51 protein-coding genes, 1 tRNA gene and 6 pseudogenes (1 of these 58 only partly in view) are annotated in these 56,175 nt (G+C 65.0%); 42 read left to right on the top strand and 16 right to left on the bottom strand.

Features of this window, described 5'->3' with window-relative positions; translation table 11 throughout:
- The 13 genes and pseudogenes from ABIS05_RS22520 to ABIS05_RS22460 all read left to right on the top strand — a co-directional run.
- Positions 1–1,264 carry the end of a copper-translocating P-type ATPase gene (locus ABIS05_RS22520; protein WP_348012991.1) on the top strand. It extends 1,310 nt beyond the left edge of the window, so only the last 1,264 of its 2,574 coding nucleotides appear in the window; its start codon lies beyond the left edge, outside the window; its stop codon occupies positions 1,262–1,264.
- 34 nt (positions 1,265–1,298) lie between these two features.
- A complete protein-coding gene (locus ABIS05_RS22515) occupies positions 1,299–1,682 on the top strand; it encodes a hypothetical protein (RefSeq protein WP_348012990.1) in 384 nt (127 codons plus the stop codon).
- Between the two features lie 349 nt (positions 1,683–2,031).
- Positions 2,032–2,484: a hypothetical protein gene (locus ABIS05_RS22510; RefSeq protein ID WP_348012989.1), complete on the top strand. Its 453-nt coding sequence runs from the start codon at positions 2,032–2,034 to the stop codon at positions 2,482–2,484.
- A gap of 190 nt (positions 2,485–2,674) precedes the next feature.
- Positions 2,675–2,971, top strand: a complete 297-nt coding sequence (locus ABIS05_RS22505; RefSeq protein WP_348012988.1) for a DUF2933 domain-containing protein — start codon at positions 2,675–2,677, stop codon at positions 2,969–2,971.
- A complete protein-coding gene (locus ABIS05_RS22500; RefSeq protein ID WP_348012987.1) occupies positions 2,968–3,621 on the top strand; it encodes an isoprenylcysteine carboxylmethyltransferase family protein in 654 nt (217 codons plus the stop codon). The genes ABIS05_RS22505 and ABIS05_RS22500 overlap by 4 nt, the downstream gene beginning before the upstream one ends.
- Positions 3,622–3,717: 96 nt before the next feature.
- Positions 3,718–3,978 carry a hypothetical protein gene (locus ABIS05_RS22495; RefSeq protein ID WP_348012986.1) on the top strand — a complete coding sequence of 87 codons (261 nt, stop codon included), beginning with the start codon at positions 3,718–3,720 and terminating at the stop codon, positions 3,976–3,978.
- Positions 3,978–4,676: a DUF6629 family protein gene (locus ABIS05_RS22490; protein ID WP_348012985.1), complete on the top strand. Its 699-nt coding sequence runs from the start codon at positions 3,978–3,980 to the stop codon at positions 4,674–4,676. Before ABIS05_RS22495 ends, ABIS05_RS22490 begins: the two co-directional genes overlap by 1 nt.
- Positions 4,673–5,317 (top strand): LemA family protein, encoded by a 645-nt coding sequence (locus ABIS05_RS22485; protein ID WP_348012984.1) that lies wholly within the window; start codon positions 4,673–4,675, stop codon positions 5,315–5,317. The genes ABIS05_RS22490 and ABIS05_RS22485 overlap by 4 nt, the downstream gene beginning before the upstream one ends.
- Before the next feature lie 11 nt (positions 5,318–5,328).
- Positions 5,329–6,177 (top strand): YgcG family protein, encoded by an 849-nt coding sequence (locus ABIS05_RS22480; RefSeq protein ID WP_348013013.1) that lies wholly within the window; start codon positions 5,329–5,331, stop codon positions 6,175–6,177.
- Between the two features lie 2 nt (positions 6,178–6,179).
- On the top strand, positions 6,180–6,674 hold the full coding sequence (locus tag ABIS05_RS22475) for a TPM domain-containing protein (protein ID WP_348012983.1): 495 nt from the start codon (positions 6,180–6,182) through the stop codon (positions 6,672–6,674).
- Positions 6,671–7,165 (top strand): hypothetical protein, encoded by a 495-nt coding sequence (locus ABIS05_RS22470; RefSeq protein ID WP_348012982.1) that lies wholly within the window; start codon positions 6,671–6,673, stop codon positions 7,163–7,165. Before ABIS05_RS22475 ends, ABIS05_RS22470 begins: the two co-directional genes overlap by 4 nt.
- A gap of 193 nt (positions 7,166–7,358) precedes the next feature.
- On the top strand, positions 7,359–8,078 hold the full coding sequence (locus ABIS05_RS22465; RefSeq protein ID WP_348012981.1) for a Crp/Fnr family transcriptional regulator: 720 nt from the start codon (positions 7,359–7,361) through the stop codon (positions 8,076–8,078).
- A gap of 121 nt (positions 8,079–8,199) precedes the next feature.
- Positions 8,200–8,402 (top strand): annotated as a pseudogene (locus tag ABIS05_RS22460) (IS21 family transposase); the annotation flags it as partial.
- A gap of 16 nt (positions 8,403–8,418) precedes the next feature.
- Here the strand turns inward: ABIS05_RS22460 and ABIS05_RS22455 are convergent.
- Positions 8,419–8,848: pseudogene (locus ABIS05_RS22455) on the bottom strand (transposase); the annotation flags it as partial.
- A 5-nt stretch (positions 8,849–8,853) separates the two neighbouring features.
- Between ABIS05_RS22455 and ABIS05_RS22450 the strand changes: the two are divergent.
- The gene (locus ABIS05_RS22450; RefSeq protein ID WP_348063336.1) at positions 8,854–9,228 is read left to right on the top strand and encodes a hypothetical protein; all 375 of its coding nucleotides are present in this window, start codon (positions 8,854–8,856) and stop codon (positions 9,226–9,228) included.
- Between the two features lie 118 nt (positions 9,229–9,346).
- Here the strand turns inward: ABIS05_RS22450 and ABIS05_RS22445 are convergent, their stop codons facing one another.
- Entirely contained in the window at positions 9,347–10,450 is a 1,104-nt protein-coding gene (locus ABIS05_RS22445; protein ID WP_348012979.1) for a transaldolase, read from the bottom strand.
- A gap of 267 nt (positions 10,451–10,717) precedes the next feature.
- Here ABIS05_RS22445 and ABIS05_RS22440 point away from each other — a divergent pair, with 267 nt between their 5' ends.
- From ABIS05_RS22440 to tkt, 18 genes and pseudogenes are all read left to right on the top strand, one after another.
- Positions 10,718–11,929 (top strand): acetate/propionate family kinase, encoded by a 1,212-nt coding sequence (locus ABIS05_RS22440; protein ID WP_348012978.1) that lies wholly within the window; start codon positions 10,718–10,720, stop codon positions 11,927–11,929.
- A pseudogene (locus ABIS05_RS22435) lies at positions 11,926–12,126 on the top strand (hypothetical protein); the annotation flags it as partial. The gene ABIS05_RS22440 and the pseudogene ABIS05_RS22435, both read left to right, overlap by 4 nt.
- Before the next feature lie 48 nt (positions 12,127–12,174).
- Positions 12,175–12,569 (top strand): annotated as a pseudogene (locus ABIS05_RS22430) (polyphosphate kinase 2); the annotation flags it as partial.
- A 36-nt stretch (positions 12,570–12,605) separates the two neighbouring features.
- Positions 12,606–13,094 carry a heavy-metal-associated domain-containing protein gene (locus ABIS05_RS22425; protein WP_348012977.1) on the top strand — a complete coding sequence of 163 codons (489 nt, stop codon included), beginning with the start codon at positions 12,606–12,608 and terminating at the stop codon, positions 13,092–13,094.
- Positions 13,095–13,201: 107 nt separating this feature from the next.
- A complete protein-coding gene (locus ABIS05_RS22420) occupies positions 13,202–13,594 on the top strand; it encodes a hypothetical protein (RefSeq protein WP_348012976.1) in 393 nt (130 codons plus the stop codon).
- Between the two features lie 74 nt (positions 13,595–13,668).
- Positions 13,669–16,398, top strand: a complete 2,730-nt coding sequence (locus ABIS05_RS22415; protein WP_348012975.1) for a heavy metal translocating P-type ATPase — start codon at positions 13,669–13,671, stop codon at positions 16,396–16,398.
- 165 nt (positions 16,399–16,563) lie between these two features.
- Positions 16,564–17,841, top strand: coding sequence for an MFS transporter (locus ABIS05_RS22410; RefSeq protein ID WP_348012974.1), 1,278 nt, complete (start codon positions 16,564–16,566; stop codon positions 17,839–17,841).
- Positions 17,842–17,848: 7 nt separating this feature from the next.
- A complete protein-coding gene (locus tag ABIS05_RS22405) occupies positions 17,849–19,441 on the top strand; it encodes an oleate hydratase (protein ID WP_348012973.1) in 1,593 nt (530 codons plus the stop codon).
- Positions 19,442–19,483: 42 nt separating this feature from the next.
- A complete protein-coding gene (locus ABIS05_RS22400) occupies positions 19,484–19,693 on the top strand; it encodes a DUF2933 domain-containing protein (protein ID WP_348063335.1) in 210 nt (69 codons plus the stop codon).
- A 9-nt stretch (positions 19,694–19,702) separates the two neighbouring features.
- On the top strand, positions 19,703–20,026 hold the full coding sequence (locus ABIS05_RS22395; RefSeq protein WP_348012972.1) for a DUF5676 family membrane protein: 324 nt from the start codon (positions 19,703–19,705) through the stop codon (positions 20,024–20,026).
- A 50-nt stretch (positions 20,027–20,076) separates the two neighbouring features.
- Positions 20,077–21,483, top strand: coding sequence for an alpha/beta fold hydrolase (locus ABIS05_RS22390; protein ID WP_348012971.1), 1,407 nt, complete (start codon positions 20,077–20,079; stop codon positions 21,481–21,483).
- Positions 21,480–23,174: a hypothetical protein gene (locus tag ABIS05_RS22385; RefSeq protein WP_348012970.1), complete on the top strand. Its 1,695-nt coding sequence runs from the start codon at positions 21,480–21,482 to the stop codon at positions 23,172–23,174. Before ABIS05_RS22390 ends, ABIS05_RS22385 begins: the two co-directional genes overlap by 4 nt.
- Positions 23,171–24,439, top strand: coding sequence for a phosphoglycerate dehydrogenase (gene serA, locus ABIS05_RS22380; RefSeq protein WP_348012969.1), 1,269 nt, complete (start codon positions 23,171–23,173; stop codon positions 24,437–24,439). The genes ABIS05_RS22385 and serA overlap by 4 nt, the downstream gene beginning before the upstream one ends.
- A gap of 16 nt (positions 24,440–24,455) precedes the next feature.
- Positions 24,456–24,671, top strand: a pseudogene (locus ABIS05_RS22375) (multicopper oxidase domain-containing protein); the annotation flags it as partial.
- Positions 24,672–24,685: 14 nt separating this feature from the next.
- Positions 24,686–24,895 (top strand): annotated as a pseudogene (locus ABIS05_RS22370) (alpha-D-glucose phosphate-specific phosphoglucomutase); the annotation flags it as partial.
- Positions 24,892–27,264 carry a phosphoketolase family protein gene (locus tag ABIS05_RS22365; RefSeq protein WP_348012968.1) on the top strand — a complete coding sequence of 791 codons (2,373 nt, stop codon included), beginning with the start codon at positions 24,892–24,894 and terminating at the stop codon, positions 27,262–27,264. The pseudogene ABIS05_RS22370 and the gene ABIS05_RS22365, both read left to right, overlap by 4 nt.
- A complete protein-coding gene (locus ABIS05_RS22360; protein WP_348012967.1) occupies positions 27,261–28,331 on the top strand; it encodes an acetate kinase in 1,071 nt (356 codons plus the stop codon). The genes ABIS05_RS22365 and ABIS05_RS22360 overlap by 4 nt, the downstream gene beginning before the upstream one ends.
- 15 nt (positions 28,332–28,346) lie before the next feature.
- Positions 28,347–30,398, top strand: a complete 2,052-nt coding sequence (gene tkt, locus ABIS05_RS22355) for a transketolase (protein WP_348012966.1) — start codon at positions 28,347–28,349, stop codon at positions 30,396–30,398.
- A gap of 32 nt (positions 30,399–30,430) precedes the next feature.
- On the opposite strand, the gene ABIS05_RS22350 is transcribed toward tkt, so the two are convergent.
- Together ABIS05_RS22350 and gnd are read right to left on the bottom strand one after the other, a co-directional pair.
- Positions 30,431–31,159 carry an HAD family hydrolase gene (locus tag ABIS05_RS22350; RefSeq protein ID WP_348012965.1) on the bottom strand — a complete coding sequence of 243 codons (729 nt, stop codon included), beginning with the start codon at positions 31,157–31,159 and terminating at the stop codon, positions 30,431–30,433.
- Positions 31,156–32,181: a phosphogluconate dehydrogenase (NAD(+)-dependent, decarboxylating) gene (gene gnd / locus ABIS05_RS22345; protein WP_348012964.1), complete on the bottom strand. Its 1,026-nt coding sequence runs from the start codon at positions 32,179–32,181 to the stop codon at positions 31,156–31,158. Before gnd ends, ABIS05_RS22350 begins: the two co-directional genes overlap by 4 nt.
- A gap of 395 nt (positions 32,182–32,576) precedes the next feature.
- Between gnd and ABIS05_RS22340 the strand changes: the two genes are divergently transcribed.
- The 5 genes from ABIS05_RS22340 (at position 32,577) to ABIS05_RS22320 (ending at position 36,912) form a co-directional block, all read left to right on the top strand.
- Positions 32,577–33,533 (top strand): 2-deoxy-5-keto-D-gluconate 6-phosphate aldolase domain-containing protein, encoded by a 957-nt coding sequence (locus ABIS05_RS22340; RefSeq protein WP_348012963.1) that lies wholly within the window; start codon positions 32,577–32,579, stop codon positions 33,531–33,533.
- Positions 33,534–33,538: 5 nt separating this feature from the next.
- On the top strand, positions 33,539–34,855 hold the full coding sequence (locus ABIS05_RS22335) for a glucoamylase family protein (RefSeq protein WP_348012962.1): 1,317 nt from the start codon (positions 33,539–33,541) through the stop codon (positions 34,853–34,855).
- A 386-nt stretch (positions 34,856–35,241) separates the two neighbouring features.
- Entirely contained in the window at positions 35,242–35,736 is a 495-nt protein-coding gene (locus tag ABIS05_RS22330; protein WP_348012961.1) for a hypothetical protein, read from the top strand.
- Positions 35,737–36,194: 458 nt separating this feature from the next.
- A complete protein-coding gene (locus ABIS05_RS22325) occupies positions 36,195–36,602 on the top strand; it encodes a DUF305 domain-containing protein (protein WP_348012960.1) in 408 nt (135 codons plus the stop codon).
- A gap of 67 nt (positions 36,603–36,669) precedes the next feature.
- Positions 36,670–36,912, top strand: coding sequence for a hypothetical protein (locus tag ABIS05_RS22320; protein ID WP_348012959.1), 243 nt, complete (start codon positions 36,670–36,672; stop codon positions 36,910–36,912).
- Between the two features lie 115 nt (positions 36,913–37,027).
- Here ABIS05_RS22320 and ABIS05_RS22315 read toward each other — a convergent pair whose 3' ends face one another.
- Both ABIS05_RS22315 and ABIS05_RS22310 read right to left on the bottom strand, forming a co-directional pair.
- Positions 37,028–38,269, bottom strand: a complete 1,242-nt coding sequence (locus ABIS05_RS22315; RefSeq protein ID WP_348012958.1) for a site-specific integrase — start codon at positions 38,267–38,269, stop codon at positions 37,028–37,030.
- 173 nt (positions 38,270–38,442) lie between these two features.
- A tRNA-Arg gene (locus ABIS05_RS22310) sits at positions 38,443–38,517 on the bottom strand.
- A gap of 183 nt (positions 38,518–38,700) precedes the next feature.
- Between ABIS05_RS22310 and katG the strand changes: the two genes are divergently transcribed.
- The gene (katG, locus tag ABIS05_RS22305) at positions 38,701–40,917 is read left to right on the top strand and encodes a catalase/peroxidase HPI (protein WP_348012957.1); all 2,217 of its coding nucleotides are present in this window, start codon (positions 38,701–38,703) and stop codon (positions 40,915–40,917) included.
- A 57-nt stretch (positions 40,918–40,974) separates the two neighbouring features.
- Positions 40,975–41,325, top strand: coding sequence for a GFA family protein (locus ABIS05_RS22300; protein WP_348012956.1), 351 nt, complete (start codon positions 40,975–40,977; stop codon positions 41,323–41,325).
- Between the two features lie 5 nt (positions 41,326–41,330).
- Here ABIS05_RS22300 and ABIS05_RS22295 read toward each other — a convergent pair whose 3' ends face one another.
- From ABIS05_RS22295 to ABIS05_RS22250, 10 genes are all read right to left on the bottom strand, one after another.
- Complete coding sequence (locus ABIS05_RS22295; protein ID WP_348012955.1) at positions 41,331–41,555, bottom strand: hypothetical protein; 225 nt, start codon at positions 41,553–41,555, stop codon at positions 41,331–41,333.
- Between the two features lie 27 nt (positions 41,556–41,582).
- Positions 41,583–41,861, bottom strand: coding sequence for a hypothetical protein (locus ABIS05_RS22290; RefSeq protein WP_348012954.1), 279 nt, complete (start codon positions 41,859–41,861; stop codon positions 41,583–41,585).
- 3 nt (positions 41,862–41,864) lie between these two features.
- Positions 41,865–42,533 carry a helix-turn-helix transcriptional regulator gene (locus tag ABIS05_RS22285; RefSeq protein WP_348012953.1) on the bottom strand — a complete coding sequence of 223 codons (669 nt, stop codon included), beginning with the start codon at positions 42,531–42,533 and terminating at the stop codon, positions 41,865–41,867.
- 190 nt (positions 42,534–42,723) lie between these two features.
- The gene (locus ABIS05_RS22280; RefSeq protein WP_348012952.1) at positions 42,724–46,692 is read right to left on the bottom strand and encodes a translocation/assembly module TamB domain-containing protein; all 3,969 of its coding nucleotides are present in this window, start codon (positions 46,690–46,692) and stop codon (positions 42,724–42,726) included.
- Positions 46,689–48,500 (bottom strand): BamA/TamA family outer membrane protein, encoded by a 1,812-nt coding sequence (locus tag ABIS05_RS22275; protein ID WP_348012951.1) that lies wholly within the window; start codon positions 48,498–48,500, stop codon positions 46,689–46,691. The genes ABIS05_RS22280 and ABIS05_RS22275 overlap by 4 nt, the downstream gene beginning before the upstream one ends.
- Positions 48,497–49,687 carry a hypothetical protein gene (locus ABIS05_RS22270; protein ID WP_348012950.1) on the bottom strand — a complete coding sequence of 397 codons (1,191 nt, stop codon included), beginning with the start codon at positions 49,685–49,687 and terminating at the stop codon, positions 48,497–48,499. Before ABIS05_RS22270 ends, ABIS05_RS22275 begins: the two co-directional genes overlap by 4 nt.
- A gap of 48 nt (positions 49,688–49,735) precedes the next feature.
- A complete protein-coding gene (locus tag ABIS05_RS22265) occupies positions 49,736–51,727 on the bottom strand; it encodes a S9 family peptidase (protein WP_348012949.1) in 1,992 nt (663 codons plus the stop codon).
- Positions 51,724–52,320 (bottom strand): GNAT family N-acetyltransferase, encoded by a 597-nt coding sequence (locus ABIS05_RS22260; RefSeq protein WP_348012948.1) that lies wholly within the window; start codon positions 52,318–52,320, stop codon positions 51,724–51,726. The genes ABIS05_RS22265 and ABIS05_RS22260 overlap by 4 nt, the downstream gene beginning before the upstream one ends.
- On the bottom strand, positions 52,317–52,541 hold the full coding sequence (locus ABIS05_RS22255) for a hypothetical protein (protein ID WP_348012947.1): 225 nt from the start codon (positions 52,539–52,541) through the stop codon (positions 52,317–52,319). The genes ABIS05_RS22260 and ABIS05_RS22255 overlap by 4 nt, the downstream gene beginning before the upstream one ends.
- Entirely contained in the window at positions 52,541–53,395 is an 855-nt protein-coding gene (locus ABIS05_RS22250; RefSeq protein WP_348012946.1) for a MoxR family ATPase, read from the bottom strand. The genes ABIS05_RS22255 and ABIS05_RS22250 overlap by 1 nt, the downstream gene beginning before the upstream one ends.
- An 89-nt stretch (positions 53,396–53,484) precedes the next feature.
- Here ABIS05_RS22250 and ABIS05_RS22245 point away from each other — a divergent pair, with 89 nt between their 5' ends.
- From ABIS05_RS22245 to ABIS05_RS22235, 3 genes are all read left to right on the top strand, one after another.
- Positions 53,485–54,129, top strand: a complete 645-nt coding sequence (locus ABIS05_RS22245) for a c-type cytochrome (RefSeq protein WP_348012945.1) — start codon at positions 53,485–53,487, stop codon at positions 54,127–54,129.
- Positions 54,130–54,261: 132 nt separating this feature from the next.
- A complete protein-coding gene (locus ABIS05_RS22240) occupies positions 54,262–55,476 on the top strand; it encodes an HD-GYP domain-containing protein (protein WP_348012944.1) in 1,215 nt (404 codons plus the stop codon).
- Positions 55,477–55,685: 209 nt separating this feature from the next.
- A partial coding sequence (locus tag ABIS05_RS22235) for a hypothetical protein (protein ID WP_348012943.1) occupies positions 55,686–56,175 on the top strand: 490 nt, incomplete at its 3' end.

Here is a 56,175-nt window from a genome sequence, read left to right as displayed (position 1 = left end):
GTCGCAGATCGTGCAGATGGTTGCCGAGGCGCAGCGATCTCGGGCACCGATGCAGCGCATGGCCGACCGCGTTGCTGGCTACTTCGTGGCAGCCGTGCTCTGCATTGCACTCCTCACATTGCTGGTTTGGGGACTGTTCGGTCCCGAGCCGAGCTGGGTGTACGGTCTGATCAACGCCGTCGCGGTGCTGATCATTGCCTGCCCCTGTGCGTTGGGCTTGGCCACGCCAATGTCCATCATGGTGGCCACGGGGCGCGGGGCTGCCAAGGGCGTGCTCTTCCGCGACGCTGCGGCGATCGAGAATCTTCGGCGGGTGGACACGCTGATCATCGACAAGACCGGGACGCTGACCGAAGGACGCCCGGTCTTCGATCGCGTGATTCCTGCGGCGGGCGAGGCCGCTGAAGACGTGCTCCGCTTGGCGGCAAGTCTGGATCAGGGCAGCGAACACCCGCTGGCTGACGCGATCGTTCGTGCGGCGCGCGACAAGGGGCTAGAACTCGACAAGGCGCAGGAGTTCGAATCCGGCTCGGGCATCGGAGTTCGTGGTCTGGTTGCCGGTCGCCGCCTGGCGCTGGGCAACACCGCGCTGATGAGCGAGGTCGGCGTCGAGGTCGAACCGCTGCGTGCGCAGGCCGAGTCTTTGCGGCTCGAAGGCGCCAGCGTGATGTATCTGGCAGCCGACCAACAACTGCTGGGTTTGCTTGCGGTATCTGACCCCGTGAAAGCCAGCACGCCAGAGGCGCTGGAAGCGTTGAAGGCAGCTGGGGTGCGCATCATCATGGCGACGGGCGATGGCCTCACGACGGCAAAGGCGGTGGGCTCTCGCCTGGGCATCGACGAGATACACGGCGAGGTCAAACCGGCCGACAAACTGGCACTGGTCACCAAGCTGCAGGGCGAGGGCCGCGTGGTTGCCATGGCGGGTGATGGCATCAATGACGCGCCGGCACTTGCCAAGGCCGATGTCGGCATCGCCATGGGAACTGGAACGGACGTTGCGATGAACAGTGCTCAGGTGACGCTGGTTAAGGGCGATCTTCGCGGCATTTCGGTGGCACGCGATCTATCGGACGCGACGGTCGGCAATATGAAGCAGAACCTGTGGTTCGCTTTCCTCTACAACGCGCTGGGGATTCCCGTTGCGGCCGGGTTGCTATATCCGATGACCGGCTGGTTGCTGTCGCCGATGATCGCTGCGCTCGCGATGAGCCTGAGTTCAGCTTCGGTGATCGCCAACGCCCTTCGCCTGCGTCGCAGCTGAGAGGTGACGGGATTTCAACAACAAAGGAGACCTAATGAAGATTTCGTTCACTCCACGAATCCTGGCTGGTATCGCGGCACTGGCTGTGTGCGCACAGGCGCGGGCTCAACTTATCGAGATTCGCTTCAACGAGCAGGGACGCTTCGAGCACAGCGCGCCCGTGGCGCCGGGCAAGTTCGTCGAGATCTGCAGCAAGCTCAGCAAAGGGCAGGTGCTGCCTTGGTCCTTCAAGTCGGATCAGCCGATGCAGTTCAACATTCACTATCACGAGGACAAGAAGGTCGAGTTTCCGGCGAAGCTCCAGAGCGCGACCTCTGCCGAGGCGCATCTGGATGTGCCAGCCGACCAGCACTACTGCTGGATGTGGGCCAACAAGGGCAGCTCCGAAGTCAGGCTGAGCTTCTCGGTGCAGAAGTGATGGCCATGCGGTACCTGGCCACGGCAAGAGGGGTTTAGCGATCCACGGGGCCGTGGAAATGTCAACGTCGGATGCCGGGTGCCGCGCCCCGTCTTCAGTTGCCTCGCGGCAATCGCGGCAATCGCGGCAATGAGATTACGGCGGGGCAATGCAACCTCTGTTCGCCGACGCGCAGACGCGAGCGCCCTGGAAAACGCATGCTGCCGGGTTCAGCCTCCACTCATCCCCGTCGTACAGCAATCGCGCATTGGCCCGCCCGCGTCGTTGAACGGTTCGGCCTGCGGTTGATGTGGATCAATGGGTGCGCGTCGCCCGCGCGTAGCATGGTTTACACGCAAGCCGTACGAACATGACGCCCTTCTCGAACTTCCGCACCAGACGTATCACCGCCTTCTTGGCGCTGCTGGTATGGGCATTTGCGCTGACTTTCGGAATGGCGAATGCTTGCCTGCTAGAGACGGCAAACAAGCATGTCCATGGCGCTCAGTGCCACGTGTTCACTGCTCATCACGCTCATGCCATTGATTCGATGGAAGCTCTGGCCGGTGCCGTCGCCCAGGACCATGACGACGAAGCGGATGCCACGAAGGAGTCATGCCTAAAGGCCTGCGAGGATGGCTCGAACGTGCCGATCAAGCTTCAGGCGGGCGTGGACCTGACCGATCTAGGCCTCGCAGCCTTCGTTGTATTTGCATGGAATGCCGCGACCCCTTTCGCCTCGGCACCCAGCCGGTTCGATGAGCGTCAAGTCGCCGTCGCGGGACTGCCTTTCAGACTGCGCTACTCGCGCCTGACCTTGTAGCCGTCTGATGACGGCAAGTGGCGGGCGCGCCGACGCACGCCCCGTCAGCACCGCCATCGCCCAGGCCGTCATCGCTGGGTTCTTTGAGCCTTCTGCACCTTGATGTGAGCGCTGTTTGCATGGACGGTGGTCGCTTGGCTGCGTATTCGACTTGCGGATTGACCCACACACCCGCCTTCTGGAGCACCGAATGAATCACGACCTTCTTCATCATGACTCTAACCCAGCACCTTTCTGGCGATCTCGCTATGCCATCGGCTTGCTCGTCATGGGTGGGATCGCAACGTACTTTCTGCTGAGCGAACACCGCGCCCACTTCCTCGGCGCGTTGCCACTTCTGCTGCTGCTGTCGTGTCCGCTGATTCACGTCTTTATGCACCACGGCCACGGGGGTGGCGGCGGTGGCCACGCACATCACCACGGTGGCGAGCCTCGCCCCAACCCATCTGCATCGACCCCGACACCCCCGACGGGAGACCGACCATGAACCACGATGCACCTGCTTACGGGCTATGGGCGCTGGTCGTCTTCAATTCGGGCATCTTCCTGATGTTCGCGTTCAGCTTCTTCAAGCCAAACACGGCACGCGACTGGCGCACATTCGGGGCCTTCGCCGCTTTCATCGTTGCGCTCTTCGTCGAGATGTATGGCTTTCCGCTCAGCATCTATTTGATGTCGGGCTGGCTGCAGACGAAGTACCCGAATCTCGACTTGCTGTCGCACAACAGTGGTCACTTGTGGTCGACACTGCTCGGCGAAAAGGGTGACCCACACTTTGGCGCGCTACACATCGCGAGCTACGTGTTCCTGGGCTTCGGCTTCTACTTGCTGTCCAGCGCGTGGAATGTCCTCTATCACGCGCAGCGCCGCAACGCGCTGGCCACCTCCGGCCCCTATGCGCGCATCCGCCACCCGCAGTACGTCGCCTTCGTCCTCATCCTGATGGGCTTCCTGCTGCAGTGGCCGACGCTGCTCACGCTGCTGATGTTCCCGATCCTGCTCGTCATGTACGGACGCCTTGCAGTAACGGAAGAACGGGAAATGCGTAGGCAGTTCAGCGCCGACTTCGATGCCTACGCTGCACGCACGCCTCGCTTTTTTCCTGCTTGGCGGAAACCAAATGCAGCACAGGCCTGAAGACTTGAACCCCTTTGTCCAAGGGACCCACGATGCAACCATCAGCTTCGATGTCAACGGCATGGCGTGCGTCGACTGCACCGAGCAGGCCCGCGCATGAGCAAGAAGAAGCACAAGCGCAGCAACGAGACCAGCGAAGCGGATGTCATTGCAGTGGGTTGGGCCCAGGTTAGAGACAAGTTATCGCATGGGCTTGAGCTGACGCGCAACGGCGCTTCGTCGCTGGTGCGCGTCTTCGTCGACTACAGCCTGCCGCTCAACGCACTGGGGTCCTGGCTCGGCTTCTGGCTCAGCGCCGTCCACGCGCGCTGGTGCACAAGACAGATGGTCATGGGTGCCGCCAGGCAATTCAACTGATGTGCTTCTCGGCCACTGCCAGTTTCTCTGCGGGTGTGGTGCTGCTCGGGATCGGGGCGCTCACGCTGAAGGCAGCGCAACGCCCGTGCGAATGGCCGTTCGCCGCCATCCCGTTGCTGTTTGCGTTGCAGCAGCTGATCGAGGGCGTGATCTGGCTGACCTTCAGCGCCGAGGCGCCTCTGCTGAACACGGTGATGACGCACGCGTATTCATTCTTCTCACATGTGCTGTGGCCGGTCTACTTGCCCGTGGCCGTGCTGATGATCGAGCCGCCCGGTGCGCGCCGGCGCACACTGACGGCGCTTGTTCTGGTGGGGTCAGCCGTAGGCATCTACCTGCTTTACGTGCTCGTAGCCTTCCCGGTGGTATCGCGACCGACAGGCCAGCACATCGAGTACGACTCGCCTCACTTCTTCGCCGCAGCGGTGATGACGCTTTACCTGATCTCCACCACCGCGAGTCCACTGGTGTCCACGCTTCGAGGCGTGAAGGTCTTCGGTGCTCTGGCACTGCTGTCGTTCGGCGCCGCTTACTACTTTTATGCGACGTGGTTCATCTCGGTCTGGTGCTTCTTCTCCGCCCTGTTGAGCGCCGTCATCTATCTCCACTTTGCAAAGCGACCCACCGAACACGACGGCTCGCAGCAGGTGCATACAACCCCTTCGATCAACCCTGACACTTTGGAGAAAAGAACATGAGAAAACGAATAAGAGCCCTGACGCTCACCGCAACGCTGGCCTTGACTCTGCCGATGAGCGGCTGCGGCTACAACACCTTTCAAACGACGGACGAGCAAGTCAAAGCGAGCTGGTCCGAGGTCATCAATCAGTACCAGCGGCGCGCGGACCTGGTGCCCAACCTGGTTGCTACCGTCAAGGGTGAGGCAAAGTTCGAACAGGAAACACTCACCAAGGTGATCGAAGCGCGCTCCAGGGCAACTTCCATCCTGGCCACGCCAGAGCTGGTCAACGACCCCGCTGCGTTCCAGAAATTCCAGGCCGCCCAGGGCGAGCTGACGGGAGCGCTGTCGAGGCTGATGGTGGTCTCTGAAAACTACCCGAACCTGCGTGCGAATCAGGGCTTCCGCGATCTCTCGGCTCAGCTGGAGGGCACGGAAAACCGCATCACGGTGGCGCGCAACCGCTACATCAAGTCGGTGCAGGAGTACAACGTGACGGTGCGGTCGTTCCCGTCCAACCTCACCGCGATGGCAATGGGCTACAAGGAAAAGGCCAACTTCGCGGTCGAGAACGAAAAGCAAATCTCGAAGCCGCCAAGCGTTGGGTTCGATACGGCACCGGCCAAAGCTGGCGGAACTGCATCCGGGGCGGCGCAGTGACCACCGGTTGGATGGCGCGGGCAAGAGGCAGAACACTGCTGCTGGCCTGCGGGCTCGGCTGGTTCGCGCTTGCCGGTGCGCAGGTGCCGGTGCCACCGCTGACCGGACACGTCACCGACCAGACCGGCACGCTGACCGCGGAGCAGACGACCGCCTTGGAGCAAACGTTGACAGCGTTCGAAGCCAGAAAGGGCAGTCAACTCGCCGTGCTGATGGTCGCCTCCACAGCGCCGGAGGAAGTCGAGCAGTTCGCTCTGCGGGTGGCGGAAAAATGGAAGCTCGGCCGCAAGAAGGTTGACGACGGAGCGATCTTGGTCGTAGCGAAGAACGACCGCGCCGTCCGCATCGAGGTGGGATACGGCCTGGAGGGTGCCCTGAACGATCTCACCAGCAAACGCATCATCAGCGAGACCATCCTTCCCCGGTTCAAGGCGCAGGACTTCTCTGGCGGCATCACGGCCGGCGTCGCGCAGATGATCAGCGTCGTCGACGGGGAGCCCTTACCGGAGCCCAGCAACACTCCGGCCACGAGCATTGGCGGCGTTCAGCAATACGCGCCTGTGCTCTTCATTCTCGCCCTCGCTGTGGGCGGTGTACTGCGCGCCACGCTTGGCAAGGTTCCCGGTTCTTTGGTCACCGGGGGTGTGGTTGCGGTGATTGCTTGGTTCGTCGTTGGTGCCGTTTCAATGGCCTTGGGAGCAGGTGTGATCGCACTGTTCATCACACTGCTCGGCGTAGGAATGGGCGGGCGCGGCAGGGGTGGCTTGGGTGGTTACTACGGCGGCGGGCGAGGCGGTGGAGGTGGCTTCAGCGGTGGCGGTGGTGGCTTCGGCGGCGGTGGCGCGTCAGGGAGGTGGTGATCATGGAAGCCCAACGCATCTTGAAGCACGTGCTGACGACACAAGGCCGGGTTACTCGGGCCTTTCCCCCAAGCGCGTTGAACGCGATCGAGAAGGCGATCAAGTCCAGCGAGACCACCCATGCCGGCGAGATCCGGTTCGTTGTCGAAGGTGCATTGGATGGCATGCCGCTCTTCAAAGGGCAGTCACCCAAGGAAAGGGCCATCGAACTCTTTGCGCAACTTCGAGTTTGGGATACCCAGCACAACAACGGCTTGCTGATCTATCTCTTGCTCGCCGATAGAGCGGTAGAGATCGTGGCGGACCGCGGCATCCACGCCAAGGTCGGCGCCGACGAGTGGCGCAAGGTCTGCCACCAGATGGAAGCAGCGTTCAAGACATCGAACTATGAAGTCGGCGTGCTCAGCGGCGTGCAGGCGGTGACGCAGCATCTCGTACGCCATTTTCCTGCAGATGATCGTGGGAATGAACTGCCCGATAAGCCGGTGGTGCTGTGAAGAACAAGGATCGAACCCGGCGCCGTGTCGCTGCCGGTATTCCCGTGGCAGTGAGCACCGTGAGTACACGCGACCCATCGCATAACGCTGCGACCTGGATGCTGGCGGCTTGCGGCGTCTGGCTGGTGGTGCTGGGCCTTTACTTCATCTTTCTGCGACCGCCCTTGTTGCCAGAAGACACGCGCTTCATGGGCAGCTCGCTTGATCGGGTTCGGGCGTCGCTGCCTGGCCTGGAGGGGTGGCTGCGGCGGGTGTTCACGGTCATGGGGGGGTTCATCGCGGGAGCGGGTGTGCTCACCGTCTTCGTGGCCTGGGTTGCGATGCCGCGGGGACTGAAGAGCGTCTCGTGGGCCATCGCACTGACAGGGGTCCTGACCGTGGCGCTGATGAGCGCGATCAATTTCGACCTCAACTCAGATTTCAGGTGGCTGTTGCTCGCTCCCCCACTGGTTTGGCTGGCAAGCCTCGTGCTGCATATCGCGAGGCGGTAGGGACATGGCCGCAGACGCGCTTGGCCGGCGCCGGCCGACGGCAGTGACTACGTTGCCAATCGCCAGGGCCGCGATGCTGCTGCTGGGCGCCATGGTCGGGGCGTGTGTTCGGTAAAGAATATTGTTCGGGCCACTCTTGGTCTACATTTGCAAAGCACTCGAGGCGCCTTTCCCGATACACCGGAGCGAGCCTATGCCCCGTGGCCAAGATCCACTATCCAACCAGTTGCTCGCCGCGCTGCCCCCAGCCGAGTGGCTGCGCTGGCAGCCTTTGCTCGAAACCGTGGATCTGCCGCTGGGCCGCGTGCTCTACGAGTCCGGCAGTGTGCTCAGCCACGTATATTTCCCAACTACGTCCATCGTGTCGCTGCTCTACGTGATGGAGGACGGCGCTTCGGCCGAGATCGCGGTGGTGGGCCATGAAGGCCTTGTGGGGGTCTCGCTCTTCATGGGCGGGGAATCAACCACCAGCCGCGCCGTGGTGCAAAGCGCTGGCCGGGGTTATCGCTTGCGTGCGGCGGTGTTGAAGGAAGAGTTCAGTCGCAGCGGTCCGGTGCTGCATCTGCTGCTGCGCTACACGCAGGCCCTGATCACGCAGATGGCTCAGACCGCAGTCTGCAACCGCCACCACTTGCTGGACCAGCAGCTCTGCCGCTGGCTGCTGCTGAGCTTGGACCGGCTCAGCGGCAATGAACTGGCGATGACCCAAGAGCTTATTGCCAACATGCTGGGCGTGCGTCGGGAGGGCGTCACCGAGGCGGCACTCAAGCTGCAGGACGCCGGCCTGATCCGCTACGCGCGCGGTCACATCACCGTGCTGGACCGGGCAGGCCTGGAGGAGCGCAGCTGCGAGTGCTATTCGGTCGTGAAGGAGGAATACGACCGGCTGCTGCCCGAGCGAGCCGCGAGCTGAAGTGGCACCCACCGGCCCGGCTTGTTATCAATGGGGGGCGCGGACAAAGCTTGGACTGGTTAAGGCTACGCTGATGCTGCTTTGGGAGGAGTAGGCCAGCGCCAACCCGCTGGCCTGCAAATACACCAGCTTCTGCATCAAATACCGCGAGTCGCCAAGACGCAACAGCGCTCGATGCGCCAGGTGCACGTCGCCGGAGAGAAGCTGTTCATCGACTACGCCGGCGACACCAGCCCCATCGTCGATGCAGGCACCGGTGAGATCTCGCGCGCCCAGATCTTCGTGGCCGTCCTCGGGGCCTCGAACTACACCTTTGTTTTCGCCGCGCCGCGCAGACCAGCCCGTTGATGCGCGCCGAGTGCAGCAAGCTCATGACGGCCGCTGCTCGCTTGCCCGCGCGCAGACTGCCGGCGAAGAGCCAGTTTGAGCGCCCGAGCGATCGGTCTGATCTGGTTTTCGACCCAGTTGTTGTCGATGGGCAGCCGCCCGTCGTCGAGGTAGCGCGTGAGCGCTTCCCACCGTTGTCGGCTGTAGTCGAGCGCCTTCGCGGTCGCCGACCCGTCCGGCACCTTCTGCCGCTGCTCGTCGAGCCACAGTTTGAGCGCATCGGCGACGGGTTTGGCCCGCTCAAGGCGCTGTGCTCGGCGCTCAGTGCTGTCGAGGTCCGCCACATCCCGCTCGACGTCGTACAGCGCCTGGAAGAACTTCAGCGCCTGCTCGCCCACCTTGGTCTGGTGGTTGACTCACAACTCGTGGAACTTGCGTCGGGCTGGCGATGCTCGTGGCGCAGTCGACGCTGCTGCTGTCATCGGTGCAGCCGTATCGATCAGCGCTGACTGGCTGCAGCATTTTCGGGCTCGGCCTTGGCACTGGCGTCTCATCACTAATGCCCGGCGGTGGGTCGCTGGGATTGATGATCGCCGTGGTTGCAACAGGGGTCGGAATGGTAGGTCCCGTCCTGTCCTATGAACTGCTTGAACGTCAGTCGGCGAAACCGGGGAAATTGCTGGGTCAGCAGGCTGCTGCCGGGAACCAGGGGCAGGCGCTTGGTTCGACGGATGCGGGTTCACTTTTCACGCTGACTCCGATGATGCCGTTCTGGGCCGCCGCCTTGATATTGCTGGTCGGCGCGGCGCTTTCGCTGTGCTGATGGGGGCCGGCCCGTAAGGGAGAAGTCGCCGCCCGCGAGACGGGCGAAGCCAAATCCGCCGTCAGATGACGCGCCGGCACCTTCGGAATCCTCTTGGGCTACGCAGAGGCGAGATCGTTTACTTGTTTAACGTTGTCCTACTGAACAACCGAGGGACCAATCTTGGCGCCATGTGCAGCATCAGGGCATGCCAAGAGTCCGCATAGGCGTCGGTTTCGTCGCGCTGCAAGCGGGCGGCCACCACCCCATCGTCCAAACCGGCGCGTTTGAATTCGGCGATCACAATCTCCGCGTCACCGCCGTCGCCAGGCAACGGCGGGCCGAGTTCACCGTGCTCCGCCAAAGCCAGCAAGGTGGCCTCCGGAATCGCGCTGATGGTGCCCGGCGCCATGAGGGACTGGATATAGAACGTGTCGGCTGCGGCCGAGTCATTGCCGCCGCTGCTCGCCCAGAGAAGGCGCTGTGGCCGGGCGCCTGCACTAGCCAAGGCTTGCCATCGCGGCGAGGCCAGCAGTTCGACATGGGCACGGTAGGTACGCTTAGCCATGGCCAAGCCCAGCCGCTGTTGCGGGCCAAGCGGCAAGCGCCGCTTGACCACCGGGTCCCAGCGGCTAACGAAGAGCGAGGTCACACAGGCCACGCGTGGGCTCAAGCCCGCAATCAGGCGCCGCTCAATACCTCGGGCATAGGCCCGAGAGGCGGCCAGGTAATGCTCGCTCGAAAACAGCAGCGTGACGTTGACTGGGATGCCCGCGAAGATAGATTCCTCGACCGCCTCCATGCCCACCGCCGTGCCGGGGATCTGGATGAAAAGGTTGTCGCGGTTGGCTGCGTCATGCAGCGCGGCAGCGGCCTGAATGGTCCGGGCGGCGTTGTGGGCCAGCAATGGCGAAACCGCCAGTGACGCCCAGCCGTCTAGCCCTCCACTCTCCTCGAAACTCGGCTGCAGCTCGTCGGCGGCGGCGCGCAGGTCCTGCAGCGCAAGCCTGAAGAAGAGCGCTTCGACGGTGTCACCGTGGCGCGCCAGTCGAACGATGTCGTCGTCATACGCGCAGCCGTGGCCGAGAGCGTGCTCGAACAGGGTTGGGTTCGACGTCAAACCGCTCACGCCAAGAACGCGGATGTAGTACGCCAGCGCGCCGTCAGTCAACAGCTCCCGGCTGACCTGATCCAGCCAGAGGCTCTGGCCGCGCTCTCGCAGGAGGTGAAGGGTATCGCTCATCGTGCCTCCATGGGTTTGGCGAGCACGGACGACAAGTTCAACTCGAACGGCGCAATAACTTGAACTCCCCGACGCTCATCTGCGCGCAAAAAGAACAAGGGTGCGGTCATGCAGTGCTCCTGTGACGACGATGACAGAGGCCGGAGCGGTCCCCAAGGCGGACTCTCGGCGCTGCATCCGGAGGTGTCTGTGCGCTGACAGACAGACCTCCGGCAGGGTCCTGGACACACTGGCTCGCGGCTTTCCGCCAGCTTCCTAGGACGCCCCATGCAAACCACTCATCCGGTCATCCTGACCCTGAACGGTGGCTCGTCCAGCATCCGTTTCAGCCTTTATCGACTCGGCGACAAACTTGAGCGGCTGCGCCACGGCAAGCTGGAGCGTATCGGCATGGGCTATTCCCGAATGGGCTTCAGCGCCGCTGACGGCCGGTGGGTCGAAACGCCCAGCTCTGCCACCGACTACCGCAGTGCAACCGGCGAGCTGATGGACTGCCTCGCCGCCGAAAACCTGCTGCACACCGTGAGCGCCGTGGGCCACCGCGTTGTGCACGGCATGGGCCACACCGAGCCCCAGGCGGTCACGCCCGAGTTGATGGCCGACCTGGCCCGCGTCGTCGACGTCGACCCCAATCACCTGCCCGGCGAGATCGAGCTCATGCAGGCCTGCAGCCAGCGCCTGGCCCACATCCCGCAGGTCGCCTGCTTCGACACCGCCTTCCACCACCAAATGCCTGCCGTCGCCCGGCTGATGGCCGTGCCGCGCAGGCTGCAGGCGCTGGGCGTGCAGCGCTACGGCTTCCACGGCTTGTCCTATGCCTACCTGCTGGAGGAACTGGCACGCACCGCCGGCACCGACGCGGCAGCCGGCCGCGTGATCCTCGCCCACCTAGGTAACGGCGCCAGCATGACCGCCGTGCTGAACGGCCACAGCATCGACACCAGCATGGGTTTCACGCCCGCCAGCGGGCTGCCCATGGGCACGCGCTCCGGTGACATCGACCCCGGCCTGGCCCTGTATCTACAACGAACCCAGCACATGACGCCAAGCCACTTCGACGCCATGGTGAACCAGGAGTCGGGCCTGCTGGGGCTTTCGGAGACCAGCGCCGACATGCGCGACCTGCTCGCCAGCGAGGCCAGTGACCCGCGCGCCGCCGAAGCCGTGGCGCTGTTCTGCTACCAGGCCAAGAAGCTCGTCGGCTCCTACGCCGCCGCGCTGGGCGGGCTGGACACGCTGGTGTTTGCTGGCGGCATCGGCGAGAACGCGGCGCTGGTGCGAGCCCGCATTTGCGAAGGCCTGGGCTTCCTCGATCTCAAGCTGGACGAGGCCCGCAACGCCGCGCACGCCGACTTGATCTCCGCCGACTTGAGCCGGGTGCAGGTGCGCGTCATTCGCACCAACGAGGCGTTGATGCTGGCGCGCTCGGTCTGCCGTGTGTTGGGCTACTCATCGCAGCCCGACAAGGCCCAGGCGTGACCCCGCAAGAGCTGCGGCTGATCGACGACTACTGGCGCGCCGCTAACTATCTGTCTGTCGGCCAGATCTACCTGTGTGACAGCACACTGCTGCGCCAGCCCCTGGCGCCGGGCGACGTGAAGCGCATGCTGCTCGGCCATTGGGGCAAGACGCCGGTGCAGAACTTCATCTACGCCCACCTGAACTGCGCGATCCAGACGTACCAGCAGGACCTGATCCACATCTGCGGCTCGGGCCACGGCGGGTACAACTGCGCCGGTGTCGAGCATGTAATGGGCTTTTGCTGGAAAGAAGAGCACGAAGAGCTAATGCACTCGGTGCCGCCTTTCGAAAAAATGCTCGTCAACTTGGGCGTCAAGCTGCTCAAGCAATACCTCAACATCGACAAGGACGGGCGGGTGAGTCGCCTGGCCGAACGCCGCCGTGACCCGCTTAAACAGTGGAAGACCAGCCCCATCGACGCGGTGGCGGTCGAGCACTGGAGGGCGTACTTTGGCGGCGCGCGCCGCGGTGCTGCTGCCGCGACATCCTTTTCCGGTTGCACTAAGCCGGCAAGAAGAACAAGCTCGTCCAGCCCGACGCAAACATCGCGTTCGAGTTCACACCCGACTGCATCCAGTCGCAGCGCCGGGCGCGCTGACCTTCATCAATGACGACCGAACACCCAAGGAACCCCATGAAAACCAGCGCGATCGAAGTGCACGACATGTTGTCCGTATTCAGCGTTGACGAAGTCGAGAAGCGCATCGGCGAGATTCCCGGCGTGCAGAGCGTAACCGTGAACTTCGCAATCGGAAACGCCACAGTGCGCTACGACGAGACACAGATCGAACCGACCGATATCAAGTCAGCCGTGCGCCAGCGCGGATTCGATCCCGCTTCGCCAGCTGACGGCCCGGCGGGCGATGGCGACGAAGGTAAACCGGCATCGGGTGCGCCGCCTGCGGCGATACCGGCTTCACCGCCGACAGGCGCAGCACCTGCTTCGCCCAATGCCTCACAAGACACTCCAGCCCCTCCCGCCGCCGCAGCACCTGACAAAGCGGCTGTCTCTGCGGCGCCTGATGTCCGACCGGCCGAGCCGTCCGTCGAACCCGACGCTGCGGCATCCGACGGTGCTGCGGGTGACAAGCCGAAAGACAAGGCAGCACCGGAGAAGAGTTAGCACGCCATCTCACTCCCCGGTTTATCGCCGTACCGAGCACTGCAAACACCTGGCATTCGACCCAGCCAGTTCGCAATGGGCCAGCCACCGCTCCACTGGAGATCACCATGACCACAGCCACCGTTTCACGAACCACTGCCCAGGGTTTGCCGCCAGGGTTGAGAAGTGCGCAGGCAGCCGTTCAGCTGCCGGAAGTGCAGGAGATGCTGCGCAGACTGTCTGACCACGGCCTTGGCATCTTCATGCCGCACATGCACGACGAACGGACGGGCGACTTCCTGTCGCTCCCCGATGACGTCACGCAAGTGGAAGCCGGCCTCGAGGTGTCCTTTCAGCCCGCAGCAGAGATCGCCAGCCAGACCGACCGGTTTCTGCCTGTGGCCTGGGTTTGGCGTGACGGCATGTCGAGGCCGTCGGCGGTTTGCGAGATGGTGCGGAACGAGGACGGGCCAGACGATGAGGAGACATCCGTCAAACACAAGCATCCAACGCGGAACTGAAGGTATTCAGCCTCTCCGCGGGCTTTATGGCACCGGCATGGACCTCTGCACCTGAAGCCGACGAAGGAAACACGATGAAGACCAGCGTTATCGAAGTTCACGCCATGCTGTCGGTGCTGAGCGTGGAAGAAGTGGAAAAGCGGATCGGCGAGGTGCCGGGCGTCGAAAGCGTGACGGTGAACTTCGCCGCCGAGAACGCGACCGTGCGCTACGACGAGACCCGGCTGGAAGTTGCCGATATCAAGTCCGCACTGCGCTTGCGGGCGCACCAGCCGGCCAACCCCGCCACGCCCGTTGGGCCCGATGGACATGCGCCAGACGGTGCGCCGGCAGGCCATGCGGCCGAGCACGCAACCCTCGCAACTGCCGCGATGAAAGCCCCTCAGGTGGACACGCCGGCCGCTGCGCCGCCATCGCCCGTGACCGTTGCGCCGGCAGCCGCTGCACCCGCACCGGTCACCCCGGCCACCTCAGCCGCGACGACAACGCCCGACGCCGACGCCATGCCTGCCGGCATGAAGATGCCGGACACTTCGGCAACCGGTTCAGATGCTGCGGCCGCACCCAAGGCAGCCGAATCGTCCCTGCCGAACTCACCGGCCGAGCCAGCTTCACTGTGGCGGCGGCTGCGATCATGGGTGTCGCCGGCAGCACCTGGACCTGCGGACCAGAAGCCTGCGGCTACCGCTACAGCAGGCGCCAATCACAAGGGGCACGCAGGCCACGGCGGCTCTTCCTCGCCAATGTCGTCCGACATGGCCCAGGAAATGGGCCACGGCGGCAACATGGACCTGCCCGCCATGGTGCGCGACATGCGCAACCGTTTCTGGATTTGCCTCGTCTTTGCGGTGCCGATCTTCATCTACTCACCGATGGGTGGCATGTTCACGCCGCCTGCGCCGCCCTTCGGCCTGCCGCTTAATCAGTGGCTGTTTGGCTTGGCCAGCGCCGCTGTTTTGTACCCAAGTTGGCCATTCTTCGTCGCGGCTTGGCGGGCACTGCTGAAGGGCAAGCTGAACATGGCGACGCTGATCGTGCTAAGCGTCGGCACCGGCTACGTTTTCAGTGTCGGTGCCACCTTCTTCTTCGAGAGCGAGCAGTTCTTTGAAGCGGTTTCCGTGCTGCTGGTGTTCATCCTTCTCGGCCACTGGCTGGAGATGCGCGCCCGCGCCGGTGCTTCGTCGGCCATTAAGGCACTGATGAAATTGACACCAGCCAAAGCCTTCGTATTGCGCAAGGGCGCCGAGGTTGAAGTGGCGACGGCTGACGTGGTGGTGGGCGACATCGTCGTGATCCGACCCGGCAACAAGATACCGGTGGACGGCACAGTCGAGTCGGGGGACTCACTTGTCGATGAATCAATGCTCACTGGCGAGTCAATGCCGGTGCAAAAAGGCCCCGGGGCGAAGGTGGCAGGTGCCACCATCAACACCAGTGGCACGTTCCGCTACAAGGCCACCAAGGTGGGCTCCGACACAGCGCTGGCGCAGATCGTCAAGTTGGTGCAGGAGGCGCAGAACTCCAAGGCGCCCGCGCAACTGCTGGCGGACAGGGCGGCGCAGTGGCTGGTGGTCGCCGCCATCGTCATCGGGCTGTTGACCTTCGCGGTGTGGTTCTGGTGGCTTGGCGAGCCGCTGCTGTTCGCGGTGACGCTGACCATGACCGTCTTCGTCATCGCCTGCCCTGATGCACTGGGGCTGGCCACGCCAATGGCGGTGATGGTGGGCACCGGCTTGGGTGCAGCCAACGGCATCCTGTTCAAAAACGCCTCGGCTCTGGAAGACGCCACCAAGCTCAACGTCATCGTCTTCGACAAGACTGGCACGCTTACCGTCGGCAAGCCGGAGGTGGTGGACATGGTGATGGCCGAAGGCATCACCGAGGACGCGTTGCTGATGGCGGCTGCAGCCGTCGAGCAAGGGTCGGCCCACCCGTTAGCACAAGCCGTTTTGCGCCGCGCATCGAAGTTGAAGGTCGTCGCCCCGACCGGCTTCAAGAGCATCGATGGCCAGGGCGCCCAGGCGCAAACCGCCGCCGGTGTCGTGTTTCTCGGCAACCGGCTGCTGATGGACACGCAGAAGCTGGCGCTCGGGAAACTGCAAGCTGACGCGGCGCGGTTGCAAGGCGAAGGGCGGACGGTGGTGCACGTGGCGCAAAACGGCAAGGTGATCGGCCTGATTGCCATCGCCGACGCCATTCGGCCCACCGCCAAGGCCGCTGTCGCCAAACTGCGCGAGCGGGGCATCGAGGTGGTGATGCTGACGGGCGATAACGCCGGGACTGCCAAGCGCATCGCTGCCGACCTGGGCATCACCAGCGTGCTGTCCGACGTGTTACCAGGCCAGAAGGCCGCCAAGATCAAGGAGCTACAAGCAAGCGGCAAGAAGGTCGGCATGGTTGGCGATGGCGTCAACGATGCGCCTGCGCTGACCCAGGCGAACGTGGGCTTTGCCATCGGCGCCGGCACCGACGTGGCGATGGACAGTGCCGACGTGGTGCTAATGAAGAGCGACCCTTACGACATCGTCGGCGCCATCGAACTGTCCCGCGCCACCTTGCGCAAGATGCACCAGAACCTGTGGTGGGCGGTCGGGTACAACGTGATTGCCTTCCCGCTGGCCGCAGGGGTGCTCTATCCCTTCACGCTGTCGCCGGAGATCGCGGCGCTCTCGATGTCGGGCAGCTCGGCGGTGGTGGCCATCAACGCGCTGCTTCTCAAGCGTACCAAGCTGGCTGGCATCAAGAGTGCCAAACCCAAACCCACCGCTGCGGCCGAACCGGCTGCTGCAGAAGTCACCGCATGAACCATCAGGCAAAGGCCGCTGCCCTGCAGCCGCGCTCTGGCGTCTGTATATGGCCACCTGCGCCATGGAGTTCGAATCCGGCGACATCGGCGTGTACCAGGTGCGGGCGGCCAGACGCTCTGCCGGCGCCACCTCACCGCCGCTGACCAGGCGCCATCTGTACCGATGAACAGCCCGTCCGCCAAGCCACAAGTTGCCGACGATCTGCGGCCGCTGCAGCTGTTCTTCCTGGCAGCTGCAGTGTTCGTGGTGTCGGCCGGCTATGGCGCCTTGCTGCCACTATTGCCGGCTTGGCTTTCGCAGAAAATGCCCGGATCAACTCCTACCGAAGTCGCCCGGCATGTCGGCTTTCTGAGCGGGGCCTACACGGCTGGAGTGCTGGTCGGCGCGCCGATCTGGGGGTGGATCTCCGACCGCGGAGGCCGACCCCGCATCCTGATCCTCGGCCTGGTCGGCTATGTCGCCAGCCTGCTGCTGCTGCTGCCTGCGATGGGCGGCCTTTGGACCATCTACGTTTTGCGTGCGGCGGCCGGGCTGTTCGTCGCCGCCGTGGTGCCGTTGGTGCCAGCGCTGGTGGCAGCACACACGCCCAAGGCGATTCGGGCGCGCCGCTTCGCCTGGTTGGGTGCATCCTCGCTGCTGGGCTTCCTGTTCGGGCCGGGTTTGAATGCTGTGGCCGATGCCCTGGCCGCGGTGTTCAGCAACGGCGCTGCGTTGGCCGCCCTGTCAACCCGCATCGTCATCATTCTTTCGGCCCTGCTCGGGGCGTTGATGATGCTGGGCCTGGCGCTGACCTTGCCCAAGCACGAGGGCACTGCCGAATCTGATGCCGACCCCGCTGCAAGCGCGCCCGCAGGCTTTGCCGCGCTGTGGTGGTTAGCCGTGGCAGTGAACCTGGTCCTCTCCGGCTTCGAGCTGGGCATCGTGCTGCAGGGCCGGCAGCACGCCGAGCTCACGACACAGCAGGTGGCGATGATGTTCGCCGAATGTAGCTTGGTCATGCTGGGCATCAACGCGCTGCTGTTCTTCACCGGGCTGCTCGACAAAGCGCCACCGCGCCAGTTCGTCGCAGCCGGTTCTGTGCTTGGCATGGCAGGCCTGGCTGTGCTGGCGCTGCATCAAACCAACACAGGGATGTACATCGGGGTCAGCTTGACGTCGGCTGGTACCGGCCTGGTCCTGCCGGTCATTGCTTTCCTTGCCGCCGGAGCCTTGCATCGCAGCTTGGGCGTGACGATGGGTGGCTTAGCAGCCGCTGGCGCCTTGGGGCAAACGCTCGGGTCGGTTGCCAGCGGCTGGCTGTTCGGTGCCGTTGAACGGCTCAGCTTCGGCTGGCTGGCGGCGCCGCTGCTCGCGATTCTGATCTTGCTGTTTCTCCGCCCTTCGTGGTGGAAGGCCCCGAGCACTACGCGAGACGCCGAACTTTCACCCACACCAAACTGAACTCACCATGACCGACCGCATCGACATTGCAAAGACAGGCGCCACCATCGTCGGCGGCGGCATTGCCGGCTTGGCCACCGCGGCGTATCTGCTGCGTGACGGCCGCCTCAACGGCGACAAGATCCACGTCCTTGAAGAGTCCGACCAGACCGGCGGCAGTTTGGATGCCCAGGGCACTGCGGCGCGCGGCTACGTCATGCGGGGCGGCAGGATGTTCGACGAAGAAGCCTACACCTGCACCTTCGACCTGATGTCGTTCATCCCCTCGCTCACCGATCCGCAGAAGACGGTGAAGCAGGAGTTCTTCGACTTCAACGAAACCTTCAGGTCGCATGCCCGGAGCCGACTAGTCGCCAACGGCAGGCCGGTAGACGTTTCGTCACACGGGTTTAGTGCGCGCGACCGGCTCGACCTGATGGAACTCATGATCGAGTCCGAAGCATCGCTGGGCAAGCGAAGGATCGACGGGTACTTTCAGCCCGCGTTCTTCGAGACCAACTTCTGGTTCATGTGGTGCACCATCTTCGCCTTCCAGCCTTGGCACAGCGCGGTGGAATTCAAGCGCTACATGCTGCGCTTCATCCAGGAGTTCCCGCGCATCGAGACGCTGGCAGGCGTCCGCCGCACACCGTACAACCAGTACGACGCCATCGTCCGGCCGCTGATGAAGTGGCTGCTTGCGCAAGGCGTGCATTTCGACCTGAACACCCAGGTCACGGCACTGGACTTCAAGACTAGCGCGAACGAGACGCGGGTCGAACACATCCGCCTTCTGCGGAACGGCAAACCCGGACACATCGCCATTGGCGAGCACGACTGTGTGTTCACCACGCTTGGTTCCATGACGGCCGGCTCCACCTTGGGCAGCATGACTTCAGCGCCAAGCCGCGAGGCACAACCCTCGAAAGGATCGTGGGCGCTGTGGCACTCCATCGCGAAAGATCGACCGGAATTCGGGCAACCGTCGGTATTCGACGGCAACGTCGAACAGTCGCTGTGGGAATCGTTCAGCGTGACCTTCGACGACCCGTTGTTCTTTCGCATGATGCAGGAGTTCAGTGGCAACGAGGCCGGCACAGGTGGCCTGGTGACGTTCAAGGATTCAAACTGGCTGATGTCGGTGGTGTTGCCACACCAGCCCCACTTCTTGAATCAACCCGAAGGCGTTACCGTGTGCTGGGGCTATGGCTTGTTTCCCCACGCTGAAGGCAACCACGTCAAAAAGAAGATGTCGGACTGCTCGGGTGCAGAAATACTCGCCGAGTTGTTTGGCCACTTGCGCTTCGAAGCAAAGACACAAGCGTTGCTCAAAACGGCCAATTGCATTCCTTGCATGATGCCGTTCATCACCAGTCAGTTCCTGGTGCGATCGGCCGGCGACCGGCCCGCCGTGGTGCCGAAGGGCGCACTGAATTTCGCCTTTCTCGGACAGTTCTGCGAGATCGCGGACGACGTTGTGTTTACCGTCGAATACTCGGTCCGGTCGGCACAGATCGCCGTGTTCTCGCTGCTGGGCTTGGACAAAGAGGTATCGCCGATCTACAAAGGTCATCACGACCCGAGCGTGTTGTTCAACTCCGTCAAGGCGATGCTGAAGTAGGCATCGCACCGCTCCCCCGTTTGCCTCTTCAAGGAGAACATCATGGACTGGCTGGCACAAAACTGGATCTGGGTACTTTTCGGCATCGCGTTTGTGGCGATGCATCTGTTCGGGCACGGCGGCCACGGGGGACACGCAGGCCACGGTTTGGAACGGACCGGCCGCCGCGACGCAACTGATGCGCAAGTTCCAATAGCCGGGGGCGCCCGTCCGGCGGCGCCCCCGGCCGATACAGGCACGCACCGTCACTAGGAGCACTTCATGCTGAACATCAAGGTAGTTTCCTGGGCTCTCGCCACCACGACATCGATCTCGTTTGTCGTCTGCGTGGTCTTTGGGCTCTTCACGCCAGAATCACTGCACTCGCGTGCCCTGCTCGAACAACTGCTGCCCGGCTTCAAGTGGCTCACGCTGCCAGGTTTCCTGATCGGTCTGGTCGAAAGCTTTCTCTACGGTGCCTATGCCGGTCTGGTGTACGTGCCGGTTTACAACTTTTTCGCACGCCGCTTCGATCCCGGCATTTCCGGCAGCGGGAGGTCCGGACAGTCAGCGAACAAGCCGCCGATCGCTCGCGGTGGACGGTGATCAAGTTCATTCAGAAGCGGGAAAAACAATGTGATCGCGAGGCCTAAACCGTGACCAGCATCCATCAAGGTTGGCGTGAACTGCATCCCGACCTCAGCCTCAACTTCCAGCTCAATCGCTGGGCGGCGTATGGCGGTGAAGCCTGGTTGCGCGACGTCGAGCCCATCCTGCCGCGATTGGTCGGATACGACGCGTGGCGAGACGAATTCGTGAGGCTAGGGGAGGCGGCCGAGCGGGAGGGCCGTCCCTACATCGCCGGTCTCCACTTTCGCTCGGCAGAGTTCTTCATGCTCAAGAGCGATGCGCGCAAGCAGCCCACGCGCCTGCGCCTGCTGCCGCAACTTCGCCAGCCGTTCGAGGGAACTTACACGACGCACAGCGTCCCATTCGGGAATCTCACGCTCACGGCGTACCGGTTCGGCAAGCCTCAAGTCGTTGGGACCATTGTGCTGTTTGGAGGCTTCGACAGTTACGTCGAGGAACTCTTCCCCATGCTCTGCGAATTCGCGCGGCGCGGCCACGACATTGTCGCGTTCGAAGGACCAGGACAAGGCAGCATGCTCGAGGACCAGCACACCCCCATGACCGCAGACTGGCATCGTCCAGTCGCTGCGGTCCTAGACGCGCTCGGACTCGAAGACGTTACGCTCATTGGCGGGTCTCTCGGTGGATGCCTCGTTATCCGCGCCGCCGCATTCGAGCGCCGAGTGCGGCGTGTCGTCGCTTACGACGTCATGACCGACTTCCATGCATGCCTGACGCACCAGCTGCCAGAGGCGGTGCGGCCCCTTGTCGGAGCGCTTGAGCACACGGGCGCACTGATGGACGCCTTGATGAACATTGCGAGCGCCCAATGCGCCGTCATTGAGTGGGGCCTTCAGCAAGCGATGCGCGTCTTCGGTGTCAAGACCCCCCACGAAGCCCTTCAGGCAGCGCGCGCCTATCGAACGGACGACGTCTCGAGCCGCGTGACACAGGAAGTGCTTTTGCTCGCGGGGGCGCAGGATCACTACGTGCCACTCGATCAACTGTGGACACAAGCACGCAATCTCACGCACGCCCGCTCGCTGACAGCGCGCGTGTTCACACGGCAAGAGCACGGCCAGGCCCATTGCCAGGTCGGCAACATCCCCCTCGCGATTGACGTGATATGTCGTTGGATCGATGGGACAGAGCGTTCGCAGCCCGCTCTACAAACGGTGGTGACGCAATCGATGGACACCGAACTTGAGCATCTGCGCATGCGCATGATCGCCATGGAGAACTTGCTGATCGCGATGCTCGCGCAAGCGCCTGATCAACAGCTCGAACTGGGCTCCGAGATGGCTGGCTTCATCTCTCCGAGACCCGGTTTCACGCAACATCCCAGGACGGCCGGCGCGGCAGCCAAAATGATCCATCTTCTTCATCGCGCCCAGCACTTTCAGGGCTGGGTCAAGGGCGACGCCCTTACATGAATACGCCGCAACTTCCAATGACGGGGGCAGATACTGTCAAATCGATCGGACCCATAGAGGTACTGAACAGCGAATGCTTTTGCATCAGCCTTGATACCTCGGCGCTGCGCCAGGCGCTGGAGTCGGAGATCGGCGAGCCGGGTCTGTTTGACTTGATCCAGCAGCGCTGCCCCTACTTGTTCGCAACTCGCCCCGTTTTTCTGTCGCAAGGCCATGCGCTGCGCATGACCCAAGTGGTGCAGGCCATCGAGTCGGTGGTTGCCCTTCCGGCTTACCGCGACGAAGTTCTGGCCACGGCACCCGCCATCGCACGCCATGATCCCGGCGGCGCCAAGGGCGTGTTCTTCGGCTACGACTTTCATGTCGCCAACAACAGCTTCGGGCTCATCGAGATCAACACCAATGCGGGCGGAGCCATGCTCAATGCCGTGCTGGCACGCGCACAGCGGGCGTGCTGCGCGGCCATAGATGGCCACTTGCCGCCATCGGCCACAGCCGGTGAGTTCGAAGACGACATCATGTCGATGTTTCGCAACGAGTGGTCGCTCTCTGGCCACGACCGACCGTTGCGAAGCATCGCCATCGTCGACGAGAACCCCGAACAACAGTATCTCTACCCCGAGTTCCTACTGTTTCAGCGCTTGTTCCAGCGCCACGGGTTGCAGGCAGTGATCGCTGGCCCCACTGCGTTCAGTCTGCGTGACGGTGTGCTCTGGCATGGTGATGTGGCCATCGACCTCGTCTACAACCGCCTCACCGACTTTTCGTTGGCGGAGACCGCCAGCGCGACGCTGCGCGAGGCCTACTTGGCCAACGCGATGGTGCTCACGCCACATCCGCAGGCACATGCGCTGTATGCGGACAAGCGCAACCTGGCCTTGCTCACCGATGCCACGCGGTTGCAGGCCTTGAGCGTGCCTCAGGCCACCCAAGACGTTCTGCTGGCCGGCATTCCCCATACTGAAATCGTGGAGGCGCAACATGCCGAGCGCCTGTGGCGCGATCGGCGGCAACTGTTCTTCAAGCCGTTCGCCGGGTTCGGTGGCCGAGCAGCCTACCGCGGCGACAAGCTGACCCAGCGTGTCTGGCAAGAAATCCTTGCGGGCGGCTATGTGGCGCAGGCGCTGGTGGCTCCCGGCGGGCGGGTGATCTCCAACGAAGAACCAGCGCAGGTGCTCAAGTTCGACCTCCGCGACTACGCCTACGACGGCCGCGTGCAATGGGTGGCGGCGCGTTTGTACCAGGGTCAGACAACGAATTTCCGCACGCCCGGGGGCGGTTTTGCCCCGGTATACGAAGGGCCGGTTGACGGGCCCGCAGGCTGCTTGCCAAACAGCTTCATTCCGGCGCCCCATGAAAGTCGCTTGTTCTTGCTCGACGGCCACGAAGTGCAGCCACTGGCTCACGAGCGCTACGTTGCGCTCGCCCGCGGCGAAGCGGCTGCAGCCGAGTTCGCCAGCCGCCGCTTCATCCTGGTCGACTGGTACCTGCGCCTGGCCTGTGGCCAACCCGAGGCAATCGCCAGCGAAACCTGCAGCTGGCTGGTGTTCGACAGTCAAGGAGCCATCGATTCGCACGCCGCCCATGCAATCGATGCGGCCGCCGTGCCGACCGAAGCGCAGTGGGCAATAGTCCGCTCACTGGTGTTTGGCAACGAACGCGCAACCAGTGCCGGCGAGATCACGCCATGAGCCTTGCGCGGAATTCCAAGGCGGTCGAGCGCGCCGCCACCCAAAGCGAGATTTCCAAGAGCGACCTGTTGGTGGTACTTCTTGAAGGGATTCATCCTTCGGCCGTCGATGCACTGCGCCACGGTGGCTACACGCGCATCGTCACCCATGCCAAGTCGCTGGCCGGCATCGAGTTGCGCGCGGCGCTGACCGAGGCGACCTTTCTGGGGATACGCTCCCGCACACAGCTGACCGGAGAGGTTCTGCAGCACGCGAACCGGCTGGCGGCCATCGGCTGCTTCTGCATCGGCACCAACCAGGTCGATCTGGGCGCCGCCATGCGCCTGGGCATTCCGGTGTTCAACGCACCGTTCTCCAACACGCGCAGCGTGGCCGAGCTGGTACTCGCGCAGATCATCATGTTGATGCGCGGCATTCCGGAGAAGAACGCGGTCCTGCACCGTGGCGGCTGGGTCAAGAGCGCCGCGCATTCGTACGAAGTACGCGGCAAGACGCTGGGCATTGTGGGCTACGGCCACATCGGTACGCAGATCGGCGTGCTCGCTGAACAGCTCGGCATGCGCGTGGTGTTTCGCGACATTGAGGCGAAGCTGCCGCTCGGCAATGCGTTTGAGATGGCCGGACTCGATGAGCTCCTGAAAGTCTCTGACGTGGTCAGCCTGCATGTCCCGGAAACTGCGGAAACAGCCAACATGATCGGTACAGCGCAACTTGCGGCGATGAAGCCCGGAAGCCACTTGATCAATGCTTCGCGCGGCAGCGTGGTCGACATTGATGCACTTGCTGCAGCGCTGGAGAGCCGCCACCTGCACGGCGCTGCGATCGATGTCTTCCCCGTCGAGCCGCAAGGCAACGATTCGGCCTTCGTCTCGCCACTGACACGCTTCGACAACGTCATCCTGACGCCGCACATCGGCGGCTCGACCTCCGAGGCGCAGGTGAACATTGGCAAGGAAGTCGCAGCCAAGCTGATCCGGTATGACAACAACGGCTCGACCACCTCGGCAGTGAACTTCCCCGAAGTCGCCCTGCCCAAGCACGCCGGACGCAGCCGGCTGTTGCATATCCACAAGAACGTGCCCGGCGTGCTGGCCCACGTCAATGAGAAGCTGTCGGCGGCAGGCATCAACATCGCCGCTCAATACTTGAGCACTAACGCGGATGTCGGCTATGTGGTGATCGACATTGACCACGCGGCGTCGCAGCCTTCCCTGGCCGAATTGTGCAGAGTCCCGGCAACGATCCGCTGCCGGATTTTGTATTGACGTGCCCGATCCCCTAACCCCATTCGACCTCGTCATCGGACAGACGCCGGCCAATTTCACCGGCAACCCGCGCATTGCGACCGCCGTCAACGGCACGGTACATGTTCCCACCCTGTACTGGCGCGAGGGCGACACCGTCACGCTTCGGGTGACCAACCGCCTGGCTGCGACCAGTTCGATCCACTGGCACGGCATCCTGTTGCCCAGCCCGATGGACGGCGTTCCTGGTCTTTAGTTCGCCGGCATGTGATCGACAAGGCGCCTGCCAACGGCGCGCCGATCGGCGGCATCAAGGTCCGCGCGGAGAGTGGCTGGTTCGCCGCGCGACCCTCGGGCACCGAAGACATCTACAAGATCTACGCCGAGAGTTTCCACAACGACGCGCACCTGCGCCGCATGCTTGCCGAGGCGCAAGACATCGTGCATGCAGCACTCAATCTCAAGGACACGACATGACGACGCTGACCCCCGACCTTCTGAACAAGATGCACGCCTGGTGGCGCGCCGCTAACTACCTGTCGGTGGGGCAGATCTACCTGCACGCGAACCCGCTGCTCGAAGAGCCGCTGACGCTGGCGCACATCAAGCCGCGCCTGCTCGGGCACTGGGGCACCACGCCTGGACTAAACCTGCTGTACGTGCACTTGAACCGCCTGATCAGGGAGCACGACCTGGACATGATCAACGTCATCGGCCCGGGCCACGGTGGCCCGGGGCTGGTGGCGAACACCTACCTCGAAGGCACGTACACCGAGACCTATCCAGACATCTCGCGCGACCGCGACGGCATGCGCAAGTTGTTCCGCCAGTTTTCGTGGCCCGGCGGCATCCCGAGCCATGTGGCACCGGAAACGCCTGGCTCGATCCACGAAGGCGGCGAACTGGGCTACTCGCTGGCCCATGCGTACGGCGCGGCCTTCGACAACCCCGGGCTGATCGTGGCGTGTGTCATCGGTGACGGTGAGGCCGAGACCGGCGCACTGGCGGCGAGCTGGCACTCGAACAAGTTCTTGAACCCGGCTCGCGATGGCGCGGTGCTGCCGATCCTGCACCTCAACGGATTCAAGATCGCCAACCCGACCGTGCTGGCCCGCATCGGCCGCGAAAATCTAACGGCCCTGCTGCGCGGCTATGGGCACGAGCCGCACTTCGTGGTTGGCGACGATCCCATGGCGGTGCACGAGCAACTGGCGCAAACGCTCGATGCCGTCCTTACGCAGATCCACGCCATTCAGGCCGCGGCGCGCGCGTCGGATTCGCCTAATCCGCCGCTACTTCCGCGCTGGCCGATGATCGTGTTGCAGACGCCCAAAGGCTGGACCGGCCCCAAGGAGGTCGATGGTCTGCCGGTGGAAGGAACATGGCGAGCGCACCAGGTGCCGATCACACAGTTCACCAACGCGCAGCACATCCGCCAACTGGAAGACTGGATGCGCAGTTATGCGCCGCAAGAACTGTTCGACGCCAACGGCCGCTTCCGCGACGAATTCGCCGTGCTCGCGCCGGCCGGAAACAGACGTATGGGCGCTAATCCGCATGCCAACGGCGGGGAATTGCTGGCACCGCTGGTGATGCCTGACTTCCATGATTTCGCAGTGCCCGTGGTGGCGCCAGGCGGCGCGATCGGTGAGTCCACGCGCGTGCTCGGCAACTTCCTTGCCGAAGTGATGCGCAGGAATACTGACAGTGGCAACTTCCGCCTCTTCGGCCCGGACGAGACCGCCTCCAACCGGCTCGGTTCGGTAGTGGAAGCCAGTGGCAAAGCGTGGATGGCCGAGATCGACGCGGTCGATGTCAATCTATCGGCCGATGGCCGCGTGATGGAGGTGCTGAGTGAGCACCTGTGCGAAGGCTGGCTCGAAGGCTATCTGCTCACCGGACGCCATGGCTTGTTCTCGTGCTACGAGGCGTTCGTCCACATCATCGATTCGATGTTCAACCAGCATGCGAAGTGGCTGAAGGTCTGCAACCAAATCCCATGGCGCAAGCCCATTGCGTCACTCAACTACCTGCTCACCTCGCATGTCTGGCAACAGGATCACAACGGCTTCTCACACCAGGACCCGGGCTTCATCGACGTGGTGGCGAACAAAAAGGCGGACGTCGTGCGGATCTATCTGGCTCCCGACGCAAACTGCCTGCTGTCGATCGCCGACCATTGCCTTCGCAGCCGCAACTACGTCAACCTGATCATCGCTGGCAAGGCGCCTGCCTTGCAGTGGCTCGACATCGAATCGGCAGCACGCCACTGCACCGTCGGCGCTGGCATCTGGGCCTGGGCCAGCAACGATGCGGGTTCCGATTCGGGTGAGCCCGATGTGGTGATGGCCTGTGCCGGCGACGTGCCGACGCTCGAAACGCTGGCCGCTGTGGCGCTGTTACGCGGGTACGTGCCGGACATCCGCATCCGCGTTGTGAACGTCGTCGACCTGATGGCACTGCAGCCGCAGTCCGAGCATCCTCACGGCCTGGACGATGACGCGTTCGACGCCATGTTCACGCGCGACAAGCCCATCGTGTTTGCCTTCCACGGCTACGCGGGGCTGATCCACCGCCTGACCTATCGCCGCCACAACCACGACAACCTGCACGTGCGTGGCTACAAGGAAGAAGGCACGACGACGACCGCGTTCGACATGGTGGTGCTGAACAACATCGACCGCTACCAGTTGGCGCTCGACGCCATACGCCGCATTCCGCGCCTGGCGCATCTTGTCGAGCAGGCTTCGCAGCGCTATGACGCCAGCATCGCGCGCCACAAGGCCTACATCAGCGAACACGGCGAGGACCTGCCGGAAGTGCGCGACTGGCGCTGGACGGCATGAGCAGCGACGCAGGCCGACCCGTGCTGGCGTTGAACGTCGGCTCGTCGTCGCTCAAATTCGGTTTCTACATGGTGGACGCAAGCGGCAGCCGCGTGCTGATTTCCGGCGCAGAAGAAGCTGGCGGCGAGCCCGAAGCGGCGCTGGCTCGCATCGCGCAGCGGCTGCAAGCGCAGAGCATGCCTGCGCCTGCCGCAGTCGGCCACCGCATCGTTCATGGCGGTCCGCACTGCCGCCTGCACACCTTGATCGATGCGGCCGTGATGCAGCAACTGCAAGCCGCCACCGCGTTTGCGCCCCTGCACGTGCCGCCCGCGCTGGCGCTGGTGCGCGCGGCGCAAGCGCGCTTCCCCGGTGTGGCCCAAGTGGCGTGCTTGGACACGGCATTCCATGCTGGTATGCCCGCTGTCGCCCGCACGCTGCCCATCCCGCGCGAGCTTCGGGCGCTGGGCATCGAACGCTACGGCTTCCACGGCCTGTCGGGGGAGTCGATCGTGCGGCAACTGGGCAGTGACCTCCCACCGCGTTTGGTGATTGCCCATCTCGGCCACGGCGCGAGCGTCACCGCGGTGGCTCACGGAGCGTCGGTGGACACGAGCATGGGGCTGACGCCGACGGGCGGCGTGATCATGAGCACACGCTGCGGCGACCTCGACCCCGGTGTGCTCGCGTACGTGGTTCGCGAGCACGGCTATGACGCGGCTCAGCTCGCATCGCTGATTGACCAGCGCTCTGGAATGCTCGGCATCTCTGGCCTCAGCGGTGATTTGCGTGAGCTGATTGCTGCTGCGGCTTCGACATCCGCTTCAGATGATGACGCGCGTCTGGCCATCGCGATGTTCTGCGCTTCCGTGCGCAAACAGATTGCTGCAATGGCGGCCGTTCTCGGCGGCGTTGACCAACTGGTCTTCACGGGCGGGATCGGAGAGAACGATGCTTCGACGCGCGCATTCATCTGCGAGGGCCTGGACGCGCTGGGCATCCCCACCGCAAAAGCGCGTGTGCTGCCTGCGCAAGAAGACGAACAGATCGCTTTGCTCACCTGGCAGATCACTCGACAACCGCACTGACCAACCGGAGTTGCCATGACGAACCCCCTCGACCAGCTCTGCATCGACACCCTGCGCTTTCTCTCGGTGGACGCCGTTCAGAAGGCCAACAGCGGCCATCCCGGCATGCCGCTGGGCGCCGCGCCGATGGCCTATGCGCTGTGGGCGCGGTTTCTCAAGTTCAATCCGCACAACCCGGACTGGCCTGACCGAGACCGCTTCGTGCTGTCTGCCGGCCACGGTTCGATGCTGCTCTACAGCCTGCTGCACCTGAGCGGCTACGACCTTTCGCTCGACGACATCAAGGCCTTTCGACAATGGGGCAGCAAGGCTCCGGGCCACCCGGAACGTGGGCACACCCCAGGCGTCGAAGTCACCACCGGGCCGTTGGGTCAGGGCTTCGCCAACGCGGTGGGCCTGGCCATCGGCGAAGCGCAACTCGCGGCGCGCTACAACCGGCCAGGGCATGTGGTGATCGACCACCACACCTATGTGATCGTCGGCGATGGCGACCTGATGGAAGGCGTGGCAGCAGAAGCCGCCTCACTGGCTGGGCATCTGAAACTCGGCAAGCTGATCTGCCTGTACGACGACAACCGCGTGACGCTCTCCGCCGGCACCGACATGGCGTTCTCGGAAGATCGCGCCGCGCGCTTCGAAGCCTATGGCTGGCACACCGTGGCGGTGGCGGATGGCAACGATGTCGAGGCGATAGCCGCCGCTTTGCAGGCCGCGCAGGTGGAAGCCTCGAAACCGTCGTTGATTCTGGTGCGCACGCACATTGGATTCGGCTCACCCAACAAGCACGACAGTTTCGAAGCCCACGGTTCGCCGCTCGGCGTTGAAGAGGTTCGGCTGACCAAGCAGCGCCTCGGCTGGCCCGCTGAGCCGTCGTTCCTGATTCCCGAGGCGGCCGGTGTGCACATGCGCGAGGCGCTGGCGCGCGGGCAGAACGCCGAGGCCGTGTGGAGAGCACGCCTGGCGGCCTACGCCCTGGCGTTTCCGGAACTGGCCGCAGAACTGCAGTGCAGCCTGCGCGGGGAACTGCCCTCCGGCTGGGACGACGACATCCCGACGTTTCCTGCCGATGCCAAAGGCATGGCCACGCGGGTCGCGTCGGGTAAGGTGATGAACGCGATGGCCGCGCGGCTGCCCGCGTTATCCGGTGGCTCAGCCGACCTGGACACGTCGACCAAGACCGCACTGAAGGGCCGGGGCGATTTCAACCCGGCTTCAACCGACACTGACGACACCCAAGGTTCCAACGGCGGCGGCTGGAGCCATGCCGGTCGCAACTTGCACTTTGGCGTGCGCGAACACGCGATGGGCGCCATCGTCAACGGCCTGGCCGCGCACGGCGGCTTCATTCCTTACGGCGCCACCTTCCTGATCTTCTGCGACTACATGCGGCCGGCCATCCGCCTGGCGGCGTTAATGAAGCTGCATGTCGTCCATGTGTTCACCCATGACAGCTTGGCCGTGGGCGAAGACGGGCCCACGCACCAGCCGGTGGAGCAACTGGCCAGCCTGCGCGCGATACCGGGGCTCACCCTGATCCGCCCGGCGGACGCCAATGAAACAGCGGTGGCCTGGAAGGTGGCCGTAGAGAGCCGACAGCGTCCGGTGTTGCTCGCGCTGACCCGGCAGGAGGTGCCCACGCTGGACCGAGGCCGCCATGCCAGCGCCGAAGGCCTGCGCCGCGGCGCCTATGTGCTCAGCGACGCGGGTGGCCAGCCGCCCACGCTCATCCTAATCGCCAGTGGATCGGAGGTCGCCTTGATCGTTGCCGCCGCCGAGAAGCTACAGGGCGAAGGCATCGCTGTGCGCTGTGTGTCGATGCCCAGCTGGGATCTGTTCGACGCGCAGCCGCAGAGCTACCGAGATAGCGTATTGCCACCAATCGTGGGAGCGCGGCTAGCCGTGGAACTGGGCGTGGCGCAGGGCTGGCATCGCTACGTCGGTGACCGGGGCGACGTGCTCAGTGTTGAATGCTTTGGTGCATCTGCCCCGGCCGACACCTTGCTGCGCGAATATGGTTTCACGATCGACAACGTGGCGTCGCGGGCACGCGTGCTGCTGAACCGCTAATGGGCGCCTTCATCGAAATGCCACACAGCCGCCTACTTCGGCGGCGGACCTCCTCGCGACGCATCGCGAGGCAGTGCAAACAGCGTGGCCGCGTCACTGTCGAGCAGGTTGCCAACCTGCTCGACAGTGACGTCCGGCACCGGGTAGAGCTTGGCATTCGCCGGGTCAAGAGCGTAGTGGCCCTGGCGTGGAAACACCGTCGTCAGGCGGTCGCCGAGAACGGATTTCATCGCTGTCAGCAGCCGCTGCTTGTCATCCACCATTACGTAGTGGCGCGCGGGGTGTATGCGTTGAACCTCGTCGAGCATCTGCTCCTTGTGCACGTAGATCAGTACACGGCCACCCACCGCGTCCCACAGGCCCGAACGCTGCACCTTGCGCGGCTGGAACACCACGTCACCATCGGACAAGATCACCGTTGGGCCAGATCGGCCGAGGTGCGCAATAACATCGAGCGCGCCCGGATACAACCGATCGGCGAAGGGGTAGTCGATCAGAAAGCTCGACATCAGCAACAGTTGGGCGTCATCCGAATCGCCTCGCTCAGCGTCGGCGCGGTAGCGCTGCAACGCGCCCAGATAGTCGGCGTAGCCGAGGTCAGTGCGCAGCGCTTCGAAGGCAGCCCAATAGCGGGCCGCGCTGGCAACGCCGAATGCAGCTTGGAGGTGACCACGAAGGTCGGCGATGATCCGGTCGTTGTCGAGCAGCGTGTTGTCGACGTCGAGCAAGAACACCACATCGGCGCTCGCGTTCCGGTTCATGTGGAGTCCCCTGGGGGTTTCTCGGCATGACCGCCAAATTCATGTCGCATCGCCGACAACACCTGATTGGCATAGCCGGCTTCACCCCGCGACGCGAAACGCTGATACAGGGCGGCGCTGAGCACATGTGCCGGCACCGCTTCGTCGATGGCCGCCTGCAGCGTCCAGCGGCCCTCTCCCGAATCGGAAACACGGCCGCCGTAGGCCTGGAGCTGCGGGTCGCGCAGCAAAGCGCCGGCTGTCAAGTCGAGCAGCCACGAGCCGATGACGCTGCCCCGGCGCCAGACCTCGGTGATGTCCGGCAGGTTCAGCTCGTACTGGTAGAACTCGGGCTCACGCAGCGGCGTGGTCTCGGCATCGGCGGTCTGACTGCCTTTGCCCACGTTGGCGTTGCGCAGGATGCTCAGACCTTCGGCATAGGCCGCCATCACACCGTACTCGATGCCGTTGTGAACCATCTTCACAAAGTGGCCCGCGCCGTGCGGGCCGCAATGCAGGAAGCCTTGCTCGGCGCCAGTGTGTTCACCGCTGCGCCCCGGAGTTCGCTGCGCAGCGCCGGCACCCGGCGCCAGCGCCATGAAGATCGGCTCCAGGCATTTCACGACATCGTCATCGCCACCGATCATCAAACAGTAGCCGCGCTCCTTGCCGGCCACGCCGCCACTCGTGCCCACATCGACGTGGTGAAGACCCGCTGCGGCCAGTTCCCTGGCGCGGCGAATATCGTCGCGATAGTACGAATTGCCACCGTCGATCACCGTATCGCCAGAGTCCAGGTGCGGCACCAGTTCCGCCAGGGCTTGATCCACGGCACCGGCCGGCACCATGAGCCAGACTGCGCGCGGCCGAGGCATCTTGGCAACCAGCTCAGCCACGGACGCCGCGCCTTCGGCGCCATCGGTCTGGAGGCTGGCCACATGGGCAGGGTTCCGGTCGTGAACAACACATCTGTGGCCCTTGTTCATCAGGCGACGAACCATGCTCGCCCCCATCCGCCCCAGACCGATCATCGCAAGCTGCATTCGCATCTCCACTGCCATCGCGATCCCGTCCCGCAAGCAGAACGCCAGCAACAAACATGTCGCTTCCGGCATCCCTATGCGGCGTTCGCGGCCAAGGCTACGGGCGGGGTCATAGCCCGTCTGTGCGCTGCAGCACGTTGCACTGATCCAAAGCTCACAGGCCCGCTCGGTAGTAATGATGACCTTATTGCGACGCGACGCCGCCTTTGTCGTGCCCGAGGTACGCGAGCGCACAGACGTTTTGCGTGTCGCGCCATATTCTGCAAATCAGATGGCTTGACTGCGCGTGGCGCACTTTCCCGCAGGCGCGCGCAATGCCAACGAACTGCCCGACAACCCGCTCGTGATTTCACCGAACTAGCCAATCGGCCAGCTACCCAGGAGGTGCGCAGACCATGCCCGCAGGCTACACCCAGCCCCTGTACATCCTGCCCTTCGACCACCGCGCGTCGTTTGTGAGTGGCCTGTTCGGCTGGACCGGTGCACTCGCGCCAGAACAGACCGCGCAAGTCATCGCGGCCAAACGCGTGATCTACGACGGCTTTGCGGCCGCAGTGGCCGACGGCATTAACAAATCCAAGGCCGGGGTCCTGGTGGACGAGCACTTTGGTGCCGACATCTTGCGCGACGCAAAAAACGGCGGCGTCATCACCTGCGCGCCCACCGAGAAGAGCGGGCAGGACGAGTTCGACTTCGAGTTCGGCGCTGACTTCGCGCAGCACATCCAAGACTTCGCGCCAGCATTTTGCAAGGTGCTGGTGCGTTACAACCCCGAAGGCGATGCGGCAGTGAACCACCGTCAGGCGTCGCGCCTTCGCACATTGTCTGAAGCCCTTGTGGATGGGCCATCAAGATTCATGTTCGAGCTGCTCGTACCGGCCACGCCGCAGCAGCTGGAAGGCTTCAGCGGGGAGGCTCGCGCCTACGACCGCAAGCTCAGGCCCGCACTGATGCTGCGCGCCATCAGCGACTTGCAGGATGCGGGGGTCGAGGCCGATGTCTGGAAGGTCGAGGGCCTGGACAGCAAGGCCGACTGCGAGCGCATCGTGGCGATGGCGCGGCGCGACGGGCGCGCGAGCGTGGGTTGCATCGTGCTCGGGCGCGGGGAGAACGAGCAGCACGTTCGCGCCTGGTTGACGACGGCGGCAGGCGTGCCCGGATTCATCGGTTTCGCGGTAGGGCGAACGACCTTTTGGGAGCCGTTGATCGCCTTGCGCGACGAGAAAATCACTCGCGAGGATGCGGTGGCAGAAATCGCCCGCCGCTACCGGTTGTGGGTCAGTGTTTTCGAGGCCGCCAAAGCCGCGGCCCGTTCTGCTGACTCGTCGTCCACGCGATCCCCGCCAGGTTGAGGCGCATGCTTGAGCAGCAACATGCCAATACACCGACCTTCAGTGACGCACGCCTGGATGCCCTGCAGCGCCACGCGTTCGAGTACTTTGTGCGCGAAACCAACCCCGCGAACGGTCTCGTCGCCGATAAATCGCAGCCCGGTTCGCCCGCAAGCATTGCGGCGGTGGGCTTTGCGCTGGCGGCCTATCCCGTGGGGGTTGAGCGTGGCTGGATGACGCGCACTGATGCAGTGTCTCGCACGCTGACGTTGCTGCGGTTCTTCTGGGCCAGCCCACACGGTACAGCGCCTGACGCAACCGGATTCAAAGGCTTCTACTACCACTTCCTGGACATGAACACAGGCCAGCGTGCAGGCTTGTGCGAGGTGTCGACCGTCGACAGCACGTTTCTCCTCGCCGGCATGCTGGCCGCCGCTGCGTACTTCGACCACGAAGACGAAAACGAGCAGGCCGTGCGTACGCTGGCCGACGCGCTGTACCGCCGCGTCGATTGGGCCTGGGCTTGCAACGGTGCCGCGACGGTGACGCATGGGTGGACGCCCGAAGGCGGCTTCCTGCCTTACCGCTGGAGCGGCTACGACGAAGCCACCTTGCTGTACGTATTGGGTCTGGGCTCGCCGACGCACCCGCTGCCGGCCGAGAGCTATACGGCCTGGACTTCAACCTACGAATGGAAAACGATCTACGGCCACGAGTTGCTTTACGGCGGCCCGCTATTTATCCACCAGTATTCACACATCTGGCTCGACATGCGCGGCATCCAGGACGCCTTCGCGCGCGACAAGGGCATCGACTACTGCGAGAACAGCCGCCGCGCGACCTACGTGCAGCGTGAGTACGCCATCCGCAACCCGCTGAACTTTGCAGGCTACGGTGAAAACTTCTGGGGCCTGACCGCGAGCGACGGGCCGGGCTGGACGACTCGCCGCATCAACGGCATCGAGCGCTCGTTCTTCGACTATGCGGCGCGCGGCGCACCGTACGGACCTGACGACGGGACCGTCGCACCCTGGGCCGTGGCTGCATCGCTGCCGTTTGCGCCCGAGATCGTGCTCCCTTCGCTGCAGCATTTTCAGGACGTGTATCCCCAGATCACGGGCGAATACTGCTTCAGGTGCAGTTTCAACCTGAGCTTTTCCGACGAGGCCGAAATCGATGGCCACGTGGGCTGGACGTCGCCCTATCACTTCGGCATCAACCTAGGCCCGGTGGTGCTGATGTGCGAGAACCACCGCTCTGATTTGCTCTGGCGCTTGATGCGCGCTTGCCCCTATGTCGTCGCGGGGTTGCAGCGGGCGGGATTCACGAAAGGCTGGCTATGAGAATCGACACGCTGGCTGCACCAAAGGAGTCTTCCCCAGCACCAGGAGAGCCATGGGCAGGTACAGGCTCCGCCGGGCGTGTCTTCGAACACCCGGACGATCACACGCGGCTTGCGGCCCACATGAACCAACGGGCGTAGCGTAAGGGGTAGAGTTGGATGACACTCGGTCTCGACGAACAGGCAGGTCCGCCAGCTGCGTGCCTGGGGCACTCCTGTCAATGCCTGGGTGTGTGGGGAGGAACGCACTACCTCACCCCATGGTGCGGTTTGAAAGTCCCGAGGGTGCCGCTGCTTGAATGGTGCCTGGACCTGCGCCTCGTCGAGCGCTACTCACTGGGGAACGGGGTATCTTGCCGATGGAACCGTGCGCTCGCGCTGACTCCTATGGACCACACCGCTATCCGTCGCGTTCGCGAGTTGACTGCCACGCCGGAGTTCAATCTCGTCGTGTTTGCGCTGCTTCTCAACTTCCCTTGGGAAGTCCTGCAAGCGCCTCTGTTCGAGGGCATGGCCGCCGCACCCCATTCAGCCGTCATAAGCGCCTGCCTGCAGGCCACGCTGGGGGATGCCGTGATCACGCTGCTGGCCCATGCAAGCATCATGGCCGTCACGCGGCGGCGCCGTTGGGTGTGCGTGCCGTCTTGGCGCGAAGCGGCCGGGTTCGTCGCAGCGGGGATTGCGATCACAGCAGTGGTTGAATGGCTGGCCACGCGGGGGCAATGGGTCCAAACTTGGACCTATTCGTCCGCGATGCCGCTCATTCCGGGATTCGAAATCGGCCTCTCCCCGCTTCTTCAATGGTTGATCGTCCCGCCGATAGCCCTTTGGTTCGTGCGTCGGCAGTCCGCGCGCCATAGATCGGTCGATGGACTGCACTGACCCCCTCCCGAACCTACCCGAGGCCCGTCAAAGCCGGTGCGGTCTACTGGTTGCCCTCGGCGCGGTCGCGCCGTTGCCCTTCTTCGCCGGCGGCGCTTCGCCGGTGCCGGTACCTCCCAGCCGGTGGCGTGCTGGCCTTGATGCATGCCAGCCGACGGCTTGTAATTCGGCCGCCTCAGCTCAGATGGATGGGTGAGGGCCGGAATTGATTTTGCACGGGTGATGCCTTCCCGCGCCGAGCCTGTCGTGTTCAGAGGCAGCAGCCTTCAGTCGAGCTGGCATGGCGCAAATCAGAGGTCTGTGCAGCGCATCAGACATTTCCTACGTCACCACAGCGTGGTCACAGCGCTTGGTCATGAACAGCCGACACTTAGCATTGAATAAATGGTCATTGATCCCGATCAGTTAGGCTGAGGTACGGCTGTCCTGACTGGCTTTTCCCATCCACTGGAGATTCTATGAACCGCGCACCTTTCCGACATCTTGTTCACCTCAGTCTTTGTCTGAGCGTTTCCGCGCTCAGCGCGCTTTCGGCTGGTACGGCGGCCGCTCAAAGCATGCCGGCGATGCCTGCCAGCGGTGCCATGGGCAAGCCCATGGCCGGTATGCACGCCGGAATTTCCAAGGAGATGCATACCTCCATGATGAGCGGCATGGATGCTATGAAGAACATGTCAATGAGCGGTGACATTGACAAGGACTTCGCGATGATGATGAAGATGCACCATCAGCAGGCCATTGACATGGCCAAGCCGGAAGTCGAGCACGGCAAGTCACCTGAGATCAAGGCAATGGCCCGAAAGATCATCAAGGACCAGACCAAGGAGATCGCACAACTTGACGGATGGCTGAAGAAACATCCTTGACGCGTCAATGCCAAAGGCGCGCGAAGTTGGGACCACGCAACGGGTTTCAATCCCTCGATTTTAAGCGTTGCATGTAATTTCCGGAGAAGTCCAAATTTGCACGCCGCTTGAAGCTGACCTGTGCGGCGTCACTAAACATGACTTCGATGTCGTGGCGCTGGCCGGTATGAGCGGCCAAGTCGGCGCGTTGGTCAAAAATAGGTTCGGCCTTGAGATCGACAGGGAAACGCTGTCTCGGCACGTGCGTCGTTCCATCAGCCGATTGTTGGTGGGCGTTGAAGATCCGAACGACGCTGCAGCGGTGCAGTAGGTGCGCGACGGGCTCCGGTGGCTGGACTATCCACCGTTCTAGGTGGGCATGGCAGCTGGCTTCATACAGTTGCTGAGGTCGCGCTATTCCTTAGGTATTGACGACATCCCTAAGCTCACGCCGCCTTGATGTGGATTGCATTGGCACCGATGCGCAGCTGTTCCAAGTAGTCCGCCCACGTCTGCATCAGCGCCTTGCGCTTGTTCATGTGTTCAGTTCGGTCATAGGCCGAGCCGAGCGGCCCCGACTTCGCATGGGCTAGCTGTGACTCGATCACGTCGAGATCAATGCCGTCGATGTTCTCAGCCATGATGGTGCGGGCCATCGCCCGGAAGCCGTGGGCCGTCATCTCGTCCTTGCTATAGCCCATCCCTCGCAGCGCCGCATTCACGGTGTTCTCGCTCATGGGCTTGTCACCCGTTCGCAGGCTTTGGAACACGTAGCGGCCTTTGCCCGTCAACGGATGAATTTCGCGTAGCGCGGCCACCGCCTGCACGGCTAGCGGTACCAGATGCGGCCGGCCGTTGAGTTTGCCCGCTTTAGCCCGTTTCATGGACTCGGCGGGGATGGTCAGCATTGCCCCGTCCAGGTCGATCCAGGTCCACTCCAGCGAACGGATATTGCCAGGCCGCTGAAATAACAGGGCCGACAGGAGCAGTGCGACCCTCGTGGTGGGCTGACCTTGGTAGCAGCCGATGGCCCGCATCAGTTCGCCAGCCTTGGCCGGCGTCAGCACGGCTGCCATGTGCTTGACGGTATGGCTCTTGAAGGCGCCGACCAGATCGCGGGCGGGGTTGCTCTCGCATTTGCCGGTATGGATGCCGTACATGAAGACCTGCCCGGCGAACTCGCGCAGATCCCGCACCAACTGCGTGGCGCCGCGTGCTTCTACCCTGCGCAACGTGTCGAGCAGGATGGGTGCGCTGATGGCGCGCAAGGGCAGGGCACCGATCCAGGGGAAAAGGTCCTTCTCGCAGCAGCGCAAGAACTGCGCAGCGTGAACTTTGCTCCAGTCGCTCGCCTTCTTCCCGTGGTACTCCTCGGTCACCGCCTTGAAAGTGAAGGCCGAGGAAACGCGCTTGGCGAGCACTTCGGCCTTGCGCGCCTGCACAGGGTCGGCGCCTGTATCGTGGACCTTGCGTGCGGCGTCCCGGCCAGCTCGCGCGGCCTTCAGCGCCACCTCGGGATAGCTGCCTAGAGCCAGGCGCTTCTCCTTGTCGCCGAAGCGGTACTTGGCAAACCAGCGCTTCGAACCGCTCGGTGAAATTTCCAGGTAAAGCCCGCCGGAATCGGTCAGGCGAAGCCTGCTCTTGCCAATGGGGCAAACAGCGTTTTTGCAGGCGACGTCGGTCAGCATGGGGGAACAGAGTGCTCGGAAAGTGGGGGAACGGTGTTTTGTTCCCCCAAATGTTCCCCCACCAAGCAGGCGCTGTAAAGACCCCTTGAGGGAGCGTCTGAGACAAAATTCAACCTAAGTCGTTGATTTAATTGTCTCTCTGATCGCTTGCGGGATGTCTTGGAACAAAGACCTGGTCCCTCCGGCGGGAATCGAACCCACATTTGCCGCTTAGGAGGCGGCCGTTCTATCCATTGAACTACGGAGAGCTGCGCTCGCGCAGCAAGCTGCCGGGCGAGGGCGCGGATTCTCGCATGCACGGCCGGGCGGCCCTGCCGGGCGAGGCGGCCCGCATTTCTGCCTATCGCGGCCATTGGGACGATTGCTTTGGACCTTGTCGGGCCGACTCCTAGACTGGCCCTTCACTTATGCGAACTCCTCTGGAGGCCACGATGTCCACCGAACCCAAGTGCCCGTTTTCGGGCAGCAAGACCCACCAGCCCACCTCCTCCAGCAGCCGGGGCAACCGCGACTGGTGGCCTAACCAGCTGAACGTGGCCATCCTCCACCAGCACTCGCCGCGCGCCAACCCGATGGGCACGGCCTTCGACTACAGCGAGGCCTTCAAGACGCTGGACCTCGACGCGGTCGTGCAGGACCTGCACGCGCTGATGACGGACTCGCAGGACTGGTGGCCGGCCGACTACGGCCACTACGGCCCCTTCTTCATCCGCATGGCCTGGCACGCCGCCGGCACCTATCGAACGGCCGATGGCCGCGGTGGCGCAGGCACCGGCGCGCAGCGCTTTGCGCCGCTGAACAGCTGGCCCGACAACGGCAATCTCGACAAGGCGCGCCGCCTGCTGTGGCCCATCAAGCAGAAGTACGGCAGCAAGATTTCCTGGGCCGACCTCGTCGTGCTGACCGGCAACGTCGCGCTGGAGTCCATGGGCTTCAAGACCTTCGGCTTTGCCGGTGGCCGCGCCGACATCTGGGAGCCCGAGGTCGACATCTACTGGGGCCCCGAGAGCGCCTGGCTGGCGACCAGCGACAAGCCGGGCGGCCGCTACAGCGGCGAGCGCGATCTGGCCAACCCGCTGGCCGCCGTGCAGATGGGCTTGATCTACGTGAACCCGGAAGGGCCGGACGGCAACCCCGACCCGGCGGCTTCGGCACGTGACGTGCGCGAGACCTTTGCCCGCATGGCGATGGACGACGAGGAGACCGTGGCGCTCGTGGCCGGCGGCCACACCTTCGGCAAGGCGCATGGCGCGGGCGACCCCAAGCATGTGGGCGCCGAGCCCGAGGGTGCGGACCTCATCGAGCAGGGCCTGGGCTGGTCCAACAGCTTCGAGACCGGCATCGCGGGTCACGTCATCACCAGCGGCCTGGAAGGCGCCTGGAAGCCCAACCCGACGACCTGGGACAACGGCTACTTCGACACGCTGTTCAGCTACGAATGGGAGCTGACCAAGAGCCCCGCCGGTGCGCAGCAATGGCGGCCCAAGGGCGGCGCGGGCAGCAACACCGTGGTGGACGCCCACGACCCCACCAAGCGCCATGCGCCGATGATGTCCACCGCCGACATGGCCCTGCGCGTGGACCCGGCCTACGAGGGGATTTCACGCCGCTTCCACGCCAACCCCGATCAGTTCGCCGACGCCTTCGCCCGCGCCTGGTTCAAGCTGACGCACCGCGACATGGGCCCGATCGAGCGCTACCTTGGCCCGCTGGTGCCGCAGGAAGAGCTGATCTGGCAGGACCGCGTGCCGCCGGTCGACCACCCGCTCGTCAACGAGCAGGACGTGGCCGCGCTGAAGGCGCAGGTGCTGGCTTCGGGCCTGAGCGTCTCCGAACTGGCCTCCACCGCCTGGGCCTCGGCCTCGACCTTCCGCGGCAGCGACAAGCGCGGTGGCGCCAACGGTGCGCGCATCCGCCTGGCGCCGCAGAAGGACTGGGCCGTCAACGAGCCGGCGCGGCTGGCCCAGGTGCTGACCAAGCTCGACGCCATCCAGCAGCAGTTCAACGGCGCGCAGAACGGCGGCAAGAAGATCTCGCTCGCCGACCTCATCGTGCTGGCCGGTGGCGCGGCCATCGAGGCGGCGGCGAAGCAGGCCGGCCAGAGCATCGACGTGCCCTTCGCGCCAGGCCGCACCGATGCTTCGCAAGCGCAGACCGACGTCGCCTCCTTCGCGGTGCTGGAACCCGTGGCCGACGGCTTCCGCAACTACCTCAAGCCGGGCGTGGATGGCGCCCTCGCAGCCGAACTGCTGCTCGACAAGGCTCACCTGCTCAACCTCAGCGCACCAGAGACGGCCGCGCTAATCGGTGGCCTGCGTGTGCTGGACACCAACTTCGGTCAATCGAAGCTGGGCGTGCTGACGACGCGGCCGGGCGCACTGACGCAGGACTTCTTCGTCAACCTGCTCGACATGCGTACCAAGTGGCGCCGTTCCGAGGCCTCAGCCGAGGTCATCGAAGGCTGCGACCGCAGCACGGGTGAGGTGAAGTGGACGGCCAGCGTGGTGGACCTGGTGTTCGGCTCCAACTCGCAGCTGCGCGCCATCGCCGAAGCCCTGGGCGCCAGCGATGCCAACGCCGCCTTCCTGCGCGACTTCGTCGCTGCCTGGGTCAAGGTGATGAACGCGGATCGCTTCGACCTGGTTTGATCGAGGGAGGAGACGGGCGCCAGAATGCCCGTCTCCAACTTTCACCAGGACGAGCGCATGACCACGCATCAAGGCAGCTGCCACTGCGGCCGCATCAAGTTCGAAGTCGATGGCGACATCGATTCCGGGTTGTCCTGCAACTGCTCCATCTGCCAACGCAAGGGCTCGCTGCTGTGGTTCGTGCCACGCACGTCGCTGCGGTTGCTCACGCCCGAGAGCGACATGGCCAGCTACACCTTCAACAAGCACGTCATCGAGCACCGCTTCTGCCCGACCTGCGGTATCCACCCCTATGGCGAAGGCAAGGCGCCGAATGGCGATGCGACGGCGGCGGTCAACATCCGCTGCATCGACGGCATCGACCTGGGCGCGGTGCCGGTGCATCACTACGACGGGCGCGCGAAGTAGCGGCTTCAGGCGGCCTTGAACCAACGGGTGATGGCCGCTCGAAGGCGCCGCCTGCCGTCCGCGTCAAGCGGCATGTCCGGTGCCCGGGCGAGCGCGTCGGCAGCCGACACATGGCCGTGCTGCAGCAGGGCGATGCAGAACAGCCGGTCCTTGTCGCGCCCCGCCGCAGCCTTTGACAGAAAGAGGTCGACGAGGTCGAGGCAATAGCCGACGCGGCCATTGGTCGCCACGTTCTGAACACGGTGCAGCCGCCGTTCTCAGCCGCTTGGCAGGACGGCCGTATCGGGGCCGACGCCTTGCGCGTAGTAACCGTAAGTCTCGTGGAACTGCGAGCCTTCGCCCAGTGCGCCGTCGATCTTGTCGGGCAATTCGGGCGCGGCCAGCGGGTAGATGTCGGCCTCGGCGGACATCGTGAACACGGCTTCCGGATTCGGGATGGCACCGAGGATGGATTGACTACCGACGATGACGAATTCGTACTGGTCCGTCACCGCGGCACTGGCGCGGATCAGATGCTCCAGTCCTTCGCGGGTCATGATTCAACTTGGCTCGGAGGTGGCGCCCAGCGTGACGCCCTTCTTGAGCTTGCCGACGTCGCTCAGCACGCGCTCGCGCACAGCGGCCGGCAACACGGTGATCAGCGGCGATGCCTGCCGCAGCTCCTGCGCGCGGCGGGTGCGGCTGAGCACCTTTCGCCAGCTCCGCCGCTCAAGGATGCGTTGCCACTCCTGCCACAGGGAGGTGGTGTTGGACACGCGGCCACCGAGCCAGCGTGCGAGCGTCGCCTGAGCCTGATCCACTAACTCGGGCCGCTCCCTTACGAGACGCACGGCCGCCTCATGCAGCGCCAGGCTTTGTAGGTCTTGCGCGTCGTGGCGGGCGGTGTCGGCGGTGACGCTAACCTGCACGATCGGACGAGTCCGCTTTGACCGTGCTGCGGCCGAGCCCGCCGGGGCTGCCTGCAGCGCGTCGCCCGCGAGCAAGGCCAGTTCGCCGCTGATGCCGAGCACGGACATGACGCGCAGGTAAGTGCCCAGCGACGGCCCCGGGTCGCCAGCCTCCACAGCCGCCAACGTCGTGCGCGAGATGCCTACCTGCTGCGCCATCTGCACCATGCCGAGCTTGTGAGCCTTGCGCAGCCGCCGCAGGCGCTCGCCGAACTGCAGCAGCAGCTGGCGCTCAAGTACAGCGGTGGTGGTCTCGGTCATTTGTCCAGAATATTAGTCATTATTTAAATAATTGACCAACATCCTGAACAAATTAAAAGTGCCTATCTGACCCAAGAAGCAGCCGCCATAGGCCGGCTTCTCCTCGCGCAGCAGCCATGGATCCGGCTTTGCCGGTCCATCGGCTGCGCCCCCTTGAGGGGGAGGCGCGTGAGCGCCTTCGGGGGTGGGCTCAATCCCACTTCCACTGCCAGATCAGATCCAACGCGTTGTCATCCCCGCTCTGCGCCCGCAAGGTGAAGCGCTGGGCGATGCGGTAGATGAGCTGCCAGGAGCCGGTCGTCGCGTTCAGGCTGCGCTCGTAGCCCACGTACCAGCGCCGCGAGATCTGCTTGCCCAGGCGGACGATGGTCGAGCGGGTGTCGCCATCACTCTGCGACAGCGACAGCTCGTCCAACCCCAGCTGGCGCAAGGCCTTGCCGGTGGCGCCTTCGCCCTCACCACTGAGCAGGGCCAGGGCGGCGCGCTGCAGCAGCGCCGTGTCGGTGCGGCCCAGGCCGTCGGGTTCGCGGCCGAGCAGCAGCCAGGAGAGCTTGTCGGTGTCGCTCATCTCCGGCGCCGAGTACAGGCTGATGCGCGGCGCCAGCGCCGTGCCGCCGACGTGGACGCCCACACGCACGTCGAGGTTAGGCCGCACGGCCAGCAGGTCCAGAGACGGGTTGTCCAGCGAGCCGGTGAAGCTGATGTCGCCGCGCTCGATCTCCAGCTTCTGGCCATAGGCGGCGTACTGGCCGCCGTCGGCGTCGAGCTTGCCGGTCACGCGCAGCAGGCCATCGCTTTTTTGCGTGATCTGCAACTGGCCGCGCAGCGTCGTCGACAGCCCGCGGCCGCGCACCTTGAAGTCGCGGCCGAAGTCCAGCGCCAGGTTGACCTGCGTGTTGCGCGGGGGCTTGGGTGCCGGAGCAAGGGTGGTGTCCACGTTGCGCGAGCTGCGCAGCACGGTCACGTCGGCGGCCAGCGACGGCGCGTCGCCGCGCGTGAAGTCGAACAGGCCCTCGTCGGCGCGCAGCTTGCCGGCGAGCTGCAGGCCCTTGTCGTCGAAGTCGAGCGTGGCCTCGCCGCTGGCGACGATGCGGCGGTCCACGCGCGACAGCACGCGCATCTTGTCGGCCTTGATCTCGATGTGGGCGCTGGGCTTGGCGCCCAGCTCGGCGCGGCCGGTGGCGCGCAGCCAGCCGTCACCGGCCCGGGCCTCCAGCTGGGTCAGCTCGGCCTTCTGGCCCTTGAGGTCGAGCGTGAAGCGGCCTTCGGTCACGTCCACCCCGTAGAGCAGATGCCGCAGCGCGAGGCCCTCGCCCTCGGCGCGGCCGGTCAGGTCGGGGCCGCCGAGCTTGCCGCTGATCTGCATGGTGGCCGACGCGCGGCCGCCCAGGCGCCAGCCGGCGGGCACCCAGCGGCCCCAGGTGGCGAGGTCGGCCACGTTGGCCTGCAGCACACCGTCGACGGGCGTGCTGGCGTCGGGCCAGAGCTTGGCCGGGCGCATCGTCACGGCACCGCCGAAGCTGCCCAGTTCCTTGCCGGCCAGGCCTTGCGCGAACTGCCAGACGCCGTCCTTCACATTCAGCGCCACGCGCAGGTCGGTCAGGCCCAGGGGTCGGGTGCCTAACTCGTCCGTCACGCGCAAGTCGCCGCTCTGGCGATCCAGCAGCACGTCGGCCGTCAGCTTGTCGGTGAGCAGCAGCGAGGCGTGGCCGGTGATTCGCAGATCGCCGCCCCAGCCGAAGTCGGGTTGCCAGCGCGCCAGCAGTGGCGCCACGGTGAGGTCGTCCAGCAGCAGGTCGGCGCGCGCCTCGGGCCGCTCGCCGCCGCGCCAGCTCAGGGCCTGCCAGCGCACCAGGGCGCCGCCCACCTCGGCACCGCCGGGCTCGGCAGTGACTTGCAGGCCGGTGTCGGCCAGGGCCACGCGCAGGCTGATGTTGCTGGCCACCAGCGTGGCCGGGGTGTTGGGGCGCAGCGGTGCGATGTCCAGCTTGGCGATGCGGCCGGCCCAGGCCTGGCCGTCCCAGCCGCCCTGTGCCTGCAGCGTGGCACCGAGGTTGTAGTCCTGATCACCGCGCGGCACGCGGCCGGCCAGCTGCAGCTTCAGCTCGTGGGCGCTGCGCCGGCCCTGCAGGTCCAGCTTGACGAGCTTCAGCTGCGTCTGGCTGTCGCCCACGCCGCCTGCCTCCAGTTGCAAGGACAGTGGCGCGTCGCCGTTTGTGTCCAATCCTGTGCCAGGCGCCGGCAGTGCCCAGCGGGCCTTGGCGCTGTCCACCGAGATGCCGTTAGCGCTGAGACCCTTCAGCGTCGCGTTGCCGCTGCCACCCAGCTGCCAGACCGTCGCGGGCATGGTCTTGGGTGTGAGCTTGCCCAGCGACGCCGGCTTGACGCGCAGCAGCTGGAGGTTGCCGTCGCCCTCTGCTTGGCCGGCGATGGGGCTCTGGCTGAACAGGGCCAGCAGCGGGTTCAGCTCGGCCAGCTTGGGGGCCTGCAGCTTGAGTTGGGTGGTCACGGTGTCGGGCTGAGCCGCGCCGTTGGCCTGCACGCGGTTCTGGCCGAGGCGCGCGTCGACATCGAAGGCGGCGGGGTCGGCTGCGCGTGCGCGCTTGACGCTGAACTGGCCTTGCAGCGGCAGCCCGGCGAACTGGCTCGGCAGCACGCGTGCGTCGGCGCTGCCGGCCAGGTTGTCCAGCGCGTTGCCGCGCAGGTCGAGCTGCGCGTCGGCGTTGAGCCGGGTGGCGCCCGGCAGGCGGGCCCAGGCCGAGCCCGCTTCACCGCGCCACAGCAGGCGCGGGTCGAACTGGCGCACTTGCGCCTTGAGCTTGGCGGCGGGCAGCCCGGCGTTCGGCACCTCGACGCTGCCGCTGGCCTGCAGTTCGGCCTCGCCGCTGGTGAGCCGCGCGTCCTCGATCTGCCAGCTGCTGCCTTGCTCGTGCAGGCGGCCCTGCACGCGGGCCTGCACGCGCAGCGGGCGTTGCTCCAGCGTGCCGCGCAGGTCGAGCTTGGCGGCGATGGGCAGGTTGGGGCCACCGGACAGCGCCAGCGGCCCGTCCAGCCGCGCGGGCGTGGCGCGGGCGTCCAGCAGTTCGGGGCGCAGGCCTTGCACGCGGGCGTCGAGCTGCCAGCGGCCGTCGTTCGCGCGCTGGCCCTTGCCCTGCACGCGCGCACCGCCGTTGAGCTCGGCGTCCAGCGTCGTCAGGCGCAGGCTGGTGAGTTGGTCGGGCCGGCCAGCCAGCGCGAGCTTGAGCTGCTTGACGGGCAGAGCGCCCTGGTCCCAGCGGCCGGCGGCGGCGTTGCGCAGCTCGGCTTGCAGCGTCGCCTCGGCATTGAGCGCCGGGGCGTTGAGCTTGGCGGTGCCGGTCAGCGACGTGCGCGGCAGGCCGGGCATGACGGCGGCCAGGTCGAACTTGTCGGCCTGCAGTTGCAGCGCGTTGACGGGCCAGGGCGAGAACGGCTGCACCTGGCCTTCAACCTTGAGCGTCTGGTGAGCCGCCGCCAGTTCGGCCTTGGCACTGAGCTTGGCCAGCGGCCCACGCGCGGCGGCGACGGCCAGCCAGGGCAGGTCGGTGGCTTCGTTCTGTTGTACGGTTAGCGTCCCCTCGGTCTGCATAGGCGCGGCTGATTCGATCTTTGCGTCGCCGGCCAGCAGCAGGTGCTGCCAGCGCGCGCCGGTCAGCTTGATGTGATGGGTGCCCCGGCGCGGCAGGTCGATCTCGGCGGCCAGGTTCAGCAGCGGCGGCTGGTCGGGCGACCAGCTCAGCTTGCCGATCTGCAGCTTGGCGATGCTGACACCCAGCGGCAAGCTCAGGTCGAGCGGCGGCACCAGCGGGCTGGTGCTGGGCTGCGTGCGGATGAGGACTTCATCCACCGACAGCTCGCTCGCGGCCAGCACGCCCGCGCTGGGGCTCACACCCAGGCCGGACCAGCGCAGCCCGCGCAACTCGGCCTCGCCGCCGGCCCACTTCAGCAGCAGCCGCTTCGCGCGGAAATCGCCTATCAGCGAGCCCTCGGGCGCCTCAAGCTGCACACCCGGAAGGTGAGCCAGCACCCAGGCGCCGCCGGACTCGCTGCGCAGCAGCCAGGCGAGGAAGGCCGCGACGATGACGACCAGCACCGCGAGACCGATCAGCGTGTTGCGCAGGATGCGCACGGAGCGCCTCACAGCGTGATACCCACGGAGAAGTGCAGCCGCCACTTGCCGGTTTCCTGCGCCCGCGCCACGTCCACCCGCAGCGGGCCGACCGGGCTGCGAAAGCGCACGCCAGCGCCATAGCCCAGCACGGGGCGGAACTCCTGCCAGCGCGACGCGGCATTGCCGGCGTCGACAAAAACGGCGCCCCACAGTGCGGGGAAGCTGGCGATGATGGGCCGCGCAATCTCCAGGCTGCCGGTGGCCATGACGCGGCCGCCCACGGTCAGGCCGTTCTCCACTGGCCCGAGGCTGCGGTAGGCGTAGCCGCGCACGGACTCGTCGCCGCCGGCCAGGAAGAGCAGCTTCTCGGGCACGCCGACCGACTCACGCACGAGCACCTGGGCGACCTCGACACGCGCCGACCCGAACCAGCCGCCGAAGGGCTTGTAGACGCCGAGCTTGAGTTGCATGCGGCCGAACGGCCCGCTGTCGTCGCTGCCGCCGCCGCGCGCCTGGCCCAGGCCCACGAGCAGCAGGCCCTGGTGGCCATCGGTCGGCAGCAGCGTGCTGTCCAGCCGGCGGCGAATCCATTGCTGGTTGATGGACACGGCCAGGTTGGTGTTGACCTCGCTGCCGGCCGTCTCGCGGGCGCGCAGCAGCTCGACATAGCTCAGCCGGTCGTCACGTGTGGATTCATAGATGCGCCCCAGGCGCAGGCCGAGGTTGGTGGCGATGGTGTCGCCGCTGCGGTCCTGCTCGAACTGCAGCGACGCCAGGTTGCGCTTCAGGTCGGGCTGGGGGTGGGAGCTGAGCTCCAGCTCCACGCCGCGCAGGTCGCGGCTGAACTGCAGCTTGGAGCGCGCCCGCACGCCAAGGCCGAAGGGTTGGCGGTGCAGGTGCTCGACGCTGATGCTCTGGCCGTTGTTGGCGTGATAGCCCACCGCCACCGTGGCCTGTTGCAGGGCCGATTCGGTCAACGTCACGAGCACGGGGCTGGTGCCGTCGGCCTCCACCACCTCGGACTGCAGCTGCACGCGCGCGCCGTCGAAGAGCTGGGTCTTGGCCAGCCGCTCCTGGAACTCGGCAAGCTGCTGCTCGGTGTAGGCATCGCCGCGCTTGAAGCCGGTGAGGCGCTCGACGGTCTGGCGGCTGTGGTGCTTCAGGCCCTCGATGCGCAGCTCGCCGAAGCGGGCGCGGTTGCCGCTGGCGAGCACGAGGCGCAGCTCGGCGGTCTGCGTGTCGGCATCGACGCGCGCGGCCGTCTCGCCCCAGCGCGCCAGCGGAAAGCCGTCGGCGCGCACGCGCAGCAGCAGGTCGTTCTTGGCGGAGGCCCAGTAGCCTTGCGTGAAGGGGTCGCCTTCCTCCAGCGACCAGGCCTTGCGCAGGCTGTCGCGCTGTGCCTTGGCGTCGTCGGCGGCGAGGCCTTCCTGGAAGTCCAGCTCGATCTTGGTCACGCGCGTGCGCGGCCCGGGCGTGGCGATCAGGCGCAACCGCGAAGCGTCGTCGGCTTGACGCTCGACCTTGGCCGTCGCGCTGAAGTAGCCCATGGTCTCCAGCAGCGTCGCGGCCTGGGCCGGCGCGGCTGCCGCCAGGCGGGCCAGCTCCACGCGGCTCAGCGCCGCCTCGCTGGCACGGTAGCGGGCGATGTCCAGGTGCTGCTGCAGCAGGTCGCGCAGCCGGTTGTCGCGGTAGTCGTCTTCCACCTCGATGTCGAGGCTGTAGACGGCCGGGGCGTCGGCGGGCACGTCGGGTGCGGGGACGGGCTCGGGTGCTGGGGGCTTGGTCGCGCAGCCACTGCCCAGGGCCGCCACGAGCAGCAATGAAAGGAGAGGTCTCATTTACTCAGGAGCCGCATCGCGCCTTCAAGGCCGGAGAGGGTCAACGGGAACATGCGCTGCTGCATCAGCTGCTGGACGAGCGCGATGCTCTGCCGGTACTGCCAGACGCCTTGTGGCTCGGGGTTGATCCATGCGTATTTGGGGAAGGCGTGGGTGAGGCGCTGCAGCCATTCGGCGCCGGCCTCGTCGTTGTTGTATTCGACGCTGCCGCCGGCCTGCAGGATCTCGTAAGGGCTCATCGTCGCGTCGCCGACAAAGATCAGCTTGTAGTCACGGTTGTACTTGCGGATCAGGTCGAAGGTGTTGAGCTTCTCCGCGAATCGGCGCCGGTTGTTCTTCCAGACGAAGTCGTAGACGCAGTTGTGGAAGTAATAGAACTCCAGGTGCTTGAACTCGGTCTTGGCGGCGCTGAAGAGTTCTTCCACGCGGCTCACGTGCTCGTCCATCGTGCCGCCCACGTCCATCAGCAGCAGCACCTTGACCTTGTTGTGGCGCTCGGGCTGCATGCGGATGTCCAGCATGCCGGCGTTGGCGGCCGTGCCGTGGATGGTGCCGTCCAGGTCGAGCTCAAGGTCTGACCACTCGCGGGCAAAGCGGCGCAGCCGGCGCAGGGCGACCTTGATGTTGCGCGTGCCGAGCTCCAGCCCATCGTCGTAGTCGCGGTAGGCGCGCTGCTCCCAGACCTTCACTGCGCTCTTGCCGCCGCCCTGGCCACCGATGCGGATGCCCTGCGGGTTGTAGCCGCCGTTGCCGAAGGGGCTGGTGCCGCCGGTCCCTATCCAGCGGTTACCGCCTTCGTGGCGCTCCTTCTGTTCCTCGAAACGCTTCTTGAGCGTCTCCATCAGCTCGTCCCAGCCCATCTTCTCGACGGCGGCCTTCTGCTCGGGCGTCAGGTTCAGCTCCAGGTTCTTCTTCAGCCAGTCCAGCGGCACCTCGGCGGTGAAGTCGGTCAGCATCTCCACGCCCCTGAAGTAGGCGGCGAAGGCGCGGTCGAACTTGTCGTACTGCGTCTCGTCCTTGACGAGGCAGGCGCGGGCCAGCGTGTAGAAGTCGTCGATGCTGGCCACGCCGCCGTCCTCGGGCGAGGCGATGACGCCGGCCTGCAGGGCTTCCAGCAGCGTCAGGTACTCCGGGACGGTGACCTTGAGCTTGGCGGCGCGCAGTGTGTAGAAGAACTGGATCAGCATGGCCCGGTGATTATGAAAGGCAAGCGGCGCTCGGGCTGTGTGCAGCGGTTAGTGTTTTGAGGGCGCGAAGCGTGCCAGCCACGCAAAGAACTCGCCGTACCAGAGCCGGCTGTTGCGGGGCTTGAGCACCCAGTGGTTCTCGTCGGGGAACCACACGAGGCGCGCCGGCACGTCGAGCGACTTCAGCGTGTTGTAGTAGGCCAGGCCCTGCGCGTCGGGCACGCGGTAGTCCATCGCGCCGTGGATGACGAGGGTGGGCGTGTTGAAGTGCTGCGCAAAGGCGTGCGGGCTCTGCGCGGCGACCTTGGCGGGGTCATCCCAGTAAGCGGCGCCCAGTTCCTTGCGGTGCCAGCTGTAGGCGTCGTCGGCGTACATGGCCTGCCAGTCGTAGCAGCCCGCATGGCAGACATAGGCCTGGTAGCGCCCCGGCTTCACGTGGCCATTCATCCACGCCACCATGTAGCCGCCGTAGCTGCCGCCTGTGGCGACGATGCGCTTCCTGTCCACCCAGCGTTTTTGCAGCAGCCAGTCGGTGCCGGCCTCGACGTCCTGCAGCTCGTACTCGCCCCAGTGGCCGGTGATGCAGTCCAGGAACTCATGCCCGAAGCTGGAGGAGCCGTGGTAGTTCACGCAGGCCACGACGTAGCTCTGGCCCGCGAACACCTGGTGGTTCCAGCGCCAATGCCAGCTGTCGCCGAAGGCGGTGTGCGGGCCGCCGTGGATGACGTGCATGACTGGCCACTTTTTCTTCGGGTCGAAATTCGGCGGGTAGATCAGCCACATCTGCACGTCGTCGCCGCGCGCGCCGGTGATCGTCACTTCCTCATGGCGGCCGAAGCTGTGGGCGGCGAGACGCTCGTCGTTGAGTGATTCCATGCGCCGCAGGCCATCAACGTCCAGCACGGACAACCGCGGCGGGAACTGCACGCCGTCGTGGTTGACAACCGTGAAGCCCGCAGCCAGGGCGAAGCTGCCGACGTGGCCACCCTCGAAGACGAGGTCCGCCCGGCAGTCGCCCAGCGCGAACTGCCACAGGTGGCGCCGGCCCCGGTCCTCGGCGGCGAACAGCACGGCCTGGTCGTCCTCGGCCCAGCGCAGCGGCGCGCTGACCTCGTGGACCCAGTCGCCGCTGAACACGGCCCAGTTGCCGCGCTGGTCCAGCACGGCGAGCCGGTCGGGCTGGTTGTGGCCCAGCGCCTGGTGGCTGGCGAGGAAGGCGAGATGAGCGCCGGAGTGGCTGTAGCGCGGCGCGGCGAACTGCCAGGCGCCGTCCTGCAGCAGCGTCTGCACGCGGCGCGTCCGCACGTCGATCTCGGCCAGCGCGTAGCGGTTGTCTAGCTTCTTCTCTGCCGCCGTGTCGAAGGCGAAGGCGATGCGGCGGCCATCGGGCGCGATGTCGAAACTGTTCACGTCCGGCTCGGCGCGGCTCAGCTCCAGCGCCGTGCCCTCGAACAGATCGCGCGCCTTGCCCGTGCCCACGTCCATCACATGCAGATGCGGCACGCGGCCCATCGGGATGTGGTGGTCCCAGAAGCGGTAGAGCGCCTCGTCGGTGACGTAGGCCGTTTCCATGCGGGCCTTGAAGTCGCGCAGCGCCTGGCCTTGCTCGGCTGCTTTGCGATCAGGCCAGACCCAGCTCACGAAGGCGATGCGCCGACCATCGGAGAACCACTTGAACGCCTCGACCCCGGTGGGCACCGAGCCAACGCGCCGCGCCTCGCCGCCGTCCGGCGCGATGACGTAGAGCTGCGGCTCTTCATCGTGCTCGCCGCCTTGATCGCGCTTGGCCGTGAAGGCGATCAGCTCGCCCGTCGGGCTCCACTGTGGGTTGCCGTCCTTCTCGCCGGCCTCGGTCAACCGGCGTGGTTCGCCGCCCAGCGTCGAGAACAGCCACAGGCTGCTCTGCGCCTTGTTGCTATCCATCGAATGGCGGGTGACGGCGGCCACGGCCTGGGAGCCATCGGGGCAGAGGCTGGGCTCGCCGATGCGATCCAAGGCCCAGAGTGCATCGACATCGAAGGCCTTGGTCTTGTCGTTCATGTTCGCTGTCGGCTCAGTTGCCAATTTAGGTGCGCCTTGACCTCGGGCCATTCGCCCATGGTCAGGCTGTACATCACGGTGTCGCGCACAGTGCCGTCACGGCGCAGTGCGTGGTGGCGCAGCACGCCGTCGCGCTTGGCGCCCAGGCGCTCGATGGCGCGCTGCGAGGCGTGGTTGAAGTTGTCGGTGCGCCAGCCCACGAGCTTTGCGCCCAGTGTTTCGAAGGCGTGGGTCAGCAGCAGCAGCTTGGCGGTCGTGTTGACGGCGCTGCGCTGCACGCGCTGGGCGTACCAGGTGTAGCCGATCTCGACGCGCTCGACGGCCGGCACGATGTCGTGATAGCTGGTCGAGCCCAGCACGTCGCCGGTGGCGGCGTCCAGCACGGCGAAGGGCAGGCGGTGGCCTGCTGCCTGGCCGGCCAGCGCCGTCTCGACGTAGCCGACCGTCTCGTCCGGCGCGGGCACGCTGGTGAAGCGCAGGTTCCACAGTTCGCCGTCTGCGGCGGCCGCCTGCAGGCCGGGCACATGGCCCAGCGTGAGGGGCAAGAGGCGCAGCGGCCCGGCGGCCAGCGTGACCGGTTCGACGGTCCTCAAGGCCTGTCTTTCAGCATCACCCGCCGCGCCGCCCAGCGGCCCACGCCGCAGCCGACGACGATGAGCACCAGCGCGCCCATCTGCTGCGCATTCCAGTCCGTGCTGGCGATGAAGTCCACGCCCAGCAGCCGCCCGAGGCCCCAGCCGGCCAGTGCGCCGCCGACGAAGCCGATGGCATCGGCCAATCCCTCGCGCAAGGCGCGGTCAAAGTCTTGAGCCATCAGCGGTTGTTCTTTTGCATGAAAACGAGTTTCTCGAAGAGGGTCAGGTCCTGCTCGTTCTTCAACAGCGCGCCCACCAGTGGCGGGATGCTGACCTTGTCGTCCTTGGCCTGCAGCGCGTCCACCGGCACGTCCTCGGCCACCAGCAGCTTGAGCCAGTCGATCAGCTCCGAGGTGCTGGGCTTCTTCTTCAGGCCGGGCAGGTTGCGCACGTCGTAGAAGTTCTTCAGTGCGGCAGCGAGCAGGTCCTTCTTCAACGTCGGGAAATGCACGTCGACGATCTTCTGCATCGTCGCGGCATCCGGGAACTTGATGTAGTGGAAGAAGCAGCGTCGCAGGAAGGCGTCCGGCAGCTCCTTCTCGTTGTTGGACGTGATGAAGACGAGCGGGCGGTGCTTGGCCTTGATGAGCTGGCGCGTCTCGTAGACGTAGAACTCCATGCGGTCGATCTCGCGCAGCAGGTCGTTCGGGAACTCGATGTCGGCCTTGTCGATCTCGTCGATGAGCAGCACCACCGGGTGATCAGCCTCGAAGGCCTGCCAGAGCACACCTTTAACGATGTAGTTCTCGATGTGGCGTACGCGGTCGCTGCCCTCGATGCCGGCAAGCTGGCTGTCGCGCAGCCGGCTGACGGCGTCGTACTCGTACAGGCCCTGCTGTGCCTTGGTCGTGCTCTTGATATGCCACTGCATCAGCGGCATGCCAAGCGCCTGCGCCACTTCCTCGGCCAGCATGGTTTTGCCGGTGCCGGGTTCGCCCTTGATGAGCAGTGGCCGCTGCAGGGTGGCTGCAGCGTTCACGGCCAGCTTCAAGTCGGCGGTGGCAACGTATTGGTCGGAACCTTGGAATTTCATGGGGAAAACCGGGGCTGGAGGGAGTCCGATTCAGTATAGGAGGCCTCCTATAATCGCCGCCGCTACTAGAACCCGACATCCTCCGAGACATGAAAAAACTGCTGCAGATCTCGCTTGCCCTGGCCGCCGCATTCGGTGGCGTTGCCGCCCAGGCGCAGGATGCGCGCGCGGGCGAGAAGAAGATCGCGATGTGCATCGGCTGCCATGGCATCGTCGGCTACCAGGCCAGCTTCCCCGAAATCCACAAGGTGCCGATGATCGCGGGCCAGAACGCGAAATACATCGTCTCGGCACTGACGGCCTATGCCAAGGGCGAGCGCAAGCACCCGACGATGGGCGGCATCGCCGGCTCGCTGAGCGAGCAGGACATGGCCGACGTTGCCGCCTTCTACGAGCAGCAGGCCAAGCTGCCGGCCGTCGCCGAGAGCATTCCCGCCGCGCCGGCCAACGTCGCCGAGCTGCTGACCAAGGGCGCCTGCATCTCCTGCCACGGCGCCAACTTCAGCAAGCCCATCGATCCGAGCTACCCCAAGCTCGCCGGCCAGCATGCCGACTACCTGAGCGTCGCGCTCAAGTCGTACAAGATCGAGAAAAACGCCAACGTCGGCCGCAGCAATGGCGTCATGGCGGGCCAGGTCAAGCAGTTCAGCAATGCCGAGCTGAAGGCCATTGCCAACTACATCAGCACGCTGCCGACCGAACTGGCCACGGTGCCGCAAAGCAAGTTCCGCTGAGCGGGCCCGCAGCCCCTGCCGACAAGCCGCCCATCGAGGCGGCTTTTTTGTGCCCGTGCTCAAAGCGTGCAGGGCTGCACAGTGGCGGCGCGGGCTGGCATAGATACTCGGCGTTACACGGACGACGCGGTCATGTTGAAGAAGATCCCGACCACCGAGGTGAGGCTGGGTATGTATCTCCAGGCGATGGAGGGCGCATGGCTTTCGCATCCGTTCTGGAAGACCAAGTTCGTGCTGACGGACCCCGCCGACCTGGCGGCGTTGCAGGCCAGCGGTGTGTCGACGGTCTGGATCGACGTCAGCGCGGGTGCCGACGTGGCTGTCGTCGAGCCCGCCAAGCCAAGCCCCATCATGGTCGCGCCGGCCGCTGCGCCGGTGCGCGCGCCGCCGCCACCGCGCGTCAGCATGGAGGCCGAACTGGACCGCGCGAGCCAGGTGCTGGGCCGCGCCAAGGTGGCCGTCACGGCCTTGTTCGGCGAGGCGCGGCTGGGCAAGGCCATCGACAGCGAGGTCTGCCTGCCCATCGTCGACGACGTGACCTCGTCCCTCGCGCGCAACCCCTCCGCCTTCGTCAGCCTCGCCCGGCTCAAGGACAGGGACGACTACACCTATATGCATTCGGTCGCCGTCTGCGGCCTGATGGTGGCCCTGGGCCGCCACATGGGCCTGCCGGACGCCGAGGTGCGCGAGGCCGGGCTGGCCGGCCTGCTGCATGACGTGGGCAAGATGCAGATGCCGCTGGCGGTGCTGAACAAGCCCGGGGCGCTGACCGATGCCGAGTTCACCGTGATGCGGACCCACCCCGAGCGTGGCTTCGATCTGATCAAGGACGGTTCCAAGGTGCCCGCGTCGGCGCTGGACGTCTGCCTGCATCACCACGAGAAGATCGATGGCACCGGCTACCCGCACAAGCTGGCCGGTGACCAGATCAGCCTGTTCGCTCGCATGGGCGCCGTCTGCGACGTTTACGACGCCATCACCTCGACACGCCCCTACAAGAACGCCTGGGACCCGGCCGGCTCGCTGCAGCGCATGTCGCAGTGGAAGGGCCAGTTCGACCCGGTCATCTTCCAGGCCTTCGTGAAGAGCGTCGGCATCTACCCGACGGGCACACTGGTGCGCCTGCAGTCCGGCCGCCTGGCCGTGGTGGTGGACCAGAACCCCGCGTCGCTGGTGGCGCCACGGGTCAAGGTGTTCTATTCCACCAAGGCCGGCATGCCGATTCCGGTGCAGATGTTGGACCTGTCGGCCGCCGGCATCACCGAGCGCATCGTCGGCCGCGAGCCGCCGGAGAACTGGAACTTCCCGCACCTGGAAGAACTTTGGAATCCCAACGCGAAAAGGTGATGAGGGCCTGTTGACACTGCGGAAATAGGCCGCCCGGGCCCATCGCCAGCGAGGTCGCGGCGATTGCCGTCGCCTTGGTGTGAGCCCGCATCAATGCGAATGGCGGGCCGCGTGATCGGGCGCTGCTGCGGCAGTGACTGGCCGTTAGGATGAAAGCTCGGTTTTCGCAGCCATGCACCGAGCCACGCTTCAAAGGAAATGGAATAGCCATGCGCAAGGAACCCTGGGTGAACGCTCTCGCCGCCACCTTCTGTTTGCTCTCGGCCTGCTCGACCAGCGCCCAGCAAGCCCGCCCGGCGAATCTGGAGCGCGTGGAGGTGGCCGGCAAGAAGAGTGAGGTCTCCAGGTGGTTCCGGGCCGAGAGCCAGCGCTTCGTCGTGTACTCCGACGCCGGGGAAGAAGACGTCGCCCAGCTGCTGGACAACCTGGAGAAGCTTGACCATGTGCTGCGCCTGTACACCCGGCCTAACCATCAAACCAAGGGCAAGGCCGAGCAGCAGGAACCGAAACTGACGCTTTACTTTCACAGCCGTGCCTCGGACCTGGGTGAGGTCGATGCCAGCATGCCGCTCGATGCCGTCGGCCTGTACAGCAGTTGCGCCTCCGGCGTTCAGGGATTCGGCGTGCATCTGGAGCGCATCCCCAACCTCGCCGACGAGCAGCTCGACAAGTCACCGCTGAACAACACCCTGTCGTATG

Origin of the sequence: Roseateles sp. (assembly GCF_039929605.1) — a bacterium.
In the GTDB taxonomy this organism is placed as follows: domain Bacteria; phylum Pseudomonadota; class Gammaproteobacteria; order Burkholderiales; family Burkholderiaceae_C; genus Pelomonas.
The sequence above is the reverse complement of the archived record's forward strand: the minus strand, read 5'-3'. Positions and strand labels throughout refer to the sequence as shown.

What these genes read in the sequence shown, in the direction of transcription:
- ABIS05_RS22325 (WP_348012960.1), top strand. Translation starts at nt 36,195, where the DNA reads ATGAACCGCGCACCTTTCCGACATCTTGTTCACCTCAGTCTTTGTCTG.
- ABIS05_RS22335 (WP_348012962.1), top strand. Translation starts at nt 33,539, where the DNA reads ATGCTTGAGCAGCAACATGCCAATACACCGACCTTCAGTGACGCACGC.
- ABIS05_RS22330 (WP_348012961.1), top strand. Translation starts at nt 35,242, where the DNA reads ATGGACCACACCGCTATCCGTCGCGTTCGCGAGTTGACTGCCACGCCG.
- ABIS05_RS22360 (WP_348012967.1), top strand. Translation starts at nt 27,261, where the DNA reads ATGAGCAGCGACGCAGGCCGACCCGTGCTGGCGTTGAACGTCGGCTCG.
- ABIS05_RS22385 (WP_348012970.1), top strand. Translation starts at nt 21,480, where the DNA reads ATGAATACGCCGCAACTTCCAATGACGGGGGCAGATACTGTCAAATCG.
- ABIS05_RS22340 (WP_348012963.1), top strand. Translation starts at nt 32,577, where the DNA reads ATGCCCGCAGGCTACACCCAGCCCCTGTACATCCTGCCCTTCGACCAC.
- ABIS05_RS22285 (WP_348012953.1), bottom strand. Translation starts at nt 42,533, where the DNA reads ATGACCGAGACCACCACCGCTGTACTTGAGCGCCAGCTGCTGCTGCAG.
- ABIS05_RS22250 (WP_348012946.1), bottom strand. Translation starts at nt 53,395, where the DNA reads ATGAAATTCCAAGGTTCCGACCAATACGTTGCCACCGCCGACTTGAAG.
- ABIS05_RS22420 (WP_348012976.1), top strand. Translation starts at nt 13,202, where the DNA reads ATGACCACAGCCACCGTTTCACGAACCACTGCCCAGGGTTTGCCGCCA.
- ABIS05_RS22480 (WP_348013013.1), top strand. Translation starts at nt 5,329, where the DNA reads ATGGCGCGGGCAAGAGGCAGAACACTGCTGCTGGCCTGCGGGCTCGGC.
- tkt (WP_348012966.1), top strand. Translation starts at nt 28,347, where the DNA reads ATGACGAACCCCCTCGACCAGCTCTGCATCGACACCCTGCGCTTTCTC.
- ABIS05_RS22515 (WP_348012990.1), top strand. Translation starts at nt 1,299, where the DNA reads ATGAAGATTTCGTTCACTCCACGAATCCTGGCTGGTATCGCGGCACTG.
- ABIS05_RS22290 (WP_348012954.1), bottom strand. Translation starts at nt 41,861, where the DNA reads ATGACCCGCGAAGGACTGGAGCATCTGATCCGCGCCAGTGCCGCGGTG.
- ABIS05_RS22475 (WP_348012983.1), top strand. Translation starts at nt 6,180, where the DNA reads ATGGAAGCCCAACGCATCTTGAAGCACGTGCTGACGACACAAGGCCGG.
- ABIS05_RS22240 (WP_348012944.1), top strand. Translation starts at nt 54,262, where the DNA reads ATGTTGAAGAAGATCCCGACCACCGAGGTGAGGCTGGGTATGTATCTC.
- ABIS05_RS22450 (WP_348063336.1), top strand. Translation starts at nt 8,854, where the DNA reads ATGCTCGTGGCGCAGTCGACGCTGCTGCTGTCATCGGTGCAGCCGTAT.
- ABIS05_RS22265 (WP_348012949.1), bottom strand. Translation starts at nt 51,727, where the DNA reads ATGAACGACAAGACCAAGGCCTTCGATGTCGATGCACTCTGGGCCTTG.
- ABIS05_RS22425 (WP_348012977.1), top strand. Translation starts at nt 12,606, where the DNA reads ATGAAAACCAGCGCGATCGAAGTGCACGACATGTTGTCCGTATTCAGC.
- ABIS05_RS22365 (WP_348012968.1), top strand. Translation starts at nt 24,892, where the DNA reads ATGACGACGCTGACCCCCGACCTTCTGAACAAGATGCACGCCTGGTGG.
- ABIS05_RS22410 (WP_348012974.1), top strand. Translation starts at nt 16,564, where the DNA reads ATGAACAGCCCGTCCGCCAAGCCACAAGTTGCCGACGATCTGCGGCCG.
- ABIS05_RS22270 (WP_348012950.1), bottom strand. Translation starts at nt 49,687, where the DNA reads ATGCTGATCCAGTTCTTCTACACACTGCGCGCCGCCAAGCTCAAGGTC.
- ABIS05_RS22510 (WP_348012989.1), top strand. Translation starts at nt 2,032, where the DNA reads ATGACGCCCTTCTCGAACTTCCGCACCAGACGTATCACCGCCTTCTTG.
- serA (WP_348012969.1), top strand. Translation starts at nt 23,171, where the DNA reads ATGAGCCTTGCGCGGAATTCCAAGGCGGTCGAGCGCGCCGCCACCCAA.
- ABIS05_RS22495 (WP_348012986.1), top strand. Translation starts at nt 3,718, where the DNA reads ATGAGCAAGAAGAAGCACAAGCGCAGCAACGAGACCAGCGAAGCGGAT.
- ABIS05_RS22315 (WP_348012958.1), bottom strand. Translation starts at nt 38,269, where the DNA reads ATGCTGACCGACGTCGCCTGCAAAAACGCTGTTTGCCCCATTGGCAAG.
- ABIS05_RS22465 (WP_348012981.1), top strand. Translation starts at nt 7,359, where the DNA reads ATGCCCCGTGGCCAAGATCCACTATCCAACCAGTTGCTCGCCGCGCTG.
- ABIS05_RS22405 (WP_348012973.1), top strand. Translation starts at nt 17,849, where the DNA reads ATGACCGACCGCATCGACATTGCAAAGACAGGCGCCACCATCGTCGGC.
- ABIS05_RS22415 (WP_348012975.1), top strand. Translation starts at nt 13,669, where the DNA reads ATGAAGACCAGCGTTATCGAAGTTCACGCCATGCTGTCGGTGCTGAGC.
- ABIS05_RS22350 (WP_348012965.1), bottom strand. Translation starts at nt 31,159, where the DNA reads ATGAACCGGAACGCGAGCGCCGATGTGGTGTTCTTGCTCGACGTCGAC.
- ABIS05_RS22400 (WP_348063335.1), top strand. Translation starts at nt 19,484, where the DNA reads ATGGACTGGCTGGCACAAAACTGGATCTGGGTACTTTTCGGCATCGCG.
- ABIS05_RS22505 (WP_348012988.1), top strand. Translation starts at nt 2,675, where the DNA reads ATGAATCACGACCTTCTTCATCATGACTCTAACCCAGCACCTTTCTGG.
- ABIS05_RS22245 (WP_348012945.1), top strand. Translation starts at nt 53,485, where the DNA reads ATGAAAAAACTGCTGCAGATCTCGCTTGCCCTGGCCGCCGCATTCGGT.
- ABIS05_RS22490 (WP_348012985.1), top strand. Translation starts at nt 3,978, where the DNA reads ATGTGCTTCTCGGCCACTGCCAGTTTCTCTGCGGGTGTGGTGCTGCTC.
- gnd (WP_348012964.1), bottom strand. Translation starts at nt 32,181, where the DNA reads ATGCAGCTTGCGATGATCGGTCTGGGGCGGATGGGGGCGAGCATGGTT.
- ABIS05_RS22395 (WP_348012972.1), top strand. Translation starts at nt 19,703, where the DNA reads ATGCTGAACATCAAGGTAGTTTCCTGGGCTCTCGCCACCACGACATCG.
- ABIS05_RS22445 (WP_348012979.1), bottom strand. Translation starts at nt 10,450, where the DNA reads ATGAGCGATACCCTTCACCTCCTGCGAGAGCGCGGCCAGAGCCTCTGG.
- ABIS05_RS22440 (WP_348012978.1), top strand. Translation starts at nt 10,718, where the DNA reads ATGCAAACCACTCATCCGGTCATCCTGACCCTGAACGGTGGCTCGTCC.
- ABIS05_RS22275 (WP_348012951.1), bottom strand. Translation starts at nt 48,500, where the DNA reads ATGAGACCTCTCCTTTCATTGCTGCTCGTGGCGGCCCTGGGCAGTGGC.
- ABIS05_RS22255 (WP_348012947.1), bottom strand. Translation starts at nt 52,541, where the DNA reads ATGGCTCAAGACTTTGACCGCGCCTTGCGCGAGGGATTGGCCGATGCC.
- ABIS05_RS22300 (WP_348012956.1), top strand. Translation starts at nt 40,975, where the DNA reads ATGACCACGCATCAAGGCAGCTGCCACTGCGGCCGCATCAAGTTCGAA.
- ABIS05_RS22485 (WP_348012984.1), top strand. Translation starts at nt 4,673, where the DNA reads ATGAGAAAACGAATAAGAGCCCTGACGCTCACCGCAACGCTGGCCTTG.
- katG (WP_348012957.1), top strand. Translation starts at nt 38,701, where the DNA reads ATGTCCACCGAACCCAAGTGCCCGTTTTCGGGCAGCAAGACCCACCAG.
- ABIS05_RS22500 (WP_348012987.1), top strand. Translation starts at nt 2,968, where the DNA reads ATGAACCACGATGCACCTGCTTACGGGCTATGGGCGCTGGTCGTCTTC.